Source organism: Butyrivibrio sp. VCD2006 (genome assembly GCF_000423925.1).
Lineage (GTDB): Bacteria > Bacillota > Clostridia > Lachnospirales > Lachnospiraceae > Butyrivibrio.
Map to the genome: position 1 here is coordinate 1 of NZ_AUIX01000044.1, position 46,917 is coordinate 46,917.

At 40.7% G+C, this 46,917-nt stretch carries 45 protein-coding genes, 22 tRNA genes and 1 pseudogene; 63 read left to right on the plus strand and 5 right to left on the minus strand.

The window, feature by feature from the left end:
• Positions 1-201 (plus strand): annotated as a pseudogene (locus G586_RS23245) (radical SAM mobile pair protein B); the annotation flags it as partial.
• Between the two features lie 308 nt (positions 202-509).
• Here G586_RS23245 and G586_RS0114495 read toward each other — a convergent pair.
• Complete coding sequence (locus tag G586_RS0114495; protein ID WP_026528326.1) at positions 510-1,697, minus strand: cation:proton antiporter; 1,188 nt, start codon at positions 1,695-1,697, stop codon at positions 510-512.
• Between the two features lie 180 nt (positions 1,698-1,877).
• Here G586_RS0114495 and G586_RS0114500 point away from each other — a divergent pair, with 180 nt between their 5' ends.
• Genes G586_RS0114500 through G586_RS0114530 form a run of 7 tightly spaced genes read left to right on the plus strand, consistent with a single transcriptional unit; the run spans position 1,878 to position 8,235 of the window.
• Positions 1,878-3,473: an ABC transporter substrate-binding protein gene (locus G586_RS0114500; protein WP_026528327.1), complete on the plus strand. Its 1,596-nt coding sequence runs from the start codon at positions 1,878-1,880 to the stop codon at positions 3,471-3,473.
• Positions 3,466-4,389 (plus strand): ABC transporter permease, encoded by a 924-nt coding sequence (locus G586_RS0114505; RefSeq protein WP_026528328.1) that lies wholly within the window; start codon positions 3,466-3,468, stop codon positions 4,387-4,389. Before G586_RS0114500 ends, G586_RS0114505 begins: the two co-directional genes overlap by 8 nt.
• Positions 4,389-5,207: an ABC transporter permease gene (locus G586_RS0114510; protein WP_022779912.1), complete on the plus strand. Its 819-nt coding sequence runs from the start codon at positions 4,389-4,391 to the stop codon at positions 5,205-5,207. Before G586_RS0114505 ends, G586_RS0114510 begins: the two co-directional genes overlap by 1 nt.
• 2 nt (positions 5,208-5,209) lie before the next feature.
• On the plus strand, positions 5,210-5,932 hold the full coding sequence (locus G586_RS0114515; RefSeq protein ID WP_026528329.1) for an ATP-binding cassette domain-containing protein: 723 nt from the start codon (positions 5,210-5,212) through the stop codon (positions 5,930-5,932).
• A gap of 1 nt (position 5,933) precedes the next feature.
• Positions 5,934-6,674 carry an ABC transporter ATP-binding protein gene (locus G586_RS0114520; RefSeq protein WP_026528330.1) on the plus strand — a complete coding sequence of 247 codons (741 nt, stop codon included), beginning with the start codon at positions 5,934-5,936 and terminating at the stop codon, positions 6,672-6,674.
• A 38-nt stretch (positions 6,675-6,712) separates the two neighbouring features.
• Positions 6,713-7,474, plus strand: a complete 762-nt coding sequence (locus G586_RS0114525) for a class I SAM-dependent methyltransferase (RefSeq protein ID WP_051204821.1) — start codon at positions 6,713-6,715, stop codon at positions 7,472-7,474.
• Positions 7,475-7,482: 8 nt separating this feature from the next.
• A complete protein-coding gene (locus G586_RS0114530; protein WP_081647196.1) occupies positions 7,483-8,235 on the plus strand; it encodes a DUF4198 domain-containing protein in 753 nt (250 codons plus the stop codon).
• An 18-nt stretch (positions 8,236-8,253) separates the two neighbouring features.
• Here G586_RS0114530 and G586_RS0114535 read toward each other — a convergent pair whose 3' ends face one another.
• On the minus strand, positions 8,254-9,210 hold the full coding sequence (locus tag G586_RS0114535) for a succinylglutamate desuccinylase/aspartoacylase family protein (protein ID WP_022779916.1): 957 nt from the start codon (positions 9,208-9,210) through the stop codon (positions 8,254-8,256).
• 505 nt (positions 9,211-9,715) lie between these two features.
• Between G586_RS0114535 and G586_RS0114540 the strand changes: the two genes are divergently transcribed.
• Positions 9,716-10,858, plus strand: a complete 1,143-nt coding sequence (locus tag G586_RS0114540) for an aldo/keto reductase (protein WP_026528332.1) — start codon at positions 9,716-9,718, stop codon at positions 10,856-10,858.
• A gap of 72 nt (positions 10,859-10,930) precedes the next feature.
• Here G586_RS0114540 and G586_RS27660 read toward each other — a convergent pair whose 3' ends face one another.
• The 3 genes from G586_RS27660 to G586_RS27665 all read right to left on the minus strand — a co-directional run bounded on the left by G586_RS27660 (position 10,931) and on the right by G586_RS27665 (position 12,396).
• A complete protein-coding gene (locus G586_RS27660) occupies positions 10,931-11,446 on the minus strand; it encodes a hypothetical protein (protein ID WP_026528333.1) in 516 nt (171 codons plus the stop codon).
• A gap of 247 nt (positions 11,447-11,693) precedes the next feature.
• On the minus strand, positions 11,694-12,071 hold the full coding sequence (locus G586_RS0114550; protein ID WP_026528334.1) for a zinc ribbon domain-containing protein: 378 nt from the start codon (positions 12,069-12,071) through the stop codon (positions 11,694-11,696).
• A 19-nt stretch (positions 12,072-12,090) separates the two neighbouring features.
• Complete coding sequence (locus G586_RS27665) at positions 12,091-12,396, minus strand: DUF1643 domain-containing protein (RefSeq protein ID WP_081674394.1); 306 nt, start codon at positions 12,394-12,396, stop codon at positions 12,091-12,093.
• Between the two features lie 146 nt (positions 12,397-12,542).
• On the opposite strand from G586_RS27665, the gene G586_RS0114555 reads away from it, so the two are divergent.
• From G586_RS0114555 to G586_RS23270, 54 genes are all read left to right on the plus strand, one after another.
• Positions 12,543-12,782 carry a hypothetical protein gene (locus tag G586_RS0114555; protein WP_026528335.1) on the plus strand — a complete coding sequence of 80 codons (240 nt, stop codon included), beginning with the start codon at positions 12,543-12,545 and terminating at the stop codon, positions 12,780-12,782.
• A 213-nt stretch (positions 12,783-12,995) separates the two neighbouring features.
• Positions 12,996-14,162: an ATP-binding protein gene (locus G586_RS0114560; protein ID WP_026528336.1), complete on the plus strand. Its 1,167-nt coding sequence runs from the start codon at positions 12,996-12,998 to the stop codon at positions 14,160-14,162.
• Entirely contained in the window at positions 14,140-14,862 is a 723-nt protein-coding gene (locus G586_RS0114565; RefSeq protein ID WP_026528337.1) for a hypothetical protein, read from the plus strand. Before G586_RS0114560 ends, G586_RS0114565 begins: the two co-directional genes overlap by 23 nt.
• Before the next feature lie 319 nt (positions 14,863-15,181).
• Positions 15,182-15,745, plus strand: coding sequence for a hypothetical protein (locus G586_RS0114570; protein ID WP_026528338.1), 564 nt, complete (start codon positions 15,182-15,184; stop codon positions 15,743-15,745).
• A 13-nt stretch (positions 15,746-15,758) separates the two neighbouring features.
• Complete coding sequence (locus G586_RS0114575) at positions 15,759-15,980, plus strand: DUF6462 family protein (RefSeq protein WP_026528339.1); 222 nt, start codon at positions 15,759-15,761, stop codon at positions 15,978-15,980.
• Positions 15,981-16,097: 117 nt separating this feature from the next.
• A complete protein-coding gene (locus G586_RS26240) occupies positions 16,098-16,268 on the plus strand; it encodes a CopG family transcriptional regulator (RefSeq protein ID WP_139176463.1) in 171 nt (56 codons plus the stop codon).
• Between the two features lie 38 nt (positions 16,269-16,306).
• Positions 16,307-17,536: a site-specific integrase gene (locus tag G586_RS0114585; RefSeq protein ID WP_026528340.1), complete on the plus strand. Its 1,230-nt coding sequence runs from the start codon at positions 16,307-16,309 to the stop codon at positions 17,534-17,536.
• 506 nt (positions 17,537-18,042) lie between these two features.
• Positions 18,043-18,726 (plus strand): hypothetical protein, encoded by a 684-nt coding sequence (locus G586_RS0114595; protein WP_022769940.1) that lies wholly within the window; start codon positions 18,043-18,045, stop codon positions 18,724-18,726.
• Positions 18,727-18,820: 94 nt separating this feature from the next.
• Complete coding sequence (locus G586_RS0114600) at positions 18,821-19,849, plus strand: Wadjet anti-phage system protein JetD domain-containing protein (protein WP_026528341.1); 1,029 nt, start codon at positions 18,821-18,823, stop codon at positions 19,847-19,849.
• Between the two features lie 64 nt (positions 19,850-19,913).
• Positions 19,914-21,461 (plus strand): hypothetical protein, encoded by a 1,548-nt coding sequence (locus G586_RS0114605; protein ID WP_026528342.1) that lies wholly within the window; start codon positions 19,914-19,916, stop codon positions 21,459-21,461.
• On the plus strand, positions 21,458-22,165 hold the full coding sequence (locus G586_RS0114610) for a DUF6063 family protein (protein ID WP_026528343.1): 708 nt from the start codon (positions 21,458-21,460) through the stop codon (positions 22,163-22,165). The genes G586_RS0114605 and G586_RS0114610 overlap by 4 nt, the downstream gene beginning before the upstream one ends.
• Positions 22,149-26,528, plus strand: coding sequence for a hypothetical protein (locus tag G586_RS0114615; RefSeq protein ID WP_026528344.1), 4,380 nt, complete (start codon positions 22,149-22,151; stop codon positions 26,526-26,528). Before G586_RS0114610 ends, G586_RS0114615 begins: the two co-directional genes overlap by 17 nt.
• Before the next feature lie 289 nt (positions 26,529-26,817).
• Positions 26,818-27,144: a helix-turn-helix domain-containing protein gene (locus G586_RS23250; RefSeq protein WP_022779534.1), complete on the plus strand. Its 327-nt coding sequence runs from the start codon at positions 26,818-26,820 to the stop codon at positions 27,142-27,144.
• A gap of 1 nt (position 27,145) precedes the next feature.
• Positions 27,146-28,270 (plus strand): AAA family ATPase, encoded by a 1,125-nt coding sequence (locus G586_RS0114625; protein WP_026528345.1) that lies wholly within the window; start codon positions 27,146-27,148, stop codon positions 28,268-28,270.
• A complete protein-coding gene (locus G586_RS0114630; protein ID WP_026528346.1) occupies positions 28,267-29,016 on the plus strand; it encodes a DUF3226 domain-containing protein in 750 nt (249 codons plus the stop codon). The genes G586_RS0114625 and G586_RS0114630 overlap by 4 nt, the downstream gene beginning before the upstream one ends.
• Positions 29,017-29,111: 95 nt before the next feature.
• Positions 29,112-29,423: a helix-turn-helix domain-containing protein gene (locus G586_RS23255; RefSeq protein ID WP_022779531.1), complete on the plus strand. Its 312-nt coding sequence runs from the start codon at positions 29,112-29,114 to the stop codon at positions 29,421-29,423.
• A 200-nt stretch (positions 29,424-29,623) separates the two neighbouring features.
• Positions 29,624-29,836: a MazG-like family protein gene (locus G586_RS25715; RefSeq protein WP_242832031.1), complete on the plus strand. Its 213-nt coding sequence runs from the start codon at positions 29,624-29,626 to the stop codon at positions 29,834-29,836.
• A gap of 3 nt (positions 29,837-29,839) precedes the next feature.
• The gene (locus G586_RS0114650; RefSeq protein WP_026528347.1) at positions 29,840-32,629 is read left to right on the plus strand and encodes a DUF3427 domain-containing protein; all 2,790 of its coding nucleotides are present in this window, start codon (positions 29,840-29,842) and stop codon (positions 32,627-32,629) included.
• Between the two features lie 2 nt (positions 32,630-32,631).
• Entirely contained in the window at positions 32,632-33,030 is a 399-nt protein-coding gene (locus tag G586_RS0114655) for a (deoxy)nucleoside triphosphate pyrophosphohydrolase (protein ID WP_026528348.1), read from the plus strand.
• Positions 33,027-34,205 (plus strand): HNH endonuclease domain-containing protein, encoded by a 1,179-nt coding sequence (locus G586_RS26645; RefSeq protein ID WP_196811614.1) that lies wholly within the window; start codon positions 33,027-33,029, stop codon positions 34,203-34,205. The genes G586_RS0114655 and G586_RS26645 overlap by 4 nt, the downstream gene beginning before the upstream one ends.
• Entirely contained in the window at positions 34,206-34,796 is a 591-nt protein-coding gene (locus G586_RS0114665; RefSeq protein WP_242832032.1) for a class I SAM-dependent methyltransferase, read from the plus strand.
• Positions 34,797-34,866: 70 nt separating this feature from the next.
• Positions 34,867-36,030 carry an AAA family ATPase gene (locus G586_RS0114670; protein ID WP_242832033.1) on the plus strand — a complete coding sequence of 388 codons (1,164 nt, stop codon included), beginning with the start codon at positions 34,867-34,869 and terminating at the stop codon, positions 36,028-36,030.
• 11 nt (positions 36,031-36,041) lie between these two features.
• Positions 36,042-37,370 carry a hypothetical protein gene (locus G586_RS0114675; RefSeq protein WP_026528352.1) on the plus strand — a complete coding sequence of 443 codons (1,329 nt, stop codon included), beginning with the start codon at positions 36,042-36,044 and terminating at the stop codon, positions 37,368-37,370.
• A gap of 18 nt (positions 37,371-37,388) precedes the next feature.
• A complete protein-coding gene (locus G586_RS0114680) occupies positions 37,389-37,589 on the plus strand; it encodes a hypothetical protein (protein WP_026528353.1) in 201 nt (66 codons plus the stop codon).
• 508 nt (positions 37,590-38,097) lie between these two features.
• Positions 38,098-38,352 (plus strand): helix-turn-helix domain-containing protein, encoded by a 255-nt coding sequence (locus G586_RS0114685; protein ID WP_026528354.1) that lies wholly within the window; start codon positions 38,098-38,100, stop codon positions 38,350-38,352.
• 47 nt (positions 38,353-38,399) lie between these two features.
• Positions 38,400-38,473, plus strand: a tRNA-Glu gene (locus G586_RS0114690).
• Between the two features lie 3 nt (positions 38,474-38,476).
• Positions 38,477-38,558 (plus strand) — tRNA-Tyr (locus G586_RS0114695).
• A gap of 76 nt (positions 38,559-38,634) precedes the next feature.
• A tRNA-Leu gene (locus tag G586_RS0114700) sits at positions 38,635-38,718 on the plus strand.
• 3 nt (positions 38,719-38,721) lie between these two features.
• A tRNA-Leu gene (locus G586_RS0114705) sits at positions 38,722-38,800 on the plus strand.
• A 3-nt stretch (positions 38,801-38,803) separates the two neighbouring features.
• Positions 38,804-38,886 (plus strand) — tRNA-Leu (locus G586_RS0114710).
• Between the two features lie 156 nt (positions 38,887-39,042).
• A tRNA-Trp gene (locus G586_RS26245) sits at positions 39,043-39,113 on the plus strand.
• A 5-nt stretch (positions 39,114-39,118) separates the two neighbouring features.
• Positions 39,119-39,203: transfer RNA gene (locus G586_RS26250), tRNA-Ser, on the plus strand.
• A 5-nt stretch (positions 39,204-39,208) separates the two neighbouring features.
• Positions 39,209-39,293 (plus strand) — tRNA-Ser (locus tag G586_RS0114715).
• 81 nt (positions 39,294-39,374) lie between these two features.
• A tRNA-Arg gene (locus tag G586_RS0114720) sits at positions 39,375-39,447 on the plus strand.
• A 4-nt stretch (positions 39,448-39,451) separates the two neighbouring features.
• Positions 39,452-39,524: transfer RNA gene (locus tag G586_RS0114725), tRNA-Ile, on the plus strand.
• A gap of 366 nt (positions 39,525-39,890) precedes the next feature.
• Positions 39,891-40,112, plus strand: coding sequence for a helix-turn-helix domain-containing protein (locus G586_RS23265; RefSeq protein ID WP_035773399.1), 222 nt, complete (start codon positions 39,891-39,893; stop codon positions 40,110-40,112).
• A 10-nt stretch (positions 40,113-40,122) separates the two neighbouring features.
• Positions 40,123-40,193 (plus strand) — tRNA-Gln (locus tag G586_RS0114740).
• Between the two features lie 4 nt (positions 40,194-40,197).
• Positions 40,198-40,269, plus strand: a tRNA-Cys gene (locus G586_RS0114745).
• A gap of 4 nt (positions 40,270-40,273) precedes the next feature.
• A tRNA-Phe gene (locus tag G586_RS0114750) sits at positions 40,274-40,345 on the plus strand.
• A 4-nt stretch (positions 40,346-40,349) separates the two neighbouring features.
• A tRNA-Lys gene (locus G586_RS0114755) sits at positions 40,350-40,422 on the plus strand.
• A gap of 4 nt (positions 40,423-40,426) precedes the next feature.
• Positions 40,427-40,499: transfer RNA gene (locus tag G586_RS0114760), tRNA-Lys, on the plus strand.
• Positions 40,500-40,503: 4 nt separating this feature from the next.
• Positions 40,504-40,623, plus strand: a tRNA-Gln gene (locus G586_RS26255).
• Between the two features lie 4 nt (positions 40,624-40,627).
• Positions 40,628-40,700, plus strand: a tRNA-Asn gene (locus tag G586_RS0114765).
• 6 nt (positions 40,701-40,706) lie between these two features.
• Positions 40,707-40,780, plus strand: a tRNA-Met gene (locus G586_RS0114770).
• Positions 40,781-41,197: 417 nt separating this feature from the next.
• A tRNA-Ile gene (locus G586_RS0114780) sits at positions 41,198-41,269 on the plus strand.
• Between the two features lie 165 nt (positions 41,270-41,434).
• A tRNA-Ala gene (locus G586_RS0114785) sits at positions 41,435-41,507 on the plus strand.
• Position 41,508: 1 nt separating this feature from the next.
• Positions 41,509-41,584: transfer RNA gene (locus G586_RS0114790), tRNA-Val, on the plus strand.
• Between the two features lie 160 nt (positions 41,585-41,744).
• Positions 41,745-41,820 (plus strand) — tRNA-Met (locus tag G586_RS26260).
• A 45-nt stretch (positions 41,821-41,865) separates the two neighbouring features.
• Positions 41,866-42,180 carry a metallophosphoesterase gene (locus G586_RS0114795; RefSeq protein ID WP_026528355.1) on the plus strand — a complete coding sequence of 105 codons (315 nt, stop codon included), beginning with the start codon at positions 41,866-41,868 and terminating at the stop codon, positions 42,178-42,180.
• An 83-nt stretch (positions 42,181-42,263) separates the two neighbouring features.
• Positions 42,264-43,220 carry a hypothetical protein gene (locus G586_RS0114800; protein ID WP_026528356.1) on the plus strand — a complete coding sequence of 319 codons (957 nt, stop codon included), beginning with the start codon at positions 42,264-42,266 and terminating at the stop codon, positions 43,218-43,220.
• A gap of 36 nt (positions 43,221-43,256) precedes the next feature.
• Positions 43,257-43,763 carry a hypothetical protein gene (locus G586_RS25105; protein WP_051204823.1) on the plus strand — a complete coding sequence of 169 codons (507 nt, stop codon included), beginning with the start codon at positions 43,257-43,259 and terminating at the stop codon, positions 43,761-43,763.
• A gap of 61 nt (positions 43,764-43,824) precedes the next feature.
• Entirely contained in the window at positions 43,825-44,676 is an 852-nt protein-coding gene (locus tag G586_RS0114810; RefSeq protein ID WP_026528358.1) for a TIGR02452 family protein, read from the plus strand.
• Positions 44,677-44,899: 223 nt separating this feature from the next.
• A complete protein-coding gene (locus G586_RS0114815; protein ID WP_026528359.1) occupies positions 44,900-46,030 on the plus strand; it encodes an AAA family ATPase in 1,131 nt (376 codons plus the stop codon).
• A 12-nt stretch (positions 46,031-46,042) separates the two neighbouring features.
• A partial coding sequence (locus G586_RS23270) for a VirD4-like conjugal transfer protein, CD1115 family (protein ID WP_196811615.1) occupies positions 46,043-46,917 on the plus strand: 875 nt, incomplete at its 3' end.

Below are 46,917 nucleotides of genomic sequence, written 5' to 3' on the forward strand. Positions count from 1 at the left end.
AAAAAGAACCGCAGCTATTTTGAAGCGCTGGAAAAGAAAGCAGAAGAGCTGGCTAAAAAGTATGATTGCAGGTTTGTTGATAATGAAACTCCGTATGAGAGAGTAGAGAAAGGACATCCAACAATCGTAGATTACTTTTACCACGAAGAAGTAAGAGGAACTGCCAATAGTGGAAAGAGAAATGTAATACATAATCCTTGATGGAAGAATAAACCGGAATTTAAAGATTCGATAGCATTACAATAAATACCATTTTGCATTTGGTAAATTATTGGATTGAAGGTAAGGACAAGTAATATGGCTTTTCGTAGGACCCTTAGTGATCTTATTCGGCTGTATGCTGATGAGATTGCTGATATGGATGTAGATATTTGCCAGTATGATAAAAGATATGATGTGTGGGGATGCTTTTAGCATTGCTTGTTAAAACTGAAATTAAACGGCCCGTTTTCTTAATAGAAAGCGGACCTTTTTATTTTAGTACAATATCAGTTCTACAGTCGATTAACTCAGGCAGGAGAATTAGCTTTTTCATCTGAGGCATATATAGCCTTCAATATTATAGGTGTCAGAATTGAGCTTAATATTATCAACAGGATTACTGCGGTAAAGTATCTGCTGTCAACGATATCAGCTTTTAAACCTCTTTGAGCTACGATAAGTGCAACTTCGCCTCTGGTCATCATACCCACACCAATCTTTAACGAGTCAGAGGTGTTGTACTTAAGGAGCTTTGCAACGATGCCACAGCCTACAACCTTTCCGAGGAGTCCAACGACAACAAATGCTGCCGAGAATGCAAGGATTGTCATGTCGACAGACCTTAGGTTTGTCTGAAGGCCTACACTTGCAAAGAATACGGGGCCGAATAACATATATGAATTTATGTCCATCTTTCTGTCTATATACTCGGAGTTGTCCAGAGAGCTGAGAATAATACCTGCAACATAGGCACCGGTGATATCAGCTACTCCAAAGTACTTATCGGCAACATAAGACATTGCAAAGGCAAGTGCCAGACCCATGATCGGGATTCTTCTGGTATGAGGCCATTTCGCTTCTGCTTTTGACATTATCTTAAAGATGATAATTCCCACAACAACCGAAAGCGCAAAGAAGGCTACGGTCTTTAAGCAAACAGCTGCAAGATTGGCATTTGGATCTTTCAGACCAAGAACAGCTGTAAGAACCACGATTCCTATTACGTCATCGATGATTGCGGCGCTCATGATTGTTGTTCCCACTTCTGTGGAAATCTTTCCAAGTTCCTTTAGAACCTGAACTGTTATGCTCACGGAAGTAGCTGTAAGAATAGTTCCTATAAAGAGTGCTTTTATGAACTCGGTTGATCCGGGAGCTGCAAAGCCATAGAAGGCCATGTACAGGAGCGTTCCAAGAACAAGCGGAACTCCAACACCTGTGCATGCAAGGATTGTTGCCTTCAGGCCGGATTTTTTGAGTTTGTCGATATCTGTTTCCAGTCCGGCGCTGAACATCAGAAGAATCACACCGATTTCGGCCATGCCCGACAGGAAATCACTGGGATTAACAAGATTAAGCAGTGTTGGACCTATGAGAAGACCTGCGATGATCTCACCGGCAACCTGTGGCGCATGAAGTCTTCTGGCTATCAGTCCGAATAACTTTGCCATGACGATTATGATAAAAAGATCTCTGAGTATCTGAATTGTATCCATATATATACCTCCTTGTTAATAACGCTAAGAAATGAGTATGATGCTTTTTCGTCTCAAAATCAAGTTAAAAAACTATAACCAACGTAGTAATAACCCCCCAGGGGGCTTGTGGAGCGGATTTCACAATGCTATCCTTTCCATTGTGTGAGGTAATTCAGGCACAATGGAGGATACTATATTATGAAGAAAAAGTTTTTAGCGGCACTACTTGCTGCAACCATGGCATTATCAATGGTAGCTTGTGGTTCAGGTGCAGACACACAGACAACAGAAACGCAGACACCTGCTGATACACAGGCAGCAACATCTGAGAATCAGACAACTGACGAAAGTCAGTCTGCAGCTACAGGTGAGAAGATTCTTCACACTGCAGCTTCTTTTGCTTATCCAAGTCTTGATGTACACAAGGAATACTATGGATGGTACACATCAATTTATGGAGTTTCAGAGGCACTGTTTAAGCTCGACGAGACCATGAGTGCTGTTCCATGCCTTGCTAAGGACGCAGTTGCAGATGGCAGCACATGGACTGTTACACTTAATGATGGAGTTCAGTTCTCAAACGGAAACCCTCTTACAGCTGATATGGTAATCAGAAACCTTCAGCGTCTTGCTGCAGAGAACAGCAGATTTGCTTATCTCGGCGATTTTGAGATGACTGCTACAGATGACAAGACAATCGTTATCGATACTAAGGAAGTTTACCCTACTCTTAAGAACGACCTTGCAAGCCCTGAGTGCGGAATGATTGATCTTGATGCAACAACAGATTTTGACAACGCACCTGTGTGCACAGGACCGTTTGTTGTTACAGAGTTTATCCCTGAGGGTGACGTGACAGTAACTAAGAACGAAAACTACTGGGGCGGAGATGTTAAGCTTGACGGCGCTGTATTCTACTACATGCAGGAGGATGATCCCAAGCTCCTTGCTATGCAGAGCGGCGAGATCGACTGCTACAACAGCGTTTCATCAGCAGCTCTTGAGGTTTATAACCAGAGCCCTGATCTGTACGATGTAGTTTCAATTCCCGGTGCACGTCTCCAGTTCTACATTCTCAATGAGAATTCACTTGATGATTCTGTGAGGGAAGCAATCAACCTCACTGTTGATAAGGACAAGATTGCAGAGTACCTTTCAGGTACAGTATCTGCAGCAGTCGGACCATTCTCAACAGCAGCTGCTTATGGCAAGGTAAGTGTTCCTGCAGTAGATACAGCCAAGGCAAAAGAGCTTTTGGAGGCCGATGGTTATACACTTGGAGCTGACGGCATCTACGAGAAGGATGGTAATAAGCTCAGCATCAGCATTGCATACTATGCAGCAAGATCTCTTGATACTCTTGCAATCCTGATCCAGGAGCAGCTTAAGGCTATTGGTATTGATTCAACACTTAGAGTTGAGGAAGATCCTGATGCTACTTACATTGCAAACGCTGACTTTGATCTTGCTCTTTACTGCATGATCGCTGATAAGTCAGGTGATCCTCTTTACTTCATCGACTCAACTCTTGCAGACGGAGCTTACTACAATGTAGGTGGATTTGAGAGTGCTGAATGCCAGAGCATGATTGAGCAGCTCAGAACTGAGACAGATACTGCAAAGAGAGCAGAGCTTGCCAACAAGATCGTTCAGATTGCTATAGATGACAATGCATTCGGATATGTTGGACTTTTCAATAACACTACAGTTCTTCGCAAGGGTGTAAGCGGATTTGCTGAGTATGTTCCTTTCGATTTCTATGGAGTAGACGCAGAGACTGACATTAATGGCTAAACAAATACTTAAAAGGATCCTGGGACTTGCCCTGATACTTTTGGTGCTGAGCTTTCTTGTGTTTGGCATAATGTATCTGGCTCCCGGTGACCCTGCGGAAAAGAGACTCACCTCCCAGGGTGTGGTGGTCACAAAAGAAATACTGCAAGCGGAGCGGGAGAGGCTTGGCCTCCTCCGCCCCTTTATCGTTAGGTACGCGGAGTGGCTTTCGAATGTTCTTAAAGGGGATTTTGGTGTTTCCTTTAAGGATGATCTTCCCGTTGCGCCAAAACTGATAAAAGGGCTTAAGAACACATGTGGACTGGCTTTAACCAGTCTGCTTTTGGCGCTTATAATCTCTTTTCCACTGGGAATATGGTCAGCGGTCAAAAAGGGAAAATTGGTAGACCATATCGTCAGGCTCTTTTCATTTATAGGTAATTCTCTTCCGAATTTCCTTATATCAGTACTTTTGATGTATCTGTTTTGCATACATATCAAGGTCTTTCCTGTAATTGCAGATGGAAGTATCAAAGGACTTATGCTGCCTGCACTTTCTCTGGCAATACCCATGGCAGGAAGGTTTACAAGACAGATTAGGAGTGAACTCCTGGATCAGCTTGGAGAAGAGTATGTTGTGGGAATGAAGTCCAGAAAGGTTAAGGGCAGATTTATTCTTATCAACAATGTCCTTAGAAACAGCCTTGGACACATACTTACAATGATCGGCCTTCAGATCGGAACCCTGATGGGAGGCAGCGTTGTTATTGAGAATATTTTCAGATGGCCGGGTATCGGCAAACTTGTGATGGATTCCATAACAGCCAGGGACTACCCTGTGATCATGGGCTTTGTGCTTATTATGGGAACAATCTATGTTGTTATAAATCTGATAGTTGATATTACCTACAGGCTTTTGGATCCGAGGTCTTTTTAATGAACCATAAACGTAAAAAGATTAACAGAATAAAAGTAATAATATCAGCAGGTGTTGCACTGCTTTTGGTGCTTATAGCTCTTTTCGCAAGTGTTATTGCACCTAATGATCCATATGCAACAAGCGCATCAGCCATAAGGTCAGCTCCGTCCGGGGAATTTCTGTTTGGAACAGATAACCTGGGAAGATGCGTGTTTTCAAGAGTTTTATATGGAGCAAGGACAACTATAGCAGCTACATTTATACTGGTTGCGATTTCTTTCATCCTGGGAAGCATTATTGGAATCCTTAGCGGATATTATGGCGGAATATTGGATGAAATTATGATGAGGATTGCCGACATTATGCTGGCATTTCCTCAGATGGTAGTAGCCATCGCGGTTGCGGGCATTCTTGGAGGAGGACTTTCAAGTGCCATGATCGCGCTGGGAATAACTATGTGGACCGGGTTTGCCAGACTTGCACGGAGTCATACTTTTGCCATAAAGAATTGCCCCTACGTGCAAGCTGCAAAACTGGCGGGAAAGAGTGGGCCGGCTATAATGATGGCCCACATACTTCCCAATATAATAGCACCACTTCTTACAAATGCCCTTACACAGATAGGAACCACCATGATAGGTATCTCGGGCCTGTCTTTTTTGGGGCTTGGAGTTGTGCCACCCACTGCTGAGTGGGGGTCAATGATCAATGAGTCCAGGGCATATATACAGATAGCACCTTGGGCTGTGCTGTATCCGGCAATTGCTACCATAGTCACCATCATAGTATTTAACTATCTTGGGGACTGCGTCATGGAATATAGAGATGAGGATTAAGCATGGATACAATACTTAGGATAAACAATCTCTCTGCCGGCTATGGCGATGAGAGTGTTATAAATGATATCTCTTTTGAAGTGGAAGCAGGTAAAAGAGTCTGTATCGTCGGCGAGAGCGGAAGCGGTAAATCTACGCTTCTTAAGGCTATTCATGGCTTTGGAGGCGTGACTAAAACATGCGGAAGTATAGAGACTCTAGAAGACATTTTACTTGGCATTGTGCCTCAGAATCCCGGCGGATCTTTTAATCCCATAAGGACTTACAAGGCACAGATAATGGAGGCGCTAAAAAGTAATAACATCGACTTTAAAATAGATGAAGTTGAGAAGACACTCCAAATTCTGGGACTTAATGATGCTAAAAGAGCGCTTGCATCAAGGCCTTATGAGCTGTCAGGAGGCATGAACCAGCGTATGGCCATTGCCACAACAATGCTCTTGGAGCCGGGGATTTTATTATGCGATGAAGTTACAAGCGCACTGGATGTTAAAACAGCAGGGATGGTTGTGGAGCAGCTTCTTGAGATCAACAAACTAAAGGGTACTACTATTTTGATGGTTACCCACCATTTGGGTATCGCATCTAAAATGGCTGATTACATTGGAATCATGAAAAGTGGCAGGATGCTTGAGTATGGCCCTGCAAAAGAGATCCTGGAGAATCCACAAAACGAGTACACAAAGAATCTCTTGAAGGCCGTACCAAGACTGAAGGTGAGCTGATATGCCGGATTCAGATATAATTTTAGAAGGAAAAAATCTAAATAAAAGCTACGTTGATAAAGGCAAAAAATTACAGGCCTTAAAGGATGTGAGTTTCTTCCTGAAAAATGGAGAGATCCTTGGAATCGTAGGCGAGAGCGGAAGCGGAAAGAGTACTCTTCTTCGTCACGTCAGCTGTCTGGAAAAGCTTGATAGTGGAAATCTTTATTATAAGGGAACAGAGTATACAGGTAAGTCGCCGGCCTTTGCCGGAACTTTTCTGCAGATGATATTTCAGGATGCCCAGATGTCTTTTGACCCAAGAATGAAGATGAAAAAAGCCGTTGTGGAAGCTACAAAGGGCTGTGGCTATGAAAAACTGTCACGAATCCTTGAGGCTGTTGGGCTTGATGAGAGTCTTTTGGAGAAAAAGGCAGGAAGCATGTCCGGAGGACAGTGCCAGCGAATGTCAATTGCAAGGGCACTGTGTTCTGATGCAGGGATTCTTTTGTGCGACGAGGCAACAAGTGCTCTGGATGTTACAACTCAGGCCCAGGTAGTAGCTCTTTTGCAGCAGCTGAGGGAAAAAGAAGGGGTGTCGATCATATTTGTCTCCCACGACATTGCTCTGGTGAGCATGCTGTGCGACAGGATAATGGTAATGAAAAACGGCGAGTGTGTGGAAGAGGGTGAGACCGGCAGAGTCCTTGGAAATCCGCAACATGAGTACACAAAAGAACTGCTTGATAATCTTATTGAGTAACAAACTTTTAGAAAGATAATTGGGGTATACGTAGTAATATGACTAAACTTATGCAGATTCCTTTTGAGGAGGAAGCTGAAGATATCAAAGATAAAGTAGTGACCTACTGGTCCAAGAGAGCGGAGAGCTTTAGTGAGCACAAACACGAGGAGATCCACAGCAGGAAAAAACAGCTGTGGCAGTCGGAGTTTTTAAGGCATTTTTCAGCTGATGATAAGTTGTCTGTTCTGGACGTTGGATGCGGAGCCGGCTTTTTCGAAATGGTGTTGTCGGATTTCGATTTTGACGTGACCGGGGTGGATCTTACGCCTGAGATGATAGAGAGGGGAAAAGAGCTGCTTTCGCGCCATGGAGCAAAGGCGCGCCTTATGGTTATGGACGCAGAAAAACTGGATTTTGCCGATAGCTCTTTTGACCTGGTGATAAATAGAAATCTTGTCTGGACACTTCCGCATCCGGTGGAAGCCTACATGGAGTGGCACAGAGTGTTAAAGCCGGGAGGAATGCTGCTTGTGTATGATGCGGAGTATGCAAAGGGATTTCATCACTATGATCAGATGCAGAACCTTGCCCACAAAAATGTGACCGACGCCATGGTAGAGGAGTGCCACGATATTTACCACATGTTATCTATCAGCACTTTGGACAGACCGGAGTGGGACAAGGCTTGTCTTGAAAAAATCGGTTATGAAAATATAGTTACTGATCTTGGAGCGGGAGATAGACTCTATAGCGAGAAAGACCAGTTTTATATGCCTGACAGGATGTTTCTGGTAAAGGCTCAGAAAGCAATAGTCTAATAATATGAATGGAGTTTGAGATGAGAAGAGGAATTGATACTACAGATATGATGGTATATGGCCACGAAGCCTGGATAATCACTGACAAGAGTGTATATGAGCCGGGGGAAGAAGTCTGCGGAATAATGAGGTGGGGACATCACATGAGGCCGGACGGATTCTTTCGTCTTGATGAGATAAGAGCCTTCGCCACAGATGAAAAAGGAAACAGAATAGCAATAACACCGGTAAAGGGTCCGGGCGATGAGCAGGGAGACTATTATGAGCTTCGCTTTACGCCAGTTTCTGAGGGCATTTACACCCTTATGTGTATCTATGACAACAATTATGTAAGAGATGAAAAAGACGTGTATTACGAGGGTGACAGAAGGACATATCCTGATATTCTTGATGCCAAGAACTATCCTCAGATATATGTGACAAACATAACTGTTGGAGATAAGAAGGGAACTCCCGAATTTATCCATGAGTCCAGAGTAAGTTTCGTTCCCGATCCCTGGGAAGCAGACACCGACGTACTTCATTTAAAGCTTATTCACGACAAATTCCCGCTTAAGGGATCCACGGTAGTTGTTGTGTTCTATGATGGAAAAGAGTATTTTGAGAGAATCCTGAACACAGATGAGGAAGGCAGGATATTCTTCTCAGTGGAGAAAAAGGGTGTGTATATGGCCGTTACAAGAACTCCGCTGGCGGAAGGAATTCCCGGAATCTATGACAGCAAAGAGATAGCTTCAACATTCACATACGTTAAAAGGTAATACAAAAACAGGATGCATTCAACATGCATCCTGTTTTTGTATTACTCCGTAGGTCACCATGGGACCATTCTTTATTATGCTAAGAGATGAGCACTGGTGGATCAGAACTCCGTCAGTATCGGCAATGGCTGTGTGAAGGGGCCTTCCAAAGTAATCCCTTATCTCACCAAATTTATCACCTTTTGAAAATTTCTCTCCCACCTTTTTCTCCGGATACCAGCAGCCGGTGAATGGGGCATCGTCGCTGAATTCTCTGAGTTCTGTCTTGGGATATGTCTTGTACTCTCCTTCAATAAGACCAAGGAATTTCAAAATGTTCAGCACATCCTCTTTGTCTGCCTGTACCTCATCCTTTGGAAGCAGGCTTAACTGACCGCGCTCTATTAGAACACTGGGGATTCCGGCCATGGATGCTGTGTTGTAGGCGCCTTCGGTGGTACAGGTACTCTTTACGCAGTAGGAGGCGTTGACGCAGTCCACCATCTTTTTTGCAATATCACTGGCAGGAGAAGCTCCCACGTAGTATGCGTAGGGGATAAGAGTCTCGTATCCGTCTCCGCTATGCAGGTCAATGTAAGCATCAGCGTTTTTGATAAAAACATCAAACAGAAGGCTAGCCAGGCGATCCGCGGCTGAACCATCCTTGTCTCCCGGGAAGACTCTGTTGAGATTCTTGCCATCCTCATAAACAAGGGACATGGTTCTGTTTTCAAAACCTGACCTGTTGGCTAATGGGATGATGATAAGATTTCCTGAAAGGTCTTTGGGAGAAATCTCATTAGAGAGCTCAATAGCTGCCTGAATGCCGACATATTCCGCATTATGGATACCTGCTGTAACTAGTACGGTTTTGCCCGGCTTTTCTCCGCAGATGATGATGTGGGGAATGTGTATCTCAGTTCCGCCGACATGTATATGATCTTTTATCGTCTTGCCGGAGGTAAGTTCGTGTCCGGCTATATTTATTTTCTCCATAGTTTTTAAACCTCACTTCAGAGCCAAGGTTATCATGTTAGGACCGGGACTTTCAAGCCCCCTGGGGGGTTACATAGCTCCCGCGTACACAAAAAACCATAAACATCAGTACCATATCTAATGAACCTCAGCCTTAGGACGCTTGCTAAGTGCTGAGGGTTTTTTGTAGGAATTCGGTGTCAAAATTTAAAAATTTTGGCTCCGGTTTTCTGTTGTAGTAAAAATGCGGCATAGGGCAGTGTCAGATATACGTGTCATTAAGAAATAGCGCATACTCTGGAATTGCTTAAGAAAAACTCTTATAATCAAAGTTGCAGCTATGACAGTATCCTAAGCCTGCGTGAAGTGGGTCTTGATTATTTGCCGGATGATATAAAGAGGCCTGTTTCAGAAGACAACAAAGGATGTACCTGACTGTGCTGTTGTGGTTGGTAATCCTGCAAGAGCAGTAAAGATGCTGGATGCGGATAAGTTTGAGTAAATACAAAAGAGAGGCGGAGGAGACATGGAGAATACTTTTGGCGAAAACACGAAGAAACTCGGTTTCGGAATGATGAGACTTCCGGAACTTGCTACATCTGGAAAGTTTGGAAATATCGACATTGAGCTTACAAAAAAGATGGTAGATTATTTTATATCCGAAGGCTTTACTTACTTTGATACAGCCTGGATGTATTGTGGGTTCAAAAGTGAGGATGCTGCCGGTGAAGCACTTGTAAGCAGACATAACAGAAACGAGTTTACTCTGGCTACCAAGCTCCACTCAGGATTCTTTAACAGTGAAGAAGAAAGAGAAAAAGTATTTAATACCCAACTTGAAAAAACAAGGGTAGATTATTTTGACTACTACCTTCTTCATGACCTCGGGGAAGATCATTACAAAAAGTATCAGAAATTCGGTTGCTTTGAGTGGCTGGCGGATAAGAAGAAAGCTGGATATGTCAGACATATGGGCTTTTCATATCATGACAGGGCTGACCTTTTAGATAGAATACTTACTGAGCATCCGGAAGTTGAATTTGTTCAGCTCCAGCTTAATTATCTTGATTGGGATAGCGAGGTAATACAGTCAAGAAAATGTTATGAAGTGTGCGAAAAACATGGTAAGCCTGTGATCGTCATGGAGCCTGTCAAAGGCGGAACTTTGTCCAACGTTGTTCCTGAGGTTGAAAAGCTGTTTAAGGACTATGCGCCTGATATGTCGGTCGCATCCTGGGCTATCAGATTTGCGGCAAGTCAGCCAAATGTAAAAATGGTGCTGTCTGGCATGGGAAATATGGACATGCTGACGGACAATACAGGATATATGAAGAATTTTACTCCACTTAACGATGAAGAGATGGAGATAATAAAGAAGGCAACCGATGTGATTAATTCGAGTATTGCCATACCATGTACAGGGTGTGCGTACTGTGTGGATGGATGTCCGAAAAACATTCCGATACCAAAATACTTTTCTGTTTATAATGCAGAGATGCAGGAATATGAAGGAAAACCATTTACTCCTCAGGGCGAGTACTATGCCAGACTTACCCAGGTCTATGGCAAGCCGGGTGACTGCATAGGATGTGGAAAGTGCGAGAGAATCTGTCCTCAGCATCTGCCGATAAGAAACAATCTTAAACTGGTTGCTTCGCAATTTGAGTGATATTACAAATGTAATCACCAGTTAATCAATAGAACGATAAATAGAAATATAAGTTAAAGTTGGCGCACATCATTAGATTAACGAGGAGGACAGAGAAATGAGCAGAACAAACTTTGGAGCAAAGCCACTTATGTACCCACAGCCGGTACTTATTATCGGAACATATGATGAGAACGGTGTTCCCAATGCAATGAATGCTGCCTGGGGAATCACAACAGATTTTAAAGAGATACTCTGATTAACCGTAACAAGTGTAAATGGTGTTTGGATAAGATTATCAGAAACAACAGATGGATTTCCTGATGAGCTTGTTATGGCACTTCCGAATGGCATAATCACATCATATCCCGGGTTATCAAGGGCATCCTTAAGATTTTTCTCTTCCAGGACTCTGAAAACAGCTATATATCCAGCCTCTTTTGCTGCCGCCGTCATAAGATCTGCACCTATTCCGGTAATTATCCCTGCGTCCTCGTCAAAGTAAAACATAGGGCAACGATCTGTAGGTACTCCAACAATGAGATATTCATCTGATTCTGCATTAGAAACAATGCTGCTTATGACCACGCAGCACAGAATAGCCAGCATACATAATGAAGTTATTATTCTTTTACGGAGAGCGCCTTTCCCTATCAAAGCAGCACCTTTCTATTGGTTCTGAGTAGACTGATTTTTATTTCAATTGGATATAGAACCACACTATAATTATATCAAAAAACTTGTAAAATACCGATAAATATATGATTATATAAAGATAAAGTTTACAGCATTTATCCAAACAAAGCCTCCGGTTGTCATACCGAAGGCTTTTAAATCTCTTTATCATCTATCTGTTTTAAAACCTCGTTCCGCACTTAGGACAAAAGTCAAAGTCCTCTGTTGTCTCATATCCACACTGTCTGCATCTCTTATAACCGGTCGTAAATCCTCTTCCGCCGCTTACCTGTGTCAGATGACTTGGCAGGATCTCAACCTCTTCACCTCTTGCGATCATCTTACCAATCTCAGAATCAAGCTCATAAACAGTTCCACAGCAGCTGGTCTGCACGTAGTAATGCCTGTTCCACTTGAAGGTCGGTATAAAGAAAAGAGACAGCACCGTATATGTCATGAACACGTTGAAGCGCCCATATTTTCCACAGATTGCGCAGGTAATCAGCTGATTGAAATCAAAGTCCTTCCTGCCATCTGTTATTCCCATGATAAAAAACATCTACTTCCTCGCTCCGTTCTTAGTAATGTACTCTCACAACCCTTGCCCCAAATGGTAAAAGAGAGTCTCTTTTCAAATACAACGGATGTCTGGGATTCCCCCATCTGGTTGTAGTTCCAAGGTGGTACCACTCAGCCTCTTTTATAATGTCCTGAATATCATAAAGTGTGTTGCCAAGATAATCCCTTGAATCAATTAGATCACCCCAAGCAGCCCAGACCTTATCAATGAAGTAAGATTTCTGAAGAGCATCCAGAACCTTGAGATTCTTCTCGATAAGTTTTTTGTCCGCCTTGGATGTGGAGCATTTCAGAATAAACCAGATATTGTTGCCAAAGCTGCATCAAATGTGATAGGCGACTTCCTACACCTGTTCAAAAATATAGAGTTCGCCGTATATTGCAGTCCAAGAGATAGCCGAAATTATGAAGTGTTTAAGAGGTTATTAGCTAACAGATAGGAATAGGGATAATGAAATTTGGCGATTTAAGGCAAATGATAGATAGAACAGCAAGGATACAGATTTGTGATCACGTCTCTGGAGATTATATGGATTACAGATTTGTTGAGGATGTCCCACATGAAAATGATAGCAGGACGGTCTTTGGTATTGGGCTTGTGAGAAGCGAATACAGAGAAGAGGGAGTGTTAAGCTATGGGCGAAATTGCTATGCAATAGAGATAAGACTATTGGAACCAAAACAATTCTGAGTAGCAAGGTATTAGAATATGAGGCAAACCACTTATTTTTCAATATTTTCTCACATAATCGTATCTCACCATTATCTTACATTAAAAACATATAAAAATGCATTAAAACCTTTAAAAACCATTAAAATACATTAAAATCCATTAAATATACAATAAAGTCATTAAAAGCCTTTAAAAAGTGATATAATACCATTAACAGGAGGTATCACTTTCATGAACAAATCAGCTGAAATTTTTAAGCCAGGGGCATTACCTGTGACTACTTATATTTCCAGAGAAGCTGCGCTAGGTTTTACTTATGAGGAGAGACTTGAGCAGGCGTTAAATATGTCTGGGTATATAACACTTATTTCCGGTCCATCCAAAATAGGAAAAACGGTACTGTGTGAAAGAGTTGTGGGAATCGACAACCTTGTAGAAGTATTGGGTTCAGACTTTTTGAATAAAGAAAATGTATGGAAGACAATCGGTGCAAAGGCAGGGATGCCTTTATCGGGAATGGTTACTACAGGAAATACTGATAATTCTATATCTGAGGAGTACATTGTAACACGAGAAAATGTTATAGCTTATTATCAGGAGCATGAACTTGTGCTGCTTATTGATGATTTTCATTACGCAAGCGAAGAAATACAGCGATTTTTATCGCAACAGCTGAAAGATGCTATCAGGAAAGGACTAAAGGTAATAATATCTTCGCTTCCTCACAGATGTGACGATGCAATTAGAACCAATCCTGATCTGCAGGGACGTATAAGTATAATCGATATTAAGCCCTGGTCTAAGGATGAACTGAGACAGATTCCAAGAAAAGGATTTGCGCAGCTTGGAATACATGTTGATGATAAGTATATTGAAAGCTTAGTCGGCGAGAGCCTTGCATCACCTCAATTGATGCAATTGTTATGCCTGAATCTGTGTGTGCTTATAAAGGCAGATTCTGGTAATGCAGTTGATGTTAGCGAAGAGATTATAAAAAAAGCTTATAAGTTTTCAACTTTGAACCTGGACTTTAAAAATGTCACTGCTGTTATCAGTAATGGAAAGACAAAACGTGGTAGAGAACGAAAAAAATATTGTACAAGTAAGGGAGAGTTGGATTTATATTCGCTTATACTTGAAGCTATTGCTCAGGATCCGCCAATAGAGGAGATTGGATTCGATGACCTGTTGACGAGAATCAATAAAACAATTGTTGGAGATGATAAGGTTACACCTAAATCATTAAAAGAATATCTGGGCAACATACAGGAAGTCCTAAACGATAAAAACAGAACTTTTGAGGTTCTTGAGTGGAGAGATAACGTACTGTATGTTATAGAAGCATTATTCTTATTCTATTTACGTTGGGGGCGCAATGAACAGGGAACAGAGTATTGAGTTTATTCAGGCTATAGAAGACACTAAAGCGTTAGAAAGAGCAATTTTAGATATCATAGATGAATTGAAATCAGAGGGCTCCAAAGAAATCGCTGATGGCTTAGAGCAGCTTATACCGATATCAAATAATAGATTTTCTGTAATTGGCCAGAAGGAACTATTACAGGAATCCAAAAGAAGAGCTATCAGCATACTTAAGAGTGAACCCCAATTTAATCACGTCAGCGAGAAAGAAGCATGTTGCATCGTTGAGAGAGTATTAGGAAATGTGCAGCTTTATCTGCAGGATATGTTTAAGCGACAGCCACATACTAAATGTACTGACAGTATTTTGAGTATGCAAAAGTGTTTTGATATTGGTAATGAATATGATCTGCAACATATAGTATATGCTCTGCTAAGAGCAGTGTTTCCGCTTGCCAGAATAGAAGAGTATCAGGATGCAGGAGCGTGTGCTGTTAGAAAAGACATATGTATTGATGAGTTTGACATTGCGATAGAGTTAAAATGTACAAGAGATAGCCTTTCCGCTAAAAAGCTTTCAGAGGAAGTAGCATCTGACATTGTTCACTATGATAATAAAAGCATTTTCTTTTTAATATATGATAAAGCCAGAATAATAGACAATATCGATGTATTTAGGGATACCTATGAGAAAACTGACATGAGTAAAAACGTGAAGGTGTTTGTGATGCTATAGAAACCGATAAACATTCCTCGGCATCTTTTTTTGCCAAGGGAATTGCACAAATAGCTAGTATGGATGTTTTTAAATACAAAAAATAATAGTTAGCTGTCTGGCTGAGATGGATGAAATATAGTCGTAATACTGAGCATCAGCTCATGAGTGCGCTGCACTTGTGGCTGGTGCTTTTTCTTTTGTTCGAAATTATCGAACCTAAAGTTCTATTTCTAAGAGAACGTATTATTCCGTCACGTTCCGTAGAATTACATATGTAAGCAAGAGGTACAGCTTAGCCGGCTAACCTGACCTCCGGGTTTCAAACAGGAGGTGCGATATGTGTATTACAGAAGATGAACTTGTTGATGCTTATGGGAGCAGCAACGCAGAGGAAAGATTCGATCTCATTTATGAGAACTATTCAGTTTTCCCGCAGCTTGTGGATTGCTTTGAAATCGGTCTGTTCAATACAATCCTTAATGAGAAGGAATACAACAGAAGAGCAAAGAACAGTGCTGATCTTGGAGTGAGGGTCCAGACAAGTAACAAGAGTGATCCTACAGCAAAAATGGCTGTTGAAAGAGTCATGATCCGTGAGGCAATAGAAAGATGTGATACGGATGGTGGGATTCTCAAGGATACAGATAATCCTGAAAAGCACAAAAAGGATATATGGACGATAGCCATGATGCGAAGGGAATATGAAGTATTTGATTCCTTCCTGAATGCACTCACAGGTGAGGAATACATCATTACTTACAAATACATTCACAAGGATTTATCTGTAGCCAAGATCAGTGAAGAGATAAACAGAACTGAAAAGACAATTCGCAACAGATTGTGTGAGACAAGGAAAACATTAGGAAGAAGGATCATCCCTTTCTTCAGGGAAGCAATATAAGGAGGCTAAGGCAATGGCATACAAGAGAAAAGAACTGGAAAACATGGAGAACTTACTTGGGGGCAGCAAGAAGAAATTTGTGAAGTATGAAGAGGGAGCTGCAATGTTCTCCATGGGGCTCCATTCATTCATGGATCTGGCAAAAGAGGCAAAGGCTGTTTATCGTATCAGACGGATTGTGTTGGTGAACACAGAAATCATAGAAGACTACCTGGAGAATTTCAGGGACCTGTAAATGGAGCAGGATGGAGTGTAAACCGAGAAACAGTTTTCATTTTTTCCTAAAAATGCATTGATTAAATGTGGGGCGTTTAATATAATATTTTCAAGAGGTTTTGAAAGGAGCGATATCATGGCAGGACATGGAAGACCACCGGTGGAAGAGCCGAGAGATATAAAGGTCGGGTTCCGCGTTACGGAAAAAGAAAGAGATCGCCTGCTTGCATATTGCGAGAAGATGAATCTCACTCAAGCCCAGGTTTTTAAGGAAGCGCTTGAGCTTCTTTATAAGACCAAGCCATAAATGAAAGCTGTTTCTTCTTAATAATAAGGAGGAACAAAATGGCACAGAGCAGAAAAGACTCACGCGGTTATGCGCTCAGGACCGGTGAGTGTCAGAGATCAGACGGACGTTATTCTTATTCCTATGTGGATAAGGACAGGAAGAGGCAGGTGGTATATGCACCGGATCTTATCACGCTTCGCAAGAAGGAGCAGCAGATAAGGCGCGACCTGGAAGACGGACTTGATCCCAGAAGAGCAGAGCGCGTTACAGTCAATCAGGTATATGACTCGTACATGAAAGGCAAGTACGACCTGAAGGCAACGACAAAAGCAAATTACATATATACCTATGATCATTACATAAGGGAGACTTTCGGAAGACGTAAGCTGATAGATGTGAAGTACTCTGATGTTAAGAAGTTCTATTATACGCTTCTGACAGAAAAGGAATTATCTCCGGCAACAGTGGATAATGCTCACACTCAGCTTCATCCGGCATTCCAGATGGCAGTCAGGGATGGATATATCAGAACCAATCCCTGTTCGGGAGTTCTTGGTGAAATCAAGAAGAGCCATGTGTGGGTTACGGAGAAGAGAATGGCGCTCACAGTTCCGGAGCAGAAGGCTTTCATGAATTATCTTTTTACGAACCATAAGTATCAGGGATGGAAACCTCTCATCACGGTCCTTATAGGAACAGGGCTTAGGATCGGAGAGTGCCTCGGCCTTCGTTGGGAAGATCTTGATTTTGAGAAGCGTACCATCGATGTAAATCACAACCTGGTCCATCGCAGAGTAGATGAGGAAGGAGGAACACTCCACATCAACACTCCCAAGACCAAGGCAGGATGCAGAACGGTCCCTATGATCCAGCAGGTGTATGATGCATTCCTCGAAGAGTACCAGCTCCAGCAGCTTACAGGATTCTGTACTCAGGAGGTAGAAGGCTATTCAGGATTTGTTTTTGCCAGCTCAAATGGTACAGTCACATTACCGATAGAAGTAAACAGGGCAATCCATTCTCTTATAGATGACTATAATGAGGAAGAGAAAGTCAATGCCAGAAAAGAGGGGAGAAATGCTCTGATCCTTCCCAGAATTTCGGCACATCATTTAAGACATACCTTCTGCACTAGACTGTGTGAGACCGAGACCAATGTGAAGGTCATCCAGACCATCATGGGTCATAAGGATATCCAGACCACATTGGACATCTACGCCGACTGCACAGAGGAGAAAAAGAAGGAAGTCATTCACAACATTGAAGATAAGATTTTCATCTTGTAAGTGGCCTGTTTTGGCTGCATAGTTTTCAAGAATTGAATATTCCATCAGGCTTCATTTCATTACCGGGGTGATAGTGATTGACTCGCGGATTACCACACGGTCGTGGATTATGACGGACAAGGACGGTATTTCAAAAAGGTGCTGATTTGGAGCTGTATGGAGAGCATGGGACAAGGATGGATAAGGACGTGAGAACTCCCTTAATCCGTCCCGACACTTAAGTCTTAGACACTTAAAAGCATGAAGTGATGAAAGCCAGTATTTAAGCGGTTTTCAAGAGGATGAAGTAAGGTTCTGACCACATTTTGACCACAACGTGATGACCACAGTTGATTTTGATTGTTTACTGTTGTCCGGTGGTTGACCACACAAAAACTGTTTTTACATACAGAAAAGATGTACTGCAAGAAGTACCTGATGGAGAAAGGGGATAAAGAACTGCTGAAAAAGCAGATGTTAGAAGTCCTTTTTGAGAGGGACTATTCGATATTTGAGGAGAACTTATCATGAAAAGAGCTATATTAGCTGCAATGTCATTATTGATTGTATTTGGGATGACAGCCTGCGGTGCGAAAAAGACAGATAATGCAGAAATAATCGGTGGTGCAGATGAGCCCACAGCTATTGAACTTCCGTCAACAGTTGGCAAAGAGAGTGATGCCGATGCACATTTCATGGAGTATCTGAAGGGTAATGAAACTGATGCAAACGGCGAGACCTTCTGGGCAGTAGGCGAGCCTGATATGGAATATGCTCTCTATGACATGAATGGGGACGGAGTAAATGAACTGATAGTCCGCTCTTTTGGCTATTGGATATATGACATTATCGAGTATAAGGATAATAAGATCCAGTCAGCGAATGTAGAGAATCTTGGATCTTCAGGTGTTACCTTCATAAACAATAAGAACCAGTTTGTCAGTGGCGATACTGGACACGAAGGCCGTAAGATGTATGTTGTATCTGAAATTGATGATCAGGGGAGAGCAAAGGTCGTCATGGCATTTGTAAATTACTATGATGACTGGGCTGCATCAGGTTCGCCAGAGTTTTATAAACAGGAGAATCCGCCTCAGGACTACCTTGAGAATATAGATAAGTTTGATGTTATTACAGAAGAAGAGTTCAATGCTCTTGTTGATGAATACTCAGAGATAAATACTTCGATTGAATGGACAAATATTGAATAAATGGGTAAATGAAGTAGATATAAAAAATGAAAGAGTCCTGAGGGAACTCTTTCATTTTTACAGTAATGACAAGGTGAGTAAAGGTCGGTAAAGCATGGATATCAAGGCAAAACTTCAGAGATTTGGGAAAAGGACTATAACACTTGAAGAACTGTCTTCTGTCACTAATACGGTTTCATCAGATGTTAGGAATTTATATACAAGGATACAGGAAGTATGCGAACTGGAGTATATTGAACCGGTTAAGAATTCCGGCAAAAACGGCAATATTAGCTATCCACTATACAAGAAATACAGGATCTTGGTAAAAGAGGAAGCTGATAATGAAACCATAGACGAAATAAGAAAGTTGCATCCACTACTGCTAAGGAGTGGGTATTTATCTGCAAATCCTTTGGAATTTCAAAAGAATAGGGCTGTTATTGAATGCCTTAGTGCATATTTGTTTGGTGATAAAGATGTGACTTTTATATCCAGAAAAGAGCGTTCCTTTGAGATATTTGGACATGAAAAAACTCTTGATGACAGTATAGTGAAAACGCTTTTGCGGAAGCTGCAGATTACTGAGTCAGAACTGGGATTCTATGACACGCCGGAATATTGTTTTCATGATTATATTCCGGCCAGGAAAGATCACATGGCACTTCTTATCTGCGAGAACAAGGATATATGGTTCAACATCCGAAGGCGTATGTTTGAGGATGGTGTAAGAAGTCTGTTTGGAGTAGCAATTGACGGAGTTGTTTATGGCGAAGGAAATAAGGTTTCTGACAGAACGGGAGCTCTTGAAGAGTATGTTAAATTCATGGGTGATCCTGATGTGAAGTTCCTGTACTGGGGAGATATTGACAGAGAAGGCTTTGACATATTCAGAAGAACAAAAGATGCCAACGACAGGCTTGATATATCTTTATTTGTGCCCGGATATAAGAAAATGATAGAAAGAGCAAAGAATATAGAACTGGAGGATAGTCCGTCTTCCAAGAAGCAGAGCATGCGTTTCGATGATCTTATCAATGAGTTCTCCGATGATGAACGGAACTTCCTAACGGACATATTTGAGAATAATAAGCTTATTCCACAGGAAATAATATCATATAAGTATTTGAAAGAAGGCTGCTAGTCGACCACAGCGAGGCACGAGCTGATGAGAGACTGTATCCGTAATGAAATGGAGGTGAAGATTGATGCTTCGTTCTGACATAAAAGAGATGCTTTCGGATTTTCAGAACAGAATGAAGTTTATTGATATTGTAAGGAGCATCACTGTTACAAGCTATCCGGACGATATAAAGAAGATGTTCGGCGGAGACTATGATTATTTAAACAACATTGTGGTTGCAGTTCTTTTGTACATCAAGGAGCGTACTCTGAGTGACAGGCAGTCCTGTACACTTAAGGACATTGCCGGATTTCTTGACAGCATAATCCAGATTGTCCCTGAAGAATATGAAATTGACACTTATAAACTTGCCAGTTTCATTGTAGTAAATGTTCTTCAGAATAACGGGAAGCTCATTGAATACAATACATTTTACGCGGATTCGGAAAGCTTTAAGAAGATGCCAATCCGCCTTGTCAATGAGGAAAAGGGTTCTTATCATCTGACAGATGATGTTTTTGACTTCCTTTACAGGTCTAAAGAAATAGAGTCTGAACTGGATTATTCTGTAACCCGCTTTAAGATGCAGGAATACATGAAGCGTAAGAATTATTCCGAGGCACTTTCCCAGAGCAGGGAGCTGGTTGCAAGGCTCCGAAACATGAGTCACAGCATGGATGATTTCATAATGCGATGCCGCGAGAATATTGCAAAGATAACGGTAGATGAGTACGAGAGGATAGTAGGGCAGTTCAGAAGTCTTATGTTTGATGAGCAGAAAGAACTGGAGGAAATACAGAAGAATGCCCGCAAGGAGGCAGAGGCCATAAGGAGCGCACTTGATAATGGCGCTGATACTGAAGAAGCCAGGAAAAATCTGAAATCTCTTAATGAAATCAATAAGAATCTGGATATTACCATATTGGAGCAGCGGTCCCTTATTAATGCCAAAAGCTCTGTTTCGGAAAGTTATAAGCAGATGCTGCGGGACAGCTTTGTTATAAAAAGCTTTGAACGTATGAACTTTGAGCAGGACATTATGGTGAAACTCCGAAAAATGGGAGATGGACTGGGGGATGCAGTATATACAATCATGGAGCCACTACTCAGTCCGGAGTTTGATAAGAAATTCAGTATAGAAAACTTCTATGCAGCCTGCGGAACCTTCAGCAATGAGGAAGAAGACAAGGGGCTCAGCATAGATGATGCTGACATAAAAGCTGAGGAACTGGGCAGGAAAAGAAACGAAATATATATGGAAATATGCATAGCGTTTTTTGCATTTCTTCAGAAGGAGAGTTCTTTTGAGATAAAGAAGTTCATAAGATCCCTGTCAATGGATGAACTTATGAAGTGGAACAAGGAGAGTGCTCTTCCCAATACACTTATGACCATATATCAGAAAAAGGAGATTGATATTGGGGCACTCCATGGGGACGAGAGCCTGTTTGCTAAAGAACCACTTGGTGAGTTTGATCTGTTATGGGTTCTTTGCAATATGCCTCAGAATTATCTGAATATGAAGAGAATTACATTTTCTACATCTGACCAGAAATGCGAATTTACTGTGGATGATGGGGAAACGCAAGTGACAATAGAAATGACTAATTTTACAGTTGAGGTAGAACGATGAATAAAAATGCGCTTAAGCTTTATCATGAGCTTATGAAAAAAGGCTGGATAGATCGTGATGATAACAGCGTATTATGGGGATTTGTAGAGGATCCTGAAGCAAGAGACGAACTGGATCAGATGGGTGCTGAGCTTGGGTTTGAAATAATTCCTGCACAGAATCGGATTTACATGGTACCGACCCAGGATAATGATCTTTTTCTAAAAAACAATATTGATTACAGGTCTGATATCAAGGCAGGCAATGATGTAAGGACGAGGGATCTGTATCTGCTAAATTATCTTGCTATTTACATTTTGTATATATTCTTCAAGGGTGAGGGCTCAGAGGCACTTGTCAGAGACTTCATCACTAAGGAAGAGCTTATAAAGGAGTTTACCGATCACTGTCTTAGCGTAACTCAGAAGGGCGTAGATGGTGAGGATAAGGCAGAAGACTTCAGTGAGAGCTTTTACATGCTGGCTGAGGACTGGCTCGGTAAAAAGGAAGGGGATCCGACAAGCAGAAGAGTAGATGACCGTTATGGTGTTGTAAATAAAATTATTCTTAAGCTTCGGGCAGATGATCTTTTTGTAGAGGGCGATGATGGAAGAGTGGCTCCAACAAAGAAAACAAAGGATCTTATGCCATATGTACTTCGAAAAGAGCGTGTTCAGGTAATAAATGCATGGATTGAGGGGGATTCACATGCCACAGATAAATAAGATAAGGATTGTAAACTTTGGTTATAATGATGGCAACCGTTTTATCCCTGATGAATTATATGATCTTTCATCAGATAAGGGAGAGGCGCTTAATTCACTGTTTAACCTGAATAATGGTGGCGGTAAGACAGTCCTGGTACAGCTTATGATGCAGCCTGTGCACCCCAGGGCAATGGCAGGTGGAAGACATATTGAGGATTATTTTGGCCGCCCAGGAGATCATTCTTTTGTACTTATAGAATGGAATCTGGACGGAAGTGATGACAAGCTTCTGACAGGTATTGCCATAGCCGGAAGTGCCAGCGAGAACACTGATGAGAGCCTGAGGGGAAATAGCATCAGGTACTACACCTTTAAGACTGTTTATGAAAACAGTTATTCTTCCTACAGTATAGCGGCTTTGGAGCTTTCCAAAAATGAGAACGGGAAGTATGTACCTGCACCTTTTGCCTATGTAAGGGAAAAGGCTAAGGCCAGCAGAGGTATTCTGGAAGTTTATTCATCCGATGAAAGTACTAAATGGACGAAAGAGCTTTCCGAATATGGTATTTACAGATCTGAGTGGGAGACGGTAATAGAGGCTCTCAACAAGGATGAAGGTGGACTGAACCAGTATTTTGATGACGCAAAAACATCTGACAAACTGATCGCCAAATTCTTTATTCCGGCAATCGAGAATAAAATGAAAAGTGTGGCTTCAAGCGGGACGGATTCCTCTCTTGAAACCATGCTTATCAATTATGCAAAGAGAATCTCAGAAAAAGAAGCTGTCATCAGGGAAAGAGATACAAATAGAAGATTGATTGAAGAATTGTCGGATCTTGGTAAGGTGAGCGACGATCTTTATAATGCGGGGGAAGAATTATCGGATAGTATAGGTGAGGTCTGCGGTTTTAAGGCTTCCATTGGCAGGAAGATTGGAATCATAGATGAGAGTATATTTGGAACTGTAAATGAGATCCAGAGTTTAGATTCCAAGATCATGCATATAGAACATGAGGAAAAATCAAAAGAATACTACGATGCTAGTGGTGAATATGAGGTAGCTGCTAATGCTCTTTCGGATGCAAAAGAAGCCCTTGATCAGGCAAGGGAAGAAACAAAAGTAAAAAAGCATGATGAAGATATACTGCAATCAGCAAGGCTCTACAGGCAGATTTTAGAAGCCGACAGCCAGATAACAACATATAAGAAGCTTATTGAGGAAAAAGAGAACGATTCAGAGGATGCGGAAACTGTAGCAAGGCTGAAATACTCTTGCCAGCTGAAGGCCAAAAGTGAAAGTGAAGCCCTGTCACAGAGTATCGATCAGAAGGATAATCAGATTCGGAGTAAAAATGATGAGCTGTGTGATAGTATGGCAGAAATGGCAAAGGCTGAAAAGCTAAGGAACGATGCGAAGGAGAAACATTCGCAGTTTACTGCCAATCTGAATGCTTCAAAAGATAATACTGATACCAAAGTTAAGACACTAAAAATTGAAGCGGTAAGAATGCTGGACGGATTCTACTCTGAAAAAGATATAGAAGATGTGCGGATTAAGCAGGATGCTAATCGTGAGCAAACTGCCGTCTCCATAGCAAAAATCCAAAATGAAATAAAGGCTATGGATGACAGGAAAAATGAAATCCCTGATGAACTGGCTGATGTAAAGCTTAAACTTGGCAGGTTGTCAGAAGAGAAGAAAGTTGCTGAGGATGCGCTTTCAGAATACAGAACACTATTGGATTCACTTATACATATCTGCAGCAAATATAGCCTTGAAAATAGCACTATTTTTTCCGGTCGTCTAAAAAGTGTACTGCAGGAAGAAATAGAAATGACCGGCGCAAAGATCAGAAAGCATGGGCAGGACAAGCAGTCTTTGGAAGAAAGGCTTAAGGCCGCGAAAGAAGGTCATGTTCATATTCTGCCGGATATCATGAAATATGTGATGTCCACAGGAGTGTGGTGTCAGACCGGTGAAGAATACATTACAGGTCTTATGGAAAATGGTGCCATTACGCAGGAAAAAGCCAGGGATATTATGGAGCGACACCCGGAATTTGCATTTTCACTTCTTTTCAATAATGAAAAAGATATGGAAAAGCTTCTGGCGGCGGGGAATGTGGAGTGGCTCCCTGCCTCTGTTCCGCTTTTTACCATGGAACAGGTGAATTCTCTTATGTCAGGTGACATGGAAAGTGCTTCTCACCTAGCTGCTTATGACAAAGAATATTTTGCTGACAGATCAGGTTATTATGGCAGATTGGAAGATGAAATAAGAGTCAAAGAGGAAAAGTTGCAGCGTCTTAACGAAAGGCTGCGGGACAGTGAGGAAGAGAAGAAGCTCGTAGAAAAGTTTGATTATTCTGAGGACTGGAGCTCTTTACAGGAAAAAGCTATTGCCGAGCTACAGGAGAAAATATTTTCTTTGGAGGGTAGAAGGAAAGAACTGGAAGAAGAACAGGAAAGGATAAAGGAAAAGATTGATGCCCTTAAGGATGACCTGAATCATGAAGAAAAGCGTTTGAGGGAGCTCACCATGTGGATTGAGTCATTTGCTGAACTGAGCATAATGCTTACCAAGGAAAATGAATGGTATACAAAAATGCAGGAAGCATCTGTCATCCTGAAAAATTCAGAAAGCTCATATAAAAAAGCATGTGATGAGGTGACTAAGTGCCAGGATGAGCTGACATCATTTGAAAATGAACGTAAGCAGCAGGCTGATCATTTGGATCACATACGCACAGTTTTAGAGAATACGGGTAGTGCAAAGGAAGCAGAAATAGTTGAAGGATCATTGGAAGAACTCTACTCTCAGTACCAGACTCTTCTGGGGAGTCTCAGCGAAAGCCTGGATAATCTCAGAGTCAACCTTGATAAATCACAGCAGGATAGAGCGGAATATGAAAAAGAGCTTGGGGATTATGAATGTGATAAGTCTGAATATGAAGCGGTCCATTTTTCATCTGAAGCCCTTAAAAATGCTAAAGACGCAGTAAGAGCTGCTTCAGAAAAAATGGAGAAAGCGCAGTCCATATTTGGCGAATGCAATGTGAAAGAGGCATCTGCCAAGCAGAGATATGATGCAGCAGGGAAAGCACTTGAAGATTTTGACGGTGTAGCTCTTCCACAAAATGAGATAGGAGAGGATTTCAAAGCCAGAGTAAAGGCCGCCAAACAGGAGATAAGGCAGTTAAACGAAAGGAAGGATTCATTTGAGCAGGAAAAACGTTCACTGGAGAGAATCTTTGATCGTGTAGGAGATGTCTTAAAGCCTATTCAGTTTGGAGACATAATAAAGACTGTTACACTTTCCGAAAAACCGGATGCTCAGTGGGAGTCTATACATAATAATCTAATCCATGTAGAGAAAACCTTCCTATATCAGAAAGAAAAGCTTAAGAGCAGCATAAGAACAACAGTAGCAGAGTTTAAGGACATAGCTCTTTCTGAAATAGTGAATAAGCTCGGTGCCATCGGCGAGATGCTTGATGATTCTGAGATGAAGGGCGACCGGCTCTATACGGTCAGCGAGAGCATCAGCACAATGACAGCTTCCATAGAGAAGATTAATAGCAGGATTGAGACTGATCTAAGGGAGATTGAAAATGACTTTAATGACATTGTAGACCAGTGCATGAATCAGGGGAAGAGGATGTATCTTGACCTTCGCATGATAGCAGCCAGTTCAAAGGCTCATATTTTTGCGGGCAAGCCTCAGACCCAGATGGTAAAGATGGATCTTCCTGAGGAAAAAGAGATATCTGAGGAAGCATCAAAGGTTTCGATAAAGACTGAGATTGAGCAGGGGGCTAATGAGATAAAAGAGCTCCTTCGAAGCGGCGCTGATGAAAAGCAGATCCAGAAGCGCGCCAGAGCTTTAGTCTCAAGTGAAAGGCTTCTTCATAAGTACATACGCCAGGAATCCATAAAGATCAGGGTCTATAAGATTGATATGAACAGTGCAAACTCTGTATACAAGGGTTGGGAGGAGACACTGACACAGAGTTCCGGTGCCGAGAAATTTGTGGTATTTTTCTCAGTGGTACTGACACTCATGAATTATACCAGGTCATCAGCAGGGCTTGTCAGCAAAAACGTCAAGAGTGTGCTGATCCTTGATAATCCTTTTGGAAAAATAACCTCAGCGCATCTTTTGAAGCCAATGTTTGATATAGCAAAACACTTCAATGTACAGCTGATTTGTCTGTCAGATATCAATAAGAGTGATGTTGTCGGCTGCTTTGATTGCGTTATCAAGCTTGTTATAAAGGCACAGAACCTTTCAAACTTCGAAATAATGACGCATGAGGGTAATGAGAGGATAGAGCATGGCTACTATAAGATCATGAACGGACAGATGAGTCTTTTCTAATCTGATATTAGAATGATGCCAAAATGTTAACAAAAAGTAGGTTGAACTATTTGTTCATGAAGTTTTTTCTAACGGTGGAATATTTAATACCAAAGAGCTTTGTTATGATGAAAGTCCTGCGGAAATGTGGGACTTTTGTTATTTTGGCAATATGTTACAAATAACATATTATCGCTAAATATGTCATTTGTAGCATATTTTAATATTGCGCATTGGTATGTTATTAAAAACAAGTATTTGCTGCTATCAACAAAAATATGTTATACTTAACATATTGGAGGGCGAAATAGTGAGCAAAAACGAAATGGATGCGATATTTGAACAGATAAATAAACTGAATAAGCCAATTTCTACGAAAGAGCAGGATCATGGAGAGGGTATAAATAGTTCATTAAGCGATGTACTAAATGGGATATCGGAAGAAATACAAAGAGTATTGGATGATAATAATTTTACACAGGAAGATTTGTGTGAAATAACAGGAATGTCTCAGTCCAATATAAGTAAGATACTCAATGGTAAGGTAGCTCCAAGGATTGATACCTTACAAAAGATAGCAGCATCAACACATACAAGATTAGTTATAAGCTTTGAGAATATTGAAAAAGAGGACTGATATGGCACATATTGATTCTATAGAGATAAATGGTTACAGAGGAATAAAAGCATTAGCTGTCTCGGATTTTTCAAAAATAAACCTTGTCGTAGGTGATAATAACAGTGGAAAGACATCGTTTCTGGAGGCTTTTCAGCTATTATTTGCCAATACTCAACTGGGAACATTGAAAAGTGTTATTAATCAGAGAACTGTGCTTAGCCCCGATAAGAGTAGTTTTTACATTTCATTTATAAAAATGTTCAATATGGAACAGAATTCTGATCAGTTGGAATTTGATATTTCCGCAGAAAGCAGTAGTGGAATGCTTCGATTTCAGCTTAGTGGGAATGAACACAGCATTTCTGGTGATGAGGCTATTCAATTATCCATTTTGTCTCAGCGTGAAAAACTGCAGTATAAAAGGAATTCTGCTGTTTTGCCGGAAAAGGCAAAAGTATTCACAGGAAAAATTGTTGCTCAGACAGGAAAAAAGGTTTCCCAACAGGAAATCAGATGTACATCTTTGGATACAGGGTTCTCTGGTGTCTCTTTAAAAAAAGAGATTCAGTACATCCCTTCATTTGGACATCTTCGATACGACCTTTTGCAAAATATTGTAGAGAATCCAGAATACAAAAAGCTGGTAATTGATATTCTTAAACAGTTTGATAATAAAATTGCAGATATCTGTTATACCAAAGCGGATGATGGATCTTTTATTGAAACCATTATAACTGAGACTGGGGCTAATATGCCTTTCTCAGTATACGGTGATGGCATTAAAAAGATTCTTTATATTCTCAATAAGCTCTTTGATTCTATGGATTCAGTATTGTTGATTGACGAAATTGAGACAGGGCTTCATAAAAAATATTACGACATATTATTCCCTGTAATATTTGCATTGGCAAATAAGCTGAATGTCCAGCTGTTTATTGCAACTCATAGTGTGGAAGCAATAGATGCGATATTAAAATATGGTGATTATGATAAAAGGGAAGAGAAAGAGGATCCAATTAAGGTTATTACACTTAAGAGAATTGAATCAAAAGATGGAAAGGAAAGTAATATAGTTGCCAGAAATGTTACAGGGAACTATGTGTATGAAAACAGAAAAGTTTTTGAATATGAGGTGCGCTTATGATGACAGAATTAGTACTTGTAGAAGGCGTGTCTGATGTTCAATTGATCAGCTATTTCATGCAGAATGTATATGGATGGAAATACAGGAATAGTAATGCACTGGGGATAACTGAGCTTGATAAATATGAGCATATAGAAAGCTTGTCAAAAGGAGAAAACCAGCTTGTATTATGCGGCGTTGGAGGGAATGGCAAATTTGCTTCATTTATTGATAAACATCGCATAAACGCAATGATTGTCGAAAAAGATATAGCATCTTTGATGGTAGTAACCGATCGAGATGAAGATAATGATGCTAAGATAGGAAGAAGAGTTAATAAGGCGCTTGAGAATGTAACAGCAAAATCAGGGGAATGGATAAGCAATCATATAATAGATTTGTTTGGCCAAAATAAATTAGTTAATACTTTTTTACTGATAATTCCAACTAACGAAAACGGTGCATTGGAAAGAGTTATTATAGATGCACTGGAGGATATCCCAGAAGAAAAAGGGCTTATCGGGGAGGTGATTAGATTCATTGAGGATTTAAAAAGAGAAATGGTTCCGGATTTAAACCATGCAAATAAATATAACAAGGCCACTGTTGGAACGTTCTTTAGTGTCAGGGATCCACAAAATGCAATGCGTTCTTTTGGAACATTTATCTCCAAGATTGATTGGGCTCAGTCAGAGTCTCTTAAAACACTTTTTGAGCCGTTTAGTTACTTGGGTAGGGAGAAACCAATTGATAATCAAATTACGTAAAATTTGAACTGGCGGTTTATTTTCTATTATTGATAGTTGTGTTATTATATTCAGACGGGATGGCGTTGAAGATTCTTTTTACAGAGGAGGCGACCATGGACATAATGAATGTTTTTGTAGATATGCAGGCTACCGGAGAACGTATAAAGCAATTACGACAGGAGAGGAAAATAAAGGTATTCGAGTTGGCAAATGCACTTGGACTGGAATCCGAGCAGGCCATATATAAGTGGCAACGTGGTCAGTGCCTGCCAAATGCGGATAATCTTGTAAGACTTAGCATACTGTTTGGATGTCATATTGAAGATATCCTTATTCATAACATTACAGAAGAGGACGAGAGTCCTCTTCTTCCTGTTATAGGGTATATTAAGAAACATATAATGCTGTTATGGGAAAATGTATAATGATCTGCTCTGTTGGATATATTGTTTTGGGGCTGGATACTTGAGAAGCCAGAGCCTGGAGAAGGACCTATGGGTCCTCATTTTTTTGCAATGAAAGTGAGAAGGCTTTTTGTGCGTGTGGGAAAGTCTGAAACATTTATTAAGGATAGGAACGGATAAATATATAAAATTGAATTTGTAGTATACTTATTGTAGTTGCTTTGAAATGTTTTCGATGCTTTCAGTGGAGTCCTGATTATGATAAGCAAGCTGCAACAGAAGAACTTGCAGATATCATGAACTACTGCATTCAAATGGCTGACAAGATGGGGATAAATATCGAAGAAGCTATTATGGCTAAAATCAAGAAAAACGCAGAGAAGTATCCTGTTGAAAAGAGTTACGGGAGCAGTAAAAAGTATACGGAGTTATAGAGCATGGAACAGAATCTGTTTTTAACGAACTACACAGAACAAACTTTTTTGGAGCGTCTTAAGGACAATCTTAGGAGCTGTAATAAGTTTTGCTTTTCTGTTAGTTTTATAAAAAAAGCAGGACTTGTTTATATAATAAAAGATATTGAATCTGCATTACAACGTGGATGTGTTGGCAAGCTGATAACTTCAACGTATCAGAATTTTACGGATGTGGAGTCGCTCATCCGATTTCTTCAGCTGCAGGAAAGCTATGATAATTTTGAATGCCATCTTGATTTTGAGAGTTTTCATGATAATGGATATTCTGTAATTGGGTATCACTCCAAAGGCTATTATTTTGAATTTGATGACAGAGCAGAGTTGATTATAGGCTCATCCAATATTACCAAGTATGCTCTTAAGAAGAATGTGGAATGGGACTTAGCTGTTATAAGAAATTCTGAGTCAGAAGTATTCCTGGAAATGCAAAAGGAGTTTGAAGATAAGTGGAAAGGGACCTTTGCCGTAGACAGGGAGATTATTAACAGGTATAAGAAGAAAATAGATTTTGCAATTGAATGTTGGGATATGGACTATGGTCAGAAAATCGAGAATGTCCGTCCTAACTATATGCAGCATAAAGCCTTAAAGGAACTCAACAGATACAGAACGATGGGGAAGAAAAGAGCCCTTGTAGTGGCTGCGGCTGGCTCCGGGAAAACATTTCTGGCAGCGTTTGATGCAAGAAATTTTGATCCGCGAAGGTTATTATATGTTGTTCATGAAGGTTCAATAATGCAAAAATCCCTTGAAACATTTCAGGATGTTTTTGGCTCAGAGAAGACATATGGCATTTATAGTCAGTCATCGAAAGAATTAGATGCGGATTTTTTATTTGCAGGAAACATTATACTTAGCAGATCATTGGAGCTGTTTAGAAAGGATGATTTTGACTATATTATCCTGGATGAATGCCATCATGCCACAGCAGATTCTTACAGGAAGATTATTGATTATTTTGATCCGGAATTTCTTATAGGGCTGACAGCTACTCCGGAGCGAATGGATAATGAGGATGTTTTCGACCTTTTTGACTCAAATGTTCCTTATGAACTTAGGCTTCGCGATGCGATAATCAATGATCTGGTTGTGCCGTTCAGATATTATGGCATTAGAGACAGCCTTGTTGACTATGGATTGACCAAAGATAAGGAGAGGCAACTCATTTCACAGTTGGCCTCGGCTGATCACTGCGATTTCATCAGAGATAAGATAGAGCTGTACAGACCAGAAGGAAAACTTAAAGCACTCGCTTTCTGTAAAAACAGGACACATGCCATGATGATGGCTGAAGAACTGGGAGAGTATTACCATACTGCATATCTTACAGGACTTAACACTGTTACAGAAAGAAAAAGTGCATATGATGATCTGCAGGATGATGGCAAAGAACTCGAGATAATATGCACAGTTGATATTTTAAATGAAGGTGTTGATATCCCGGGAGTCAACATGGTGTTATTCCTGCGGCCAACAGAAAGCTCAACTATTTTCATTCAGCAACTTGGGCGTGGACTTAGAAAATATGAAGGCAAATCATATGTTACAGTCTTAGACTTTATCGGTAATAGCTATAAGAGAAGTGTTCAGGTGGCATTTGCGTTGGGTAGTCTTGCAAAGAATTTTATTCTGGAAAAGAGGCTTATGCAGAGCCTTGTAAAGGATGATTTCAAGGCTCTGGGACTATCTGATTATGGTGTTAGGGTTCATTTTGACGAGGAAAGTCAGACTGAAATTATTAAGTATATTGATAATGAGAACTTTAATGGTATCAACTACCTAAAGCAGGATTATTACAACTTCAAAAAGTATAGTAATAGCGAGTTTTATCCTAAGCACATGGATTATCTTAACAATGACTGTGCTCCGGATATTATGCGGTTCTTTAATACAAAAATAGGTGGAAGAAAGACATGCTGTTATTATAGTTTTCTTGTGGGGATAGGAGAGGAAAACCTGCCACTGTTCACTGATTCTCAGATGGCATTTATAAAATATGCCTCGTCATTGCTCCCATTAGTGAGATGCCATGAGTATGAAATAATAAAGATGCTTATGAACGGTGGTATGGAAGAAAAAGCGATTTATGATTTCTTTGAGCAGGATATTGACCATTTTAAAGCTGAAGAAGTAGAGCATGCCATAAGATTTATGATGAAAAACAAGGCTATTGTCCAAGATGGGAGTAGCTTTGCACTTAATGTTACTATGGACGATCAGCTTCGAGAATATCTGGAAGACTTAATTGAGTATGGCCTTGTCAGATATGATTCGGAATACATGAATCATGAGAAGTTTGTGCTGTGGAACAATTACCGAATGGATCAGGTTCAGTTAAAAATGCTTAAGGACCCGGATCATAATCAGAAGGGGACATATTTTTATGGCGATGAGGTTATAATCTTTGCTTCCCTGAAAAAGGACGCCTCACTGGAGGAACGACTGAATTATAAGGATAAATTCCTGGAGGATAACCTATTCCAATGGGAATGTGAAAATAATATATCATCATCTGATCTGCAGTCGCTACGATTATCCAAATATGCGCATCTTTTTATAAGAAAGGTTGCAGAAGAGCATGGTGTGCGATTGCCATATACTTATGTTGGGACTGGAGTTTTTTCCAACGAAAGGAAACAGGAAAAAATTGACCAGACAACCGGCAAAACAAATGTAACATATCTTTATGATATAGGAATGGAGGAAGTGCTTCCGGAATATCTTCAGTATGATTTTGGAATTGCACAATAGGTATGAAAACAGTAAACGTGGTCGCAGCCATAATATGCGACAACTATGAACATAAAACAAAAGTATTTGCAACACAGCGCGGATATGGTGAATTCAAGGACGGCTGGGAATTTCCTGGTGGAAAGATTGAAGAGGGGGAAACACCACAGCAGGCCCTTGTAAGGGAAATAAAGGAAGAACTAGCGGCGGATATTGAAGTTCATGACTTGGTAGAGGTCGTTGATCACGACTATGAAAAATTCCATCTTCATATGCACTGCTTTTGGGCAACAGTAAAAAATGGGGAGCTTTATTTGTTGGAACATGAAGCTGCCAAATGGCTGACAAAGGATACCATATCCGATGTCGATTGGCTTCCTGCTGATAAGGGATTGGTAGAAAAGATAAAAGAGAGTTTATGAGTGACGAACTATATTCAAATAAAATTGAATACAGTCTGAAGGTAGATAGCAAGTATTACAACTCGCTGGATATCGAAGGTTTTTCTCTGATGATGAAGGATCCTTCCTATTGTTATAAGTTTTACTGGCTTGAAGCTATTGTAAAGCTCGTATCAGAAGGAGTAAGAGATACAACCTTTGATGAAGTGATTAATGAAATGATAAGTAACGCTTGGTATTCAGTGCGTGAATATCATATCCATTTGAGTGGAATGCAGCTGGATGGCCAAGTAAGAGATGGCCTTGAGAGGGCGGTGATAAAGCTTGCTGAACTTAGTGGCCTTCCGTCAAATGCTTCAAAAGTTGAGATTAAGAATGCTATAAAAGAGTATGATAAAATCCTGAAAGAAGCCAAGGAACAGCTAACAAATATGGTTCCGTACCGTGCCCTCGCAGGGTTCTTTTCTAGATCTGAAGAGAATGCTGATTGGGGCAGCATAAAGAGAATTACGACATACATCGAAAGAATTAATCGGGATGTGGTGCTTTTGCCTTATACTCTTGGATCATCAAGTAAGCTGAAAAAGGAAATACATTTTGAGCCTGCTTGGATAGAAATGATCCAAGATAATACTGTGGCAATTCTTGGATGGATTCAGTATGAGAAGGTAAAGTGGCTCCAAAATAACAATCCTGAGGTTCCGGGGCTTGTATATAAGCTTGCACCGATGGATGAAAAGATGCGCAAACTTGGATTTGTTCATAAACTTTGGGATGGAATACTGGAGCAGAATGCGATTCGGGATGTCTTCACAGATCAGGAGATACAGCCTGGAAAATATGATGTTGATCATTTTATACCATGGTCATTTGTCATGAATGATGAACTGTGGAATCTGATGCCGATGGATTCATCACTGAATTCCTCAAAAAGCAATAAGCTTCCAAAGTGGGATCCGTTTTTTATTAGATTTGCAGAAAACCAATACCGGATGTATTCAATGATTCATGAAAAAGAAGGTGTACACAAGCTATTTGAGTCATGCTTGCGTGACAACCTTCATTCTATCTGGGCGGGACAGGAGTTATACCGTAAAGGGAATTCGAAAGATGAGTTCTTTGGGATTCTTGAGAAAAACATGCACCCAGTATACGATTCCGCTAAACGGCAGGGGTATGAGGTGTGGAACAGGTAAATGATGATAGATAAAAATGTAGATTATTATAATAGAAATGCAGACAGTTTTTTTGAAGGATCAATAAATGCTGACATGTCCGTCGTAAGAGCGCGTTTTTTATCTTATGTTCCAGCAGGTGGGAGGATTCTTGATGCTGGATGCGGGAGCGGAAGAGACAGTAAGGTATTCATGGAAGCTGGGTATGATGTTGTCTCTTTTGACGCTTCAGAAGAAATGTGCAAGAGGGCATCAGAATATATTGGCAGGGAAGTTAAAAATATGCGGTTCGAAGAAATGTCTTTTGCCAATGAATTTGATGGTATATGGGCATGCGCTTCACTGCTTCATGTTGCATTTGAGAAGCTACCAGAAATTGTAAAAAAACTTCATGAGGCATTGAGAACTAATGGTGCAGTATATGCATCCTTTAAGTATGGTGAAGGGACCAAGATACGTGGAGATCGTGTCTTCAGTGATTTTACAGAGGAGAGTGTTATTCCACTCTTTGAAAATGCAGGCTTTAAAATTGTTAGTAATGTGGTGGGAACTGATTCAAGACCTGGTAGAGAAGATGAAAAATGGGTCAATGTTATATGTGTGAAACTGTAAGGGCTGGTGCTTATGCATCAGCTTTTTATATTGAACGACAAGTTCAATGACAAAGGTAAATACTGGGGATATGATATTTTTTGTAGGTAAGAAAAGAAGCGTAAGAGAGGGAATTGAGTATATGAAAGTTATCAGTACTGGGTCAAAATTCAACATATATCCTGATGATCTTAGAAGTTATGATCAGCTTCCGGCTGATTATTATGTTGTTAGATATAGTGAGAAGGAAGGTTTTTTCCTGGAAAGGTATAACGAATTTAAGATTACTGACGCTAAAGTATATGGTATCCATTTGGAAAAGGTCGGAAAAGTTCTGGATTCATTTGGAATCTTTAACAGAAATCTTGGGGTCATATTGAGCGGAGATAAGGGAATAGGTAAATCACTTTTTTCAAGACTGCTTGGAAGACAAGCTGTTGAAAAGGACATTCCAGTAATTATAGTTGATACGTATTGGGAAGGAATAGGAAGCTTTCTGGACAGAATTCAGCAGGAAGTAATGGTTCTTTTTGATGAATTTGATAAGACCTTTTCAGAGAAGGAGCATGGAAGTAGCGCACAAACCAGCATGCTGTCCTTGTTCGATGGTGTTGCTCAGGGAAAGAAACTGTTTGTCATTACATGTAATGAACTGAGAGGTCTAAACGATTTCCTAGTTAACAGACCGGGACGTTTCCATTATCACTTCAGATTTGACTATCCTACAGAGGAAGATATCAGAGAATATTTGACAGATGTATTGGAAAAGAACTACAGTTCTGAAATCAATAATGTGATCGATTTTTCCAAAAGAGTGGCTCTTAACTATGACTGTCTCAGGGCAATTGCATTTGAAATCAACAGAGGGCAGAAGTTTTCCGATGCTATCAAGGATTTGAATATTGTTAATATCACATCAGAAAAATTCCGTTTACAGGCGCTGTTTAAAGATGGATCATGCTTGATCAATAAGAAGATTTCTATGGATTCATTTAGCAGTGATGTAGAAGAGTATCGATTACATGAGATCGGTGGTGGTTATGCAGGTGATATTAGCTTTAGTCCTTCCAGGATTAAATATAATGCAGCTACTCGTGAGCTGTACCTTGATGCAGATGATATTGTTCTCAGCTACGAGGATTATTCGTTAGAAGATGAAGAGAATCAGAAGAGGGAGAAAAGCTTGAGAGAACGCGGAATTAAGAAGGTGTTAATTGATAGAATCTCCGATAACAGGCTTCATTATGCGGTATAGGAGGTCAGCATATGTTTTTTAAGGATGTTGAAAAAGAATACAAGCTAGTAGCACCTGATGTTGATGAGCTTATTAGTTTTTGCGACATTGGTGCAGCGCATGAAGTCCTTTCAACGCCTACTATTCTTGGGGCTATTGAGCCATTGCTTGAGATTCTTAATCCTTTGGCCCCGATAAGAAGAAATGATGCTATAAAGGAAATCTGGATCAGGGTTCCCCGTGGTGCAATAGAGGATTATGACGATTTTGAAAGGCTGAAATCAATAGGGGAAGTTAGCGATTTCGATGATTTTTACAGACAATGGCTTAGGGATTATCCTGATGAGTATAAATGGTACAGGCTTATAGCAGTCAGATATTATGAAACAAACGGTAAGCTGCGCTGTTACGGAATGAATTTAAATGAGGAAACTGTAATTTCGGCGGTTATGAAATGGAGATCTTTTAATGAACCGGAATATTTTGAGGAAAAAGCTTTTGAAAAGCTATGCAAGCTTATTACGCCTGCTGTAATGGAATCCATAAAACTTTTACAGGATGATAAATACAATGATCTCATAGCAAAAGAGCTTCCGTATAGATATCGGAAAGGAGTGATTAAACGTTCGGATCTGTGGATTGCTAATCCTGAATACAAGGAAGAAGTTTATAGAGGGATATCTGATGAAATGATTAGCAGGCTTAAAGGCATCATTGCTTCCGGCGAGAATGATGAAGACAGAATTGGACGAATCCGGGATTTTACAGCAAATGATTTCTTTAGGGCATGTAAAATCGGCTATGAAGCAATCGGGTATAAATGTAAGGGCTTTTCTTTGCCAGAGCTATATATTCAATATTCAGACAGAAGAGATGAAGGCCTTACAGGAAGGGGAGTTAACCCTTATGATGAACCGGGTATCGATTTTGATGATCCGAAGGCATGGGATGAATGGTACTTCCATCGTAAACAGCGTGATTCAGGGCACCCATTTGAAGTTGCGCCTGGATATTATCATCTCTATGTTTGGCAAGATAAAACAGAATCTGAAACAGGGGGATATTATCTTAATCTGGTTGGATCACATTGGTGCCGCCGAGAAGTCATAAGCGCATATCTTGCCATAAAGGATGCTGGATTTCCGATAAGTTTATCGGGAGCTGAAATGTTTGTGGACAGCTTGGAAGGTGCAGATTATATAGGCATTGTTCCGGTGCACATGTCTGAGTATGAGTTTATTGATCAGCTTCCTGAAGAATTTGGATACATTGATGACTGTATGTATGCGGATGGAATTAAGGATGGCTGGTTTGATAAAATCATTTGGTTTCCTGAAGAGCCTGAGGAACTCATACAGTGAAGTGGTTGAGATTACCCTATGGGGAAATGGCTGGGAAAAGAATATGACAACTTAAAAAGTATTCCTGATATAAAAGATAGCAATGGAAATGCGTGTCTTTTCAATAGATTGACCATCCTTGGAAGTGCTATTGTTGCAATTATTATGGGCGGATTAGGTGCGTTTTTATATTCAAGGACAAGAAATGTGGATCAGATGAATATTAGTTGGACAAACTGATTTAGATAACGTCAAAATGGATGATTTCTTGGTATTTAAAAACAGGGAAACCGGCTAAAATACTGAAAAATCGAAAATTTAGATAAGCCATTTTGGAAGGGGCTATCCTGACATCATGGAGTTAAATATGGTTCTTGAATGACTTTATACTATGAGTATAATAGACGGCTAAAGATTTTAGTGTTACTATTCGATATAGAAAGAGATAAGCGGAGTAAAAATAATCTGCTCCCGGAAAGGAAAAACAGAGACATGACAACAACAATGAATCGAATTTATTGCCTCAATAATGAAAGTTATGAATCATCACTCCTGAAAAGATCAGAGTGGGGATTATATTTCATGTACTCATTTAAGGGTAGGCAATTGCGAGAAAATGTTGTTGATAGGCAAACTCAGTGAGAATAAATCCAGGGTCTGGCATATAAATTAACATGTTTTAGCGACCGCTTACCTTAAGTGAAAAAGGTGGGCGGTTTTTTCATGCAATAAGCGGAAAGGAGCAGAAATGGTAACAATACCTGCCATAGATATGGCGGCAACCGGAAGGAACATAACAAAGCTGCGTCAGGATGCCGGACTGTCTGTTAAGGATCTGCAGATGCTGTTTGGTTTCACAACACCGCAAGCTATATACAAGTGGCAGCACGGCACAGCAATGCCAACGATAGACAACCTGGTTGTACTGGCGGTGGTATTTGATGTTCCAATAGATGACATAATCATCGTTGACAATGGAGTTCAGGCACAGGTAGGTGCTTGAAAGAAAAATAGAATAAAGGAGCTGTGACTAAAAACAGCTCCGCATATGGTCCCCTCGTCTAAATGGCAAGGACACAGCCCTTTCAAGGCTGAAATGCTCGGTTCAACTCCGGCGGGGATCATCAGGGCAAGTAGCGAATCGGCAAACGCGACGGACTGTAAATCCGTTCTCTTCGGAGGTAATGGGCTCGACACCCATCTTGCCCACTTAGTTATTTGATAGGAGAAAAGACATGACACGATTATTGCGACTCCGACTTAGGAGCTTACAACTGAATTATCTGTGACCGTGGTGGAACTGGTATACACGCAGAGCTTAAGTCTCTGTTCCTATTGTTGGTTGCGAGTTCGAGTCTCGCCGGTCACATCTGCGCCCTTGGTGAAATGGAAGACACGGCAGACTTAGAATCTGTTGCGAAAGCGTAAGAGTTCGAGTCTCTTAGGGCGTACTTGCAGGATTGGCGGAAGCGGCAGACGCAATTGGCTAAGGACCAGTTGGGCTTAGCTCGTATCAGTTCGAATCTGATATCCTGCACTACACAGGTGTATCCCAAATGGAAGAGGAGGCGAGCTCAAACCTCGTTAATGTGTGGATTCGAATTCCACCGCCTGTATTTCTGCCAGAGGCAGAAGATTTTTATACATGAATAACCGACAAAAATAACGAGGAAAGAGAGGTGTAAAGAATAATATAGCCCTGATGTAATGGTAGCATTACTGTCTCCAAAACAGTTTGTGTGGGTTCGAGTCCTACGGGTTATGCTCAAGCTGCATTGGCAGAACGGGATTGCCGCGGTCTTGAAAACCGCTGGCTCCTTTACGGGAGAGAGGGTTCGACTCCTTCATGCAGCGCTTTAGCCGTGGTGGCCGAGCGGTAAGGCACCTGATTGCTAATCAGCGGTTTCCTTCACGGGAAGACAGGTTCGATCCCTGTTCACGGCGCTATGTTCCTCTAAGCTAATGGAGAAACTGTCCGGCTACGAACCGGGAATTAGGCGTTCGAGTCGCCTGAGGAACACTAATATCCCCTTCGCCAAGTGGAAAAGGCATGAGATTTCTAATCTCACATACGCGGGTACGAGTCCTGCAGGGGATATTTTGCAGATATGGTGAAATTGGTTATCACGCCTCTCTGATACGGAGGTATTTCCTGTTCGAGTCAGGATGTCTGTACTTTGACTTAATGGCCAATGGAGAAGTGTCGTCCGATGACACTGTACAAAATGGTCTATAGGGACGATAATACAAACAGAACAGAAAAAGAGAGCTGCAAGAGAGCAGCAGAAAGTTAAGAGGATTTATTTTAGATGTACTACGTAACTATCAACAAGCAATTTAATAACAAACAGTTTATGCAGTTCTGCAAAAATCAGAAGTGCTCTGTTAGTTATGCAAATTGCAAGTTGGTGGAAAGTGGTCCTGGGTCCAGAAAATGATGGATAATCCGGAGCATTAAAATACATGAGGTCGATGAGATCTGTAACCACTTAGCTTGCAAAGGTTAAGTGGTTTTTTTATGCGAAAAAGGAGATTGGAAAAATGGATTATCCAGTAATTGATATCGAAGGAACAGGAACACATATAAGAGATTTGATCAGAGAAAACGGACATACAGTTACTGAGGTTTCGGAATACCTCGGGACAAGCACATCTCTTGTTTACAGATATATCAGAGGTGAGGTGCTTCCGAGCGTTGACAGGATGGTGGCTCTTTCTGTATACCTTGAAGTTCCTATAGAAAGAATAATTGCAGTCGAGTAAGACTGCATCTTACGGTATGGGGTAATGGTAGCCCGCAGGACTTTGATTCCGGTGGTCTCAGTTCAAATCTGAGTACCGTAGTTAAGACAGGGTAGCCAAGCTGGAAAGGCTCCGGACTGCAACTCCGGGAGCATGGGTTCGACTCCCATCCTTGTCTCTAAGGGCCTGTAGCTCAACTGGTAGAGCTGGGGACTGAAAATCCCTGCGAGGTGGTTCAACTCCACCCGGGCCCACTATGCTGTCTTAGCTCAGTTGGTGGAGCAACGGTCTTTTAAACCGTAGATCATGGGTTCAAATCCCATAGGCAGCACTAAGCTGTTATAGCTCAATTGGTAGAGCACTCGCCTCTTAAGCGATAGGTTCAGGGTTCGATTCCCTGTGGCAGCACTAATGCGGCATAGTTCAATTGGTAGAGCGCCTGACTCTGACTCAGGAAGTAGTAGGTTCCCTGCGCAGAGCTCGGAGTCGCAAGCGTGGCATCCCCCGGATGCCTGCGACCCTACTACCGCAGCTAAGGATACATAGCTCAATCGGCAGAGCGCCCGGCTGTTAACCGGGAGGTTGTGGGTTCAAGTCCCTTTGTATCCGCTTTTTACCTGAATAGCTCAGTTGGTAAGAGCGTCTGTTTCATACGCAGAAGGCCATTGGTTCGATCCCAATTTCAGGTATTTTGTTTTTTAAAAAAAGTGCTTTACAAATATACGGTATGATGTTAATGTAAGTACATAGGAAGTGCCTGTCCTATTTATTTTGATGCAAACATCAACATAAATATGCGAGCGCTTCCTTTTTTGTTTATCAGAAATATTAAGAAAGGTTAAGGTAAAAAGCTTTCAATGAGACAGATGATGATTTCTAATCTTATAGGCATAACCGCGACAAAAGCGTATGACTTCACAGTCGATACGTTTGTTATTGATGCGCCCGTATTAGGAACATCAGGCCGTGCTTTTGGCATAGAAAAATATTTTAGGACAGATGGTAAAGTCCGATGTTAGGCTGGTAAACAGGCACACCGGAATATACTGTAGAATTTTAGGATCTGTCCAAGAGGATGGGTCCTTTTTTAATACCCAAATTGATATTGGGCAATAGTTCAATGGTGAGAGCCGGTGTCTTATAAGCATCTGATCCGAGTTCGATTCTCGGTTGCCCGATCAGCTCCATTCGCACATCAGCTAGTGTATTAGCCTTCCAAGCTAAGGAAGTCGGGGCAGCACCGACATGGAGCTTTCAGAAGAGAGAAAGCAGGCACTTCCTTACTTCTGAATGCAAAACAACTTAATAAAGCAGGAGGCCACAGGCACGGCTTTCTGCGACTTGGGCCGGAAGTCGCAATGGGGTGACGCGAGTTTTGCAAACTCGAGATGGCGGGTTCGATTCCCGTGCGGTCCATTCCGATATAACTCAGCTGGGAGAGTGCTTCCCTTACAAGGAAGAAGCCACAGGTTCAATCCCTGTTATCGGAACCATACGCCGGATAAGCATAGATAGCGATGCAGGTGACCTGTAATCATCAGAGGAAGGCGCACATCCTTCATCCGGCCTTACATGGATCTATGGTATAAAGGCTAATATGCCGGACTGTCTATCCGGAGATAAGAGTTAGATTCTCTGTAGAGTCGTTTATATTGCGGGGGAGTGGAACGGAATTACCATTCGAGGCTCATAACCTCTGAGATAGCAGGTTCGACTCCTGTCCCCGCGATTATAAAATCTAAAACAGTTAATGATAATGCGAGGAGGAGCCAGAATGATATCGACACTTTATGAACCTTTTAGAAATTGGTCTGAGAACGGATCCGTTTATATTCTATCGGATATGCATTTTGATGATAAAGATTGCAAGCTCATGGATCCAAATTGGATTACTCCGCAGGAACAGATAGAAATAATCAATAGGAACATCATGAAGAACGACACTTTTGTGTGCCTTGGAGATGTGGGTAGACCTCAATATTTGAAGGAACTTAAGGTTAGGAAAAAAATCCTTCTTCTCGGAAATCATGATAGACGTGGAGAGTATCATGACTACTTTGATGAAATCTATCATTGTTATATCAGGTAATATGGCATCAGATTGTGTAATCTGAGATTGCGTAATACCTTTCATGTTCCTATACATGGATACGTAATACCGGAGGTGAGGTAATGTCAGATACATTGATCAGAAATGAGGTACCGGTTTATTCAGAAAAATATGACGTTCACGGAGTTATTAGAGATTTTGGATTTGTTACAAAGCTGTATTTTTCTTATGACGACAAAAAGATTGAGATGGGAATAAACAATAATCCATTGAAAGACATCTCGTTTGAAGATTTGGGCAGGGACATTATTGAATCGTACATTATGAATCTGGTTTCCAACAGTGATGGCCGAAGGCTCCAGTTGCATTATTGGCATATTGACGAGCATAAATACGGAGATGGAAACACGTACCATATAGCTCATGGCATAGTAACTGGCCACAAGAGACTTCCGGATGCTATAGACATGCACTCGTCAGAAGTAAGGGCAGTTCATGTTGATGAAGCTGCAGAAGAATTAGTTGTTACAACTAGAAACAGTGTGTATCATTGCCCGCTTTCATACTGCGATTTCGAGAAGCAGGAAGAGTTTTCGGATATTATTCCAGAATATGAAAGAATAAAGGAGAGATATCAGAATGCTATAGATTATCCCACTATTGACCCCGGGAATGTCCTTCTTGTGTTGTCAAACTTCAGCGAATACTATTTTCACTCGCTTTATTATGTGCCTTTGGACTCGGAGACAAGTGAACCGTTAGAATACATAGGCTGGCCGCATGTAGGCACTTTCCAGGACAGCTTTCTTGTTGGAACAAAAGATCAAAGTATTGATTTGAGATACTTCCCTCATTTTCAAAATATAGAATTTTATGCTTTGAGAACGGGTGGATATCCACTTTTTATTGAAAATATCGGCGATGTAGTTCTTTATGCCAGTACTAATGTTGGGACAATCCGGTTGGAGCCAGGTGATAGGAAAGAAGTGGCAGAAGAAAATGTTGAAGAGAAAAAGCCGATACTTCCTGATGGTGATCTATACCCGGCAGGAGTAATTAATTTAGGCAAAGGACAATGACATTAAACAAGAAATTCTTTGTTTGGGAGAACGATTATGCCGATACGAATGGATTATAAACGGAAGAATAGGTATAAGGTCATGAGCAGGCATGAAGTTACTGACTCTGGATGCCAAAAAAGAATGGATGAGCCCAGACCGGAAATTGTAGATGTGGCCAGAAAGGAGCTGCAGGAGGAAGCAGAAAGCTTTCATGAAGTAATAGAAAGAAAAGAACAAGAAAAGCAGCTTCTTGAATCTATGAATACCAGACCATTCTGGCACTACTGTGAAGTTTGTGGAAAGAAAGAGTATATTACTGCGGAGCAGGCATTTAATAATGGATGGGATTATCCGCCTCATATAGGCGTCTTTGGAGTGTTGAGTCAAAGAACATGTGGCGATTGCCCGATCACGAGTACACTGTGGTTCAGGATGATGCAGAAAAAAAGAGAAGAGACATTTGATGCTTCTGCCCTAACCCCGGAAGAAGTAAGGTTTGTAGAACGAGTTAAAGGAGAACCTGCGAGCTTGTTGGAAGAGGAACTGGTTGATGCAAAGTGATAGAATCTTTATCTCTTGAAGAGACAAAGTTGAGATTGGAAATAATGAAAAGGGGATAATTATGGGAAGAAATGAAAATGTGCTGATATTTGAAGATACGGATAGGCTGTGTCATCAGAATAAAAAGCTTTCTGATTCTATAGCTATGTCTGTTAAGGATCAGCAGTTAATATTAACAGATGCAGAAGTTCCCAAAGAAGGGCTGAACCATTATGATACTCCGGCAAAGGTTGTTGTCTCTAAAAAGAGAACATTTCAGGCTGCAGCTGATTATAAAGGAACAAAAATAGCGGTTCATAACTTTGCATCTGCAACTAATCCAGGCGGTGGCGTGGTAAAAGGCTCAAGCGCGCAGGAAGAATGCCTCTGCAGATGTTCTACACTGTACTTTTGCCTGAATAGAAAGGAAATGATGGAAGGGTTCTACTATCCACATAGGGCAGAGAAGAACCCAATCCATAATAATGATGTTATTTATACACCGGGGGTTACCGTGTTCAAGTCTGATACGGCCAATCCAGTAACAATGGATGAAAAGTGTTGGTATGATGTAGATGTGATTACATGTGCAGCGCCGAATCTACGACCAGTGCCTGCAAATCAGTATAACAGCGGAGATGGATCCAGGCCTGTTAAGGTAAGCGATAAAGAATTATTGCAGATACATGAACAGAGACTTACTCGCATATTGGATGTTGCTGCCGCAAATGGTGTTGAAACAGTAATCCTTGGAGCATTTGGTTGTGGAGCTTTTCAGAATAAACCGGAAGTTGTTGCATTGGCAGCAAAGAATGTAATCAAAAACTATCTTCAGTCTTTTAAAAACATAGAGTTTGCAGTATATTGCAGCCCGAATGATGATAGGAATTATAAGGTTTTCGAACGGAATATGAAGGATTATATAAGCCAATGATAATAGCGCAAGTATAAAAATAAGCCGAGCGGCTAAGATTTTACTGGTCATATGGTAAATAAAGCCGCTCGGCTCATATACTGTAATATGCAGGTCAAATGCAACCCTCCATGAAAATTATTAACGAGATTCATGTTGATAATTTCCTTGATGACCAATATAATATAGCTATAAAGAAATTATTAACGTAAAAAACGAGAATAAATTTCGGGAGTGATTGGCTATGAAAATAATAAGCATAAAAGCAGAAGGTCTTCCTTTATTTAAAAACGGGATAGAAATAGGTTTTACAGCTACCCAGAGAGTAACTGAAGACGATAAGATGGTTTTGCATAACTTATTTAGCAATGTTTACCTTAATCCTACTGAGGCTATTATAGGAATTAATGCATCAGGTAAGACATCTGTTTTGAAGCTGATTCTTTTAGCGCTTGGTATTGTAAACAATGAGCCCATTAATCATATTGAGGTTAAGGACATTCTTGGAAAGACGCGTGATGCAGTGATTACAATATGTTTTTACTCTCAGAAATGCTTATATAAACTGACGACATCAATAAGTTGTAAGGATGGAAGATATATTATAACTGATGAGAAACTGTGGAAGAAGCAGGTTGAACTTATCAAAACAAGAAAAGCAATGCAAGAATTTGATGATTCCATGGTGATTGCCACAAGGCATGATGATGAGGAATTCCTTTCTGATGATGTGAGTATCATCATTGCTTTAAATAAGAAGAATAAGGATCAGATGTTTATAGAAGATATGCTTTCATTTACAAATGTGAATGTGTTGCCTGCATCTGAAACAATTCCTGTTCCGGTGATTGCATTCCTGGATCCAACTGTAGAGCAGTTGTCGTTCGAAGCTCAAAATGGAAAAGAACTGATTCATTTGAAATTTAAAAATCAGAATGAGATATTGCTCAATAATTCCAGAGAACTTGAGAATTATCTTTCATCTGGAACTATTAAAGGAATAATTGTCTTTACAAAAGCAATGGAAGTATTAAGGCAAGGCGGGTACATGGTCGTAGACGAGATTGAAAACCATTTTAATAAGGAAATAGTAGCAACGCTTATGAGATTTTTTATGGATGGAAAGCTCAATAAGCACGGCGCGGTCCTGATATTCTCTACGCATTATCCTGAACTTCTTGATGAATATGATAGAAATGATAGTATCTACATTACAAGAAATAAGGATGGAATAGAATTACAGAGCCTGACGGAAAAACTTAATAGAAATGATATCAAGAGAAGCGATGCATACCAAAGTGGACTTCTCGAGGGAACAACACCTGCATATGAAGCGTTTATGCAGCTTAAAAACAGTATATCAGCTTATGTTTAAGGGGGATGTGTGATGGAACTTAAACTAAGCAAGTACAAAGCATGCATATGTGAAGGCTCTGCAGAAAATGCCATTATTGATATTCTGGTAGACGAGCACTTACTGATATTCGAACGCGAGGAAATGCTTGATGGCGAAGTGATCAGAATCAGAGATGCCAGGAAGTTTGAGAGCAGATATTTGAGAAAGGGATTTGATGATAAAATCTCAATTATTCGTATACTTGATTCAAGAAGAGAACAGTTCAGTTTGAGCAAGGAACCAAAGTATGCAAGAAATAAAAATGTACTTGTTGTCGGTGGTTCCGGTTCAGGTAAAACACGTTTTTTTATAAAACCAAATCTTCTCCAGATGCATAGTTCATATGTTTTAACAGATCCAAAGGGAACGCTGATCGGGGAAGTTGGTAATGCCTTTGTGAAGGCAGGGTACAGGATAAAAGTGTTCAATACCATCAATTTCAAAAAGAGCATGAGATACAATCCGTTTGAATATATACATTCTGAGACGGACATATTAAAGCTCGTGACAACACTCATGGCAAATACAAAGGGTGAAGGAACTCCCGGAGATCCGTTTTGGGAGAAGGCAGAAAAACTGCTGTATACAGCACTTATCGGTCTCATATATTATGAGGCTCCTGAAGAGGAGAGGAATTTCAACACTCTTGTTGAGATGATCAATTCCATGGAGATAAGGGAAGATGATGAATCATTTAAAAATGCAGTGGATATCTTGTTTGAAAAACTTGCCGAGAAAAATCCGGATCACTTTGCGGTAAGGCAGTATGCAAAATATCGCCTTGCAGCAGGCAAGACCGCGAAATCCATCCTTGTGAGCTGCGGTGCGAGACTTGCTCCTTTTGATATTCCGCAGGTCAGGGAGAT

Excerpts from the sequence above, each read along its gene's own strand:
- G586_RS0114495 (WP_026528326.1), bottom strand. The coding sequence starts at position 1,697 with ATGGATACAATTCAGATACTCAGAGATCTTTTTATCATAATCGTCATG.
- G586_RS0114500 (WP_026528327.1), top strand. The coding sequence starts at position 1,878 with ATGAAGAAAAAGTTTTTAGCGGCACTACTTGCTGCAACCATGGCATTA.
- G586_RS0114505 (WP_026528328.1), top strand. The coding sequence starts at position 3,466 with ATGGCTAAACAAATACTTAAAAGGATCCTGGGACTTGCCCTGATACTT.
- G586_RS0114510 (WP_022779912.1), top strand. The coding sequence starts at position 4,389 with ATGAACCATAAACGTAAAAAGATTAACAGAATAAAAGTAATAATATCA.
- G586_RS0114515 (WP_026528329.1), top strand. The coding sequence starts at position 5,210 with ATGGATACAATACTTAGGATAAACAATCTCTCTGCCGGCTATGGCGAT.
- G586_RS0114520 (WP_026528330.1), top strand. The coding sequence starts at position 5,934 with ATGCCGGATTCAGATATAATTTTAGAAGGAAAAAATCTAAATAAAAGC.
- G586_RS0114525 (WP_051204821.1), top strand. The coding sequence starts at position 6,713 with ATGACTAAACTTATGCAGATTCCTTTTGAGGAGGAAGCTGAAGATATC.
- G586_RS0114530 (WP_081647196.1), top strand. The coding sequence starts at position 7,483 with ATGGAGTTTGAGATGAGAAGAGGAATTGATACTACAGATATGATGGTA.
- G586_RS0114535 (WP_022779916.1), bottom strand. The coding sequence starts at position 9,210 with ATGGAGAAAATAAATATAGCCGGACACGAACTTACCTCCGGCAAGACG.
- G586_RS0114540 (WP_026528332.1), top strand. The coding sequence starts at position 9,716 with ATGGAGAATACTTTTGGCGAAAACACGAAGAAACTCGGTTTCGGAATG.
- G586_RS27660 (WP_026528333.1), bottom strand. The coding sequence starts at position 11,446 with ATGCTGGCTATTCTGTGCTGCGTGGTCATAAGCAGCATTGTTTCTAAT.
- G586_RS0114550 (WP_026528334.1), bottom strand. The coding sequence starts at position 12,071 with ATGTTTTTTATCATGGGAATAACAGATGGCAGGAAGGACTTTGATTTC.
- G586_RS0114555 (WP_026528335.1), top strand. The coding sequence starts at position 12,543 with ATGAAATTTGGCGATTTAAGGCAAATGATAGATAGAACAGCAAGGATA.
- G586_RS0114560 (WP_026528336.1), top strand. The coding sequence starts at position 12,996 with ATGAACAAATCAGCTGAAATTTTTAAGCCAGGGGCATTACCTGTGACT.
- G586_RS0114565 (WP_026528337.1), top strand. The coding sequence starts at position 14,140 with ATGAACAGGGAACAGAGTATTGAGTTTATTCAGGCTATAGAAGACACT.
- G586_RS0114570 (WP_026528338.1), top strand. The coding sequence starts at position 15,182 with ATGTGTATTACAGAAGATGAACTTGTTGATGCTTATGGGAGCAGCAAC.
- G586_RS0114575 (WP_026528339.1), top strand. The coding sequence starts at position 15,759 with ATGGCATACAAGAGAAAAGAACTGGAAAACATGGAGAACTTACTTGGG.
- G586_RS26240 (WP_139176463.1), top strand. The coding sequence starts at position 16,098 with ATGGCAGGACATGGAAGACCACCGGTGGAAGAGCCGAGAGATATAAAG.
- G586_RS0114585 (WP_026528340.1), top strand. The coding sequence starts at position 16,307 with ATGGCACAGAGCAGAAAAGACTCACGCGGTTATGCGCTCAGGACCGGT.
- G586_RS0114595 (WP_022769940.1), top strand. The coding sequence starts at position 18,043 with ATGAAAAGAGCTATATTAGCTGCAATGTCATTATTGATTGTATTTGGG.
- G586_RS0114600 (WP_026528341.1), top strand. The coding sequence starts at position 18,821 with ATGGATATCAAGGCAAAACTTCAGAGATTTGGGAAAAGGACTATAACA.
- G586_RS0114605 (WP_026528342.1), top strand. The coding sequence starts at position 19,914 with ATGCTTCGTTCTGACATAAAAGAGATGCTTTCGGATTTTCAGAACAGA.
- G586_RS0114610 (WP_026528343.1), top strand. The coding sequence starts at position 21,458 with ATGAATAAAAATGCGCTTAAGCTTTATCATGAGCTTATGAAAAAAGGC.
- G586_RS0114615 (WP_026528344.1), top strand. The coding sequence starts at position 22,149 with ATGCCACAGATAAATAAGATAAGGATTGTAAACTTTGGTTATAATGAT.
- G586_RS0114625 (WP_026528345.1), top strand. The coding sequence starts at position 27,146 with ATGGCACATATTGATTCTATAGAGATAAATGGTTACAGAGGAATAAAA.
- G586_RS0114630 (WP_026528346.1), top strand. The coding sequence starts at position 28,267 with ATGATGACAGAATTAGTACTTGTAGAAGGCGTGTCTGATGTTCAATTG.
- G586_RS23255 (WP_022779531.1), top strand. The coding sequence starts at position 29,112 with ATGGACATAATGAATGTTTTTGTAGATATGCAGGCTACCGGAGAACGT.
- G586_RS0114650 (WP_026528347.1), top strand. The coding sequence starts at position 29,840 with ATGGAACAGAATCTGTTTTTAACGAACTACACAGAACAAACTTTTTTG.
- G586_RS0114655 (WP_026528348.1), top strand. The coding sequence starts at position 32,632 with ATGAAAACAGTAAACGTGGTCGCAGCCATAATATGCGACAACTATGAA.
- G586_RS26645 (WP_196811614.1), top strand. The coding sequence starts at position 33,027 with ATGAGTGACGAACTATATTCAAATAAAATTGAATACAGTCTGAAGGTA.
- G586_RS0114665 (WP_242832032.1), top strand. The coding sequence starts at position 34,206 with ATGATGATAGATAAAAATGTAGATTATTATAATAGAAATGCAGACAGT.
- G586_RS0114670 (WP_242832033.1), top strand. The coding sequence starts at position 34,867 with ATGATATTTTTTGTAGGTAAGAAAAGAAGCGTAAGAGAGGGAATTGAG.
- G586_RS0114675 (WP_026528352.1), top strand. The coding sequence starts at position 36,042 with ATGTTTTTTAAGGATGTTGAAAAAGAATACAAGCTAGTAGCACCTGAT.
- G586_RS0114680 (WP_026528353.1), top strand. The coding sequence starts at position 37,389 with ATGGGGAAATGGCTGGGAAAAGAATATGACAACTTAAAAAGTATTCCT.
- G586_RS0114685 (WP_026528354.1), top strand. The coding sequence starts at position 38,098 with ATGGTAACAATACCTGCCATAGATATGGCGGCAACCGGAAGGAACATA.
- G586_RS23265 (WP_035773399.1), top strand. The coding sequence starts at position 39,891 with ATGGATTATCCAGTAATTGATATCGAAGGAACAGGAACACATATAAGA.
- G586_RS0114795 (WP_026528355.1), top strand. The coding sequence starts at position 41,866 with ATGATATCGACACTTTATGAACCTTTTAGAAATTGGTCTGAGAACGGA.
- G586_RS0114800 (WP_026528356.1), top strand. The coding sequence starts at position 42,264 with ATGTCAGATACATTGATCAGAAATGAGGTACCGGTTTATTCAGAAAAA.
- G586_RS25105 (WP_051204823.1), top strand. The coding sequence starts at position 43,257 with ATGCCGATACGAATGGATTATAAACGGAAGAATAGGTATAAGGTCATG.
- G586_RS0114810 (WP_026528358.1), top strand. The coding sequence starts at position 43,825 with ATGGGAAGAAATGAAAATGTGCTGATATTTGAAGATACGGATAGGCTG.
- G586_RS0114815 (WP_026528359.1), top strand. The coding sequence starts at position 44,900 with ATGAAAATAATAAGCATAAAAGCAGAAGGTCTTCCTTTATTTAAAAAC.